The sequence below is a fragment of the Sphingomonas rubra genome (assembly GCF_900115745.1).
Taxonomy (GTDB): Bacteria; Pseudomonadota; Alphaproteobacteria; order Sphingomonadales; family Sphingomonadaceae; genus Sphingomonas; species Sphingomonas rubra.
Genome location: NZ_FOXP01000004.1, coordinates 229,665 through 284,806 on the forward strand (window position 1 = coordinate 229,665; position 55,142 = coordinate 284,806).

Consider the following 55,142-nt stretch of genomic DNA (forward strand, 5'->3'; position numbering starts at 1 on the left):
GCGCGATGCAGGCGGCCAAGCTCCAGGGCTACGACGTCCTGATGCTCGACACCGCCGGTCGACTCCACGTCGATCAGGCGCTGATGGACGAGATGCGCGCCGTCGCCGACGTCGCCAGCCCTCAGGAAATCCTGCTCGTCGTCGACGCGCTGACCGGGCAGGACGCGGTCAACGTCGCCGAGAATTTCTCCACCGAGGTGCCGCTCACCGGCGTGGTGCTGACCCGCATGGACGGCGACGCGCGCGGCGGCGCGGCGCTGTCGATGCGCGCCGTCACCGGCAAGCCGATCAAGTTCGCCGGCACCGGCGAGAAGATGGACGCGCTGGAGGCCTTCCATCCGGAGCGCGTTGCCGGCCGCATCCTCGGCATGGGCGACGTCGTGTCGCTCGTCGAGCGCGCCGCGGAGTCGATCCAGCAGGAAGACGCCGAGCGGATGGCCGCCAAGATGGCCAAGGGGCAGTTCGACATGAACGACCTGCGCGGCCAGTTGGCGCAGATGCAGCGGATGGGCGGCCTGGGCGCGCTCGCCGGCATGATGCCCGGCATGAAGAAGGCGCAAGGGGCGCTCCAGCAGGCGGGCGGCGACAAGATGCTGGTCCACATGGACGCGATGATCGGCTCGATGACGGTCAAGGAGCGCAACAAGCCCGAGCTCATCAACGCCAAGCGCAAGATTCGCATCGCCAAGGGCTCCGGCACCACGGTGCAGGAGGTCAACAAGCTCCTGAAGATGCATCAGGAGATGTCGACCGCCATGAAGAAGCTCAAGAAGATGGGCGGCCTCAAGGGCATGATGGCGATGCTCGGCAAGGGCGGCATGGGCGGGCTCGGCAACGCCCTCGGCGGACCCGATCTGGGTGCCGCGATGCAAAAGGCGGGTGGGGGTCTGCCCGGTCTCGGCGGCCCAGGCGGTATGCCGTCGCTGCCGCCCGGGTTCGAGAACCTTATCAAGAAGAAGTGATCGGGCGCCTCAGTAAGGCGTCGTAAGTAATTACAAGAACGACAATAACCTTCAACCAACCCGCGCCGCGTGCGCGAACATCGAGAAGTTAGAGGAAAACATCATGGCCATCAGCATTCGCCTGTCGCGCGGCGGTTCCAAGAAGCGCCCCTACTACCGCATCGTCGTCGCCGACGCCCGTGCGCCGCGCGACGGCAAGTTCATCGAGAAGATCGGCAACTACAACCCGCTGCTCGCCAAGGACGCGGAGAACCGCGTCGTGCTCGACACCGAGCGCGCCAAGCACTGGCTGTCGGTGGGCGCGCAGCCGACCGACCGCGTCGCCCGCTTCCTCGACGCCGCCGGCGTCCGCGAGCGCGCCGCGCGCCAGAACCCCAACAAGGGCAAGCCCGGCGAGAAGGCGACCGAGCGCGCCGAGGAGCGTGCCGAGAAGCTGAAGGCGCAGGAGGAGGCCGCCGCTGCCGCCGCCGCCGCCCCGGCGCCCGAGCCCGCCGCCGAAGCGGAAGCCGAGCCGGCTGCCGAGACCACCGAGCAGTAAGGCACCCGATCCCGTCATCGTGCGTTTCCCCGTCGACCACGACAGGAGCGCACGATGATGCCCGATACCGATCACAATCCCGATCCCCGCACCGCCCCGGACGACGCCGAGGACGCGTCGAACCAGGGCAAATCGGCTCAGGCGCCCGCCGAGGGTGCCGACGACCTATCCCCGGAGAACGATGGCTCACCCCAAGGCTGATCCGAATTCGCCCGTCACGCTGGCCGCCATCATCGGCGCGCACGGCGTGGCGGGCGAAGTACGTTTGAAGGTGTTCGCCGACGACCTGTCGCCGCACCGCTCCTTCAACGGCGGCGCGCTGACGCTCACCTCGCTTCGCGACGGCAGCAACGGCGCCATTGCCCGCTTCGCCGAGGTGAAGGACCGCACCGCGGCCGAGGCGATGCGCGGCACCGAGCTCACTGTCCCCCGTTCGGCTCTCCCGCCCCTGGAAGAGGGGGAATATTATCACGCCGACCTGATCGGCCTGCCGGTCGTGACGCCCGCCGGCGAGCCTCTGGGCATCGTGGTCGCGATCGATAACTTCGGTGCCGGCGACGTGATCGAGGTCGAACGCCCGACCACCAAGCGCTTCATGGTCCCCATGATCCCCGCCGCCGTGCCGGAGTGGGATGCCGAGCGGTTGGTGGTATCGGACGGCTGGGTGGAGTAGGTAGCCGCCCCGACCGTCACCCCGGACTTGATCCGGGGTCCATGCGTCCGCACACTCTCAAACTGCTGAATGCGCGGCGCCATGGATGCCGGGTCCAGCCCGGCATGACGAAGGTAGATAGGGCCAGCATCCTACCGCCGGATCGGCCGACGATCCCCAAGCATGTTCCGGATCGTCGTCGCCGCGACACCGGCCTCGCCCATCGCGTGGCTGATCTGATCCAACCCTTTTACCACGTCCCCCGCCGCGAACAGGCCCGGTACGGAGGTACGCTGATGGTCGTCGACTTCCAGGCAGCCCTCCTCGCTCGCCCGCGCGCCGGCGGCGACCGCCAGCTCGGATCGGATCACCGATCCCATCGCCGGGTAGACGCTGTCGAATGCCATGCGTCCCTCCGCCGTGTCGAAGGCGAATCGCTCGCCCTCGATGGCGAAGCCGCCGCACGGCCCCGTCACCCGCTGCACGCCCGCTTCCTCCAGCGCCGCCTCGCATGCCTCGTCCAGGTCCAGGCCGCCGTCGGGGCTGACCAGCGTCACGTCGCGCGTGTAGCCGCGCAGGAACAGCGCCTCCTTCATGCCGTGGCTGCCCTTGCCGATCACGCCGACGCGCTTGTCGGTCACTTCGTACCCGTCGCAGATCGGGCAGTAGCGCAGGGCGCCGAGGTGGAGCGCGCGGGTGTGCAAGTCCGGGTCCATCGCCGGCCGATTGTTGACCACCCCCGTCGCCAGCAGCACCGATCGCGTGCGAACGCCGCGATCGGCGATCCAGACGGTGAACTCATCCCCCTGCGGCTCGATCGCGGTCACCGTCGCCTCCTCGCGCACCGCGCCGAACCGCTCCGCCTGCTCCTGCATCCGCGCGAGCAGTTCGCGACCGGGGATGCCGTCCGGAAAGCCCGCATGGTTGTTGGTCCGCGGTATCCACCCCGCGCGGCTGTCGCCCGAATCGAACAGCCTGATCTTCAGCCAGTAGCGCGCCAGGTAGATCGCCGCCGTCAGCCCCGCCGGCCCCGCGCCGACGATGACGCAATCGTCCAGTTCCGCTTGCGTGCCGGGCTGCTCGGCGGAAAGAGGGGTGATGACGTTCATCGCACAGGTCCTGACGCTTTATCCGGAAATGTTTCCCGGCCCGCTGGGCATGTCGCTCGCGGGCCGCGCGCTGAACGAAGGACGCTGGCGCTGCGATCCGTTGCAGATCCGCGACTTCGCCACGGACCGGCACCGCTCGGTCGACGACACGCCCGCGGGCGGCGGCGCCGGCATGGTGCTGCGCGCCGACGTGGTGGCCGCCGCGATCGACCACGCCGCCGCGACGGCGCCCGATCTGCCGCTCATCGCCATGACCCCACGTGGGCGTCCCTTGAGCCAGGCGCGGGTGAGGGCGCTCGCCGCCGGCCCCGGCGTCACCCTGCTGTGCGGCCGCTTCGAAGGGTTCGACGAGCGGCTGTTCGAAGCGCGCGCGATCGAGGAGGTGTCGATCGGCGACTATGTCCTGTCCGGCGGCGAGATGGGCGCCCTCGTCCTCCTCGACGCTTGCATCCGGCTGCTTCCCGGCGTAATGGGCGCGGCTTCCAGTGGGGATGAGGAAAGCTTCGAGAGCGGCCTCCTCGAATATCCCCATTATACCCGACCGCAGATGTGGGAAGGGCGCACGATCCCCGAAGTGCTGCGATCGGGGGATCATGCGAGGATCGCCGCCTGGCGCAAGTCGAAGGCGGAGACCGATACACGGCTACGGAGGCCGGACCTTTGGGAGCGCCACGAGGGCGCTCGGGTCCAGCCTCCCTCTGGCGCGCGGCGTGAAAAGGACTGAGTTCATGAACCTGATCCAGCAGCTCGAAGCCGAGCAGATCGAGAAGCTCACCGCCAAGCGCGCGATCCCCGAATTCCGCCCCGGCGACACGCTGCGTGTCGGCGTCCGCGTGGTCGAGGGCGAGCGTACCCGCGTCCAGGCGTATGAGGGCGTGTGCATCGCGCGCTCGAACAAGGGCATGGGTTCGAGCTTCACCGTGCGCAAGATCTCGTTCGGCGAGGGCGTCGAGCGCGTGTTCCCGCTCTACTCGCCCAACATCGACTCGATCGAGGTCGTCCGCAAGGGCGCCGTGCGTCGCGCCAAGCTCTATTACCTGCGCGGTCGCACCGGCAAGTCGGCCCGCATCGCCGAGCGCCGCGACACGCGGCCCGCGAAGGGCGCTGCCGCCGCAGAGTAAGCACGGCCAGCCGTCTGATGAAAAAGGCGTGAGGAGCGATCCTCGCGCCTTTTTCATATCCGCGCATCCGCAAGCGTCGGCGCTGGAACTCGGCATCGACCCCGCTTACCGGTCGCGCATGACCGACCCGGCCGCACCTGACCCGCTCCGCTCGCTGACCGTGCGCGAGAAGGAGACGCTACGCCTGCTCGCCAAGGGGCATGATGCCAAGTCGGTCGCGCGCGAACTCGGCTTGTCCGTCCACACCGTCAACGAGCGACTGCGCGATGCCCGCCAGAAGCTGCGCGTGTCCAGCAGCCGCGAGGCCGCGCGCCTCTTCGCCGCGCACGAGGCTTCTCCCGAATTTGTCGTAGACGACGGATTTGGGGTCGCCACCACCACCGATCCCCTGCTCCCTCCGAGGGAGCGAGGCGGGAGTATCCGTCTCGCCTGGTTTGGTGGAGGAATGCTCATCATGTCGCTTATCATCGCAGCGCTGATCTTCTCGTCCGTGCCCGGCAGTGAAGACACGCAGGCCAGGAGGGCCCCGGCCACGCCGGTCAAGGTCGGGCCGTCGGCCGCTTCCGCCGCGGCCGAGGCCTGGCTGGCGCTACTCGATCAAGCACGCTGGCAGGAGAGTTGGAAGGCTGCTGCGCGCATGTTCACCTCGCAGGTGCCCGCACCTCAATGGGCGGCCATGGCAGGCGCGGTACGTAGGCCGCTCGGCCGCGTGTCGGATCGCCGTTTCGTCGACGCGACCGAGACCAATTCGCTGCCCAACATACCGCCCGGCGAGTACCAAGTCGTACAATTCGCGACCCGCTTCGCCGAACGTGAGGCCATCGAAACCGTCGTCCTGGCCCGCGAAGGCGGAGTCTGGAGAGTCGCGGGTTACTTCGTCAAATAAGCGAGAAGGGCCGCGGCATCCTTTCGCCGCGGCCCCTGATCTTACTGGTCGAGAAAGCTCCGCATCTTGCGGCTACGGCTCGGATGCTTGAGCTTCCGCAACGCCTTCGCCTCGATCTGCCGGATACGCTCGCGCGTGACCGAGAATTGCTGCCCGACCTCCTCCAGCGTGTGGTCGGTGTTCATGCCAATGCCGAAGCGCATCCGCAGCACGCGCTCCTCGCGCGGCGTCAGCGAGGCGAGGACGCGCGTCACCGTTTCCTTGAGGTTGGCCTGGATCGCGGCATCGACCGGGATCACCGCATTCTTGTCCTCGATGAAGTCGCCGAGATGCGAATCCTCCTCATCGCCGATCGGCGTTTCGAGGCTGATCGGCTCCTTGGCGATCTTCATCACCTTGCGAACCTTCTCCAGCGGCATCGACAGCCGCTCGGCCATCTCCTCCGGCGTCGGCTCGCGGCCCTGCTCGTGCAGGAACTGGCGACTGGTGCGGACCAGCTTGTTGATCGTCTCGATCATGTGGACCGGGATGCGGATCGTCCGCGCCTGATCGGCGATCGAGCGGGTGATCGCCTGCCTGATCCACCAGGTCGCGTAGGTCGAGAATTTGTAGCCGCGGCGATACTCGAACTTGTCGACCGCCTTCATCAGGCCGATATTGCCTTCCTGGATCAGGTCCAGGAACTGCAACCCGCGGTTGGTGTATTTCTTGGCAATCGAGATCACCAGGCGCAGGTTCGCCTCGACCATCTCCTTCTTGGCGATGCGCGCCTCGCGCTCCGCCTTCTGCACCATGTTGACGATGCGGCGGAACTCGACCAGCGCCATGCCCGTCGCCTGGCTGATCTCGCCGATCTCGGTGCGGATGCGATCGACCGCATCGCCCTCGTTGCTGACGAACGCCGCCCATTTCTTGTCGATCTTGCCGACCGTCTGAAGCCAGGTGTCGTCGAGCTCGTGCCCGACATAGCGGTCGAGAAAGTCCTTGCGGTTGACCTTGTGCCGCTCGGCCAACCGCAGCATCTGCCCGCCCAGCGCGGTCAGGCGCCGGTTGAAGGCGTAGAGCTGGTCGACCAGATACTCGATCTTGGCATTGTGGAACTGGACGCTCTCGACCTCGGCGGTCAGCTCCTCGCGCAGCTTCTGGTATTTGCGCTCGTCCGCCGCCGACAGCTCGCCACCCGCCGACATGGCGGTCAGCCGCGTCTGCTGCAGTTTGGCGAACTTCTTGTAGAGCGCGGTAATGTTGGCGAACCGCTCCAGCGCCATCGGCTTGAGCTGTTCTTCCATCTGGGCGAGCGAGAGGGTGTTGTCCTCCTCCTCTTCCTCCGTGGCGCGGGGCGCACGACGCTCGGTCATGTCGTCCTCGTCGTCGGCGGACGCTTCCTCCGGCTCCGCTTCCTCCTTGAAGCTGGCGCCCGCGGTCTTCTCGCTGATCTCGTCGCCTTCTTCCTCGGCGCCCTCGACCTGCTCGGCCGACGGACCCTTGGAGAGCATCGCGTCGAGATCGAGAATCTCGCGCAGCTGCATCGTGCCTTCGTTGAGCGCGGTGGACCAGTCGATGATCGCGTTGAACGTGATCGGCGACTCGCACAGCCCCAGGATCATCGTGTCGCGTCCGGCCTCGATCCGCTTGGCGATCGCGATCTCGCCCTCGCGGCTGAGCAGCTCGACCGCTCCCATCTCGCGCAGGTACATGCGGACGGGATCGTCGGTGCGATCGACCGTCTCCTTCTTCTTCTCAGGCAGCGCCGCATCGGCGGTGCCGTCGTCGGCGGCCTCCGGCTCCTCGGCGTCGTCCGCGCGCTCCTCGGTCTCGCCGTCCTCGCCCGCCTCGTCGTTCTCGACGATGTTGATGCCCATCTCGTTCAGCGCCGAGGTCATGTCCTCGATCTGGTCGGAGGTCATCTCGCCCTGGGGCAACGCTTCGTTGAGCTGCTCATAGGTGATGTAGCCGCGCTTCTTGGCGCGCGCGATCACCTTCTTGACGCCAGCGTCGTTGAGATCGATCAGCGGCGCATCGCCCGTGTCGGGAGCGTCGTTGTCAGCCGCCATGTTCGCCTTCGCCATCAATGTCCCTCGGTACCCAACGATCGGGCGTCTTCGTTCGACTGCACCAGATTTGCAAGCCGCGCGTCGAGCGCCTGTTTCTCTCTCACCAACGCCACCTGCCGTTCGAACGCCTCATCGGTGAAGCGCGCCTGCATCGCGGCGGTGGCCGCGGCCAGCTGCGCATCGACCTCGGGTCGGGCGATCAGGATCGTGATCGCCTCGTCCAGGTCTTCGCGTGCCCGCGCCTCGTCCCCCGATCGCTGCGTGAACGTATAAGGCATCGTATCGGCCCGCAGCAGATCGCTGGCGATCGCCTCGAAACCGGATGTCGCCAATATGGTGACCAGCCGAGCGCTATCAAGCGCGTCGCCGCGCCGGTCCTCCAGGGCGACGTCGACCACCGCCTCGAACAGCCGACCGAGCGCCCCGTCCGCCATTTTGAGGCTGCCCAGCACCTCCACGTGCCGTGCGATCTCCGCCGGGTGGCGGATCAGCCCGGCGAGCACCGCCTTGGCGAGCACCCGGTCGATCCCGCCTTGCGCGCGCACCGCCTTGGCCTCGGGTGTCGCAGGCGGGGCAGGGGGGCGCCACGGTGCCTTGCCGCCGCGCTGGAAGGGCGTGAAGGGCTTTCGCTGCGGCGCGAAATGCGCGTCGCCGCGACGGCGGAACTCCGCCTGATATTCCGACCGTACGCCGACGTCGGCGATCTGCCCGGCGAGTTCGCCCAGCCGCCGCTTCAACCCCGCTCGCTGCTCGGGCGTGTCGAGCGGCTCGGCGGCGAGCTCGGCCTGCCATAATCGGTCGACCAGCGGCTGCGGCTCGGCGAGCAGCTTCTCCATCGCCGCCGCGCCGCCCGCCTTGACCAGGTCGTCTGGGTCCTGCCCCTGCGGCAGCGTCACGAACGACAGGCTGCGCCCCGGTGCCAGCATCGGCAACGCGCGGTGCGCCGCCCTGAGCGCCGCCTTCTGCCCCGCCGCGTCACCGTCGAAGCACAGCACGGGCACGTCGACCATCCGCCACAGCCGCTCCAGTTGCGCTTCGGTCAGCGCGGTGCCGAGCGGGGCGACGCACTCGCCGATGCCCGCCTGCGCCAGCGCGATCACGTCCATATAGCCCTCGACCACGAGCACGCGGTTGGCCTTGCGCGCGGCCGGCGCGGCACGGTCGAGATTGTAGAGCGTCCGCCCCTTGTCGAAGAGCGGCGTGTCGGGCGAGTTCAGATATTTGGGCTCGCCTTGGTCGAGGATGCGCCCGCCGAACGCGATCGTCCGCCCGCGCGCGTCGCGGATCGGGATCATCAGCCGGCCGCGGAACCGGTCGTAAGGCTCCTTGCCCTCGACCTGGATTAGCAGCCCCGCCTTGACCAGCTTGGCGTCGCCGTATTCCTTCAACGCCGTCTTCAGCCGCCCGCGGCTGTCGGGCGCATAGCCCATGCCGAACGCCCGCGCCGTCTCCGCCGAGATGCCGCGCCGCTCCAGCAGCGCGCGCGCGTCACCGCCGCCGAGCCCATGCAACTGCTCGACGAACCAGGCGGCGGCATCCTCGCTCGCCTCGTGCAGACCCTTGGCGCGTTCGGCCTTCTCGGCCGAGCGGCGATCCTGCGCGGGCATCTCCATGCCCGCTACCTGCGCCAGTTCCTTGACCGCATCGATGAAGGGCAGGCCGCGCTGATCGGTCATCCACTTGATCGCGTCGCCGTGCGCCGAGCAGCCGAAACAGTGGTAGAAGCCCTTGTCGTCGTTGACGTAGAAGGACGGCGTCTTCTCGTTATGGAACGGGCAGCAGCCCCGCATTTCGCGGCCGGCCTTCTGCAACTTGGTCGTCTTGCCGATCAACCCGGACAGCGACGTGCGCGCGCGCAGTTCGTCCAGAAAGGCGGGCGAGAGACTCATGCGCGGGTTATACAACCTATGCCGCAACGCGCGGCGCGTGGCAATCCGCCGGGTGCTGGAAGAAGAAGGATCGTTCGCGCGGAGACGCGGAGCCGCGGAGAAGAAGAAATAGATGAGGCGCTGCGCGCGGCTCTCGTCGTGCCGCAGGCTATCGAGTCAAACGCATGGCCAGGTACCGGCGCGCGTGAAGCACGACGTCATCGCCCGCCCCACTCTTCTTCTCCGCGGCTCCGCGCCTCCGCGCGAACAAAAACCTTCTTACGACAACGCCGCCTTCACCAGCCCGCTGGCCTTGCTCATGTCGAGCGTCGACGCATGCCGCGCCTTCAGTTCCGCCATCACGCGGCCCATGTCCTTCATGCCGCCTGCGCCCAGTTCCGCCTTGATCGCCTCGATCGCGCTCCGCGTCTCGTCCTCGCTCATCTGGGTCGGCAGGAAGCGTTCGATCACCGCGACCTCCGCTTCCTCACCCTTCGCCAGCTCCTCGCGTCCGCCCTTGCGGTACATCTCGATCGACTCGCGGCGCTGCTTCACCATCTTCTGCAGCACTTCGACGACCAGCGCGTCGTCGTCGTCCGGCGCCTTGCCGGTGCGCGCCTCGATGTCGCGGTTCTTGATCGCCGCCTGGATCAGCGACACGGCGTTGCGGGTTTCCTTGTCGCCGGCCTTCATGGCGGCGACCTGGGCGGATTTGATGTCGTCTCGGATCATGCCCGTCTTATTGACGAAGGGGAGGGCGGGGTCTAGCGGGCGGCGCTTAGCGACATCGCCGTTTTTTCCAGGAGTGCCCGCCCGACCATGGCCGACGCAACGCCCCTTGCCGTGCCCGCCGCCCCGGAAGGCGCCACCGGCGTCCTCGTCCTGTCGACCGGCGACGTGATCTGGGGCCACGGCTTCGGCGCGGAAGGGCAGGCGGTCGGCGAGGTGTGCTTCCACACCGCGATGACCGGTTACCAGGAGATCATGACCGACCCGAGCTTCGCCGGGCAGATGGTTGCCTTCACCTTTCCCCATATCGGCAACGTCGGCGCCAACCCCGACGACGTCGAGGCGGACGCACCCCACGCCACCGGCATGATCGTGCGCGAGGTGCCGACCGAGCCGTCCTCCTTCCGCGCGATGGAGAATCTCGACGGCTGGATGCGCCGTCACGCGCGCATCGGCCTCGCCGGCATCGACACCCGCGCGCTCACCCGCCGCATCCGCGAGGGCGGCGCGCCCACGGGCGTCATCGCGCACGCCGCCGATGGCCGGTTCGACCTCGACGCGCTCCGCACCATGGCAGCCGACTGGCCCGGCCTCGAAGGCATGGACCTGGCGAAGAGCGTTTCCACCGAAACGCACTATGGCTGGGAAGGCGGCATCTGGCACCTCGGCTTCGGCTACGGAGAGGGTGCTTCGACTGCGGCGCGGGGCGCCGCAGTTCATCCTGAGCTTGTCGAAGGGCTCAGCACGAACGGGCAAGGGGAGGTAGGCGCACCTTCCCCGTTCGCCCTGAGCGAAGTCGAAGCGCAGGCCCCGCGCAAACCCCACGTCGTCGCGATCGATTACGGCAGCAAACGCAACATCTTCCGCAATCTTGCTCTCGCAGGAGCGAAAGTGTCGGTGGTGCCCGCCACCGCGACCGTTGACCAAATCATGGCGCTGAAGCCCGACGGTATCTTCCTCTCCAACGGCCCCGGCGACCCTGCCGCGACCGCGGAATACGCCGCCCCCGTCATCCGCGAGCTGCTCGACGCGAAGCTGCCGCTGTTCGGCATCTGCCTCGGCCACCAGCTCCTCGCCCTGACGCTCGGCGCCCGCACCACCAAGATGTTCCAGGGCCACCGCGGCGCCAACCACCCGGTCAAGCGCCTGTCCGACGGCGCGGTCGAGATCACCAGCATGAACCACGGCTTCGCGGTCGAACGCGACAGCCTGCCGGAGGGGGTGCGGGAGACGCATGTGTCGCTCTTCGACGGCTCCAACGCGGGGCTGGAGATTAATGGCGGTCGCGCGTTCAGCGTCCAGTACCATCCGGAAGCGAGTCCGGGACCGCAGGATAGCTTGTATTTGTTCGAGCGGTTTGTGGGGCTCATAGCATGAACTTCACAAGAATAGTCCTTGCTGTCTCGCTTGCGCTCCAACTCGCGTCTGGTGCTGCGGCGCAGAAGGCGGGCAAGCCACCGGTGCTGATGCAGTTTCAGTGGTCGCTGTCATGCCGAGGCGAGCAGGTCGGCACGGATGGGCAACCGCTATGCTCGGCACAGTACATTGGCTCCCCGAACCTTCAGGTTTCCCGGACTGACACTGGTATGAGGCTCGTGACGACGGCGGACTGCGGTCGTGGTCCGAACCAATTCGGGCAAGACGTCCCCGCCTATCGCAAGATCGGGATTGACGTCGCACTTGAGTCAGGCGTGTCGGCGGAGAGGATCCAACGGCTCGTCATGCTGAACCTGAAAGATTTTCCAAAATTGATCCGCAAAGCCTGTCCATCGTCATACAACAGCGGTAAGTTTGACTTGGAGGAAGGGCATCTGCCGATAATGATAAACTCCGTCTTCGTAATTAAGCAGGTGCGCTACTAATGCCAAAACGCACCGACATCTCCTCCATCCTCGTCATCGGCGCGGGGCCCATCGTCATCGGCCAGGCGTGCGAGTTCGATTACTCCGGCACGCAGGCGATCAAGGCGTTGCGCGAGGAAGGCTATCGCATCGTCTTGGTCAATTCCAACCCGGCGACGATCATGACCGATCCGGAACTCGCCGACGCGACCTACGTCGAGCCGATCACGCCCGCCGTCGTCGCGCGCATCATCGAGAAGGAGCGGCCCGATGCCGTCCTGCCGACGATGGGCGGCCAGACCGCGCTCAATACCGCGCTCGCCCTGTTCCGCGACGGCACGCTGGAGAAATACGGCGTCCAGATGATCGGCGCCGATGCCGAGGCGATCGACAAGGCGGAGGACCGGCTCAAGTTCCGCGACGCCATGGACCGGATCGGGCTGGAAAGCGCCCGCTCCGCCATCGCCCACACCGAGGCGGAGGCGCTGACGGCGCTCGACAAGGTCGGCCTGCCAGCGATCATCCGCCCCAGCTTCACCATGGGCGGCTCGGGCGGCGGCATCGCCTACAACCGGGCCGAGTTCCTCGGCATCGTCCGAAACGGGCTCGACCTGTCGCCGACAACCGAGGTGCTGATCGAGGAATCACTCCTCGGTTGGAAGGAATATGAGATGGAGGTCGTGCGGGATCGCAACGACAACGCCATCATCATCTGCTCGATCGAGAACGTCGACCCGATGGGCGTCCATACCGGCGACTCGATCACCGTCGCGCCGGCGCTGACGCTGACCGACAAGGAATACCAGATCATGCGCAACGCATCGATCGCGGTGCTCCGAGAAATCGGTGTCGAAACAGGCGGTTCCAACGTCCAGTTCGCGGTGAATCCGAGGGACGGCCGCCTCGTCGTCATCGAGATGAACCCGCGCGTCTCGCGCTCCTCCGCGCTCGCCTCCAAGGCCACCGGTTTCCCCATCGCCAAGGTCGCGGCCAAGCTCGCGGTCGGCTACACGCTCGACGAGATCACCAACGACATCACCGGCGCAACCCCGGCGTCGTTCGAGCCGACGATCGATTACGTCGTCACCAAGATCCCCCGCTTCGCCTTCGAGAAGTTCAAGGGCGCGGAGCCGACGCTCGGCACCGCGATGAAGTCGGTCGGCGAGGTCATGGCGATCGGCCGCAACATCCACGAATCGATACAGAAGGCGTTGCGCGGGCTGGAGACGGGTCTCAGCGGCTTCAACCAGGTCGATCACCTCGTCGGCGCCTCGCGCGGGCGGATCGAGGCGGCGCTGGCCTCGCCCACGCCCGACCGGCTGCTCGTCGCCGCGCAGGCGCTGCGTGAGGGCTTCACCGTCGCCGAGGTTCACGCGATCGCCAAATACGATCCCTGGTTCCTGGAGCGGATCGCCGAGATCATCGCCGCCGAGCAGCAGGTGATGGAGAACGGCCTGCCCATCGACGCGCCCGGCATGCGGCGCCTCAAGGCGATGGGCTTCAGCGACAAGCGGCTCGCCTGGCTTGCGCTGCAATCGGCGAACCTGCGGGGGATGCGCCGCGGCATCGCGCGCGGTTCCGGCCTGATCCACGAGGTGGTGAAGGCGATGACCGGCGGCGTCACCGAGGACGAGGTGCGCGAGCATCGCGTGAAGCTTGGCGTCCGCCCGGTCTTCAAGCGTATCGATACCTGCGCCGCCGAGTTCGACGCGAAAACGCCCTATATGTACTCGACCTACGAGGCCCCCAGCTTCGGCGAGCCGGAGAACGAGGCGCAGCCCAGCGACCGTCGCAAGATCGTGATCCTGGGCGGCGGGCCGAACCGGATCGGGCAGGGGATCGAATTCGATTACTGCTGCTGCCACGCCTGCTTCGCGCTGGCTGATGCCGGCTACGAGACGATCATGGTCAACTGCAATCCGGAGACGGTGAGCACGGACTACGATACCTCCGACCGCCTGTATTTCGAGCCGCTGACTGCCGAGGACGTGCTGGAGATCCTCCATGTGGAGGCGAGCCGCGGCGAACTCGTCGGCGTCATCGTCCAGTTCGGCGGCCAGACGCCGCTCAACCTAGCGCGCGCGCTGGAGGCGGCGGGCATCCCGATCCTCGGCACCAGCCCGGCCGCGATCGACCTGGCGGAGGATCGCGAGCAGTTCGCCGCCCTCGTCAACCGCCTCGACCTGCTCCAGCCCGCCAATGGCATCGCGCGCAGCCGCGACGAGGCGCTCGGCGTGGCCGACCGGATCGGCTACCCCGTGCTGATGCGGCCCAGCTTCGTGCTCGGCGGCCGCGCGATGGAGATCGTCGACAGTCCGGCGCAGCTCGACGATTACATCCAGACCGCGGTGCAGGTGTCGGGCGACGCGCCGGTGCTGATCGACCAGTATCTGCGCGACGCGATCGAGGTCGATGTCGACGCGATTGCCGACGGCACCGACCTGGTGGTCGCGGGCGTGCTCCAGCATATCGAGGAGGCGGGCGTCCACTCGGGCGACAGCGCCTGCTCGATCCCACCCTACAGTCTGTCGGACGACACGATCGCCGAGATCGAACGGCAGACGGAGGCGCTGGCCCGCGCGCTCGGCGTCGTGGGTCTGATGAACATCCAGTTCGCGGTGAAGGACGGTGCCGTCTACCTGATCGAGGTCAATCCGCGCGCCTCGCGCACCGTGCCATTCGTCGCCAAGGCGATCGGCGCGCCCGTCGCCAAGATCGCTGCGCGGGTGATGGCGGGCGAGAAACTGCGCGACTTGCCCGCGATCGACCGCCGCATCGATCACGTCGCGGTGAAGGAAGCGGTGTTCCCGTTCAACCGCTTCCCCGGCGTCGACCCCGTGCTCTCACCCGAGATGCGCTCCACCGGCGAAGTCATGGGAATCGCCGGCGATTTCACCACTGCCTTCGCCAAGGCGCAGCTCGGTGCCGGCACGGTGCTGCCGACGACAGGCGCGGTGTTCGTCAGCGTCAAGGACAGCGACAAGCCGCAGATCGTCGCGGCCGTCCGCTCGCTGATCGACGCGGGCTTCGCGATCGTGGCGACGGGAGGGACCGCCGATTACCTCCAGCGCGCCGGGCTGACGGTGGAGCGGATCAACAAGGTGGCGCAGGGTCGCCCGCATATCGGCGACCGCATCGCCGATGGCGGGATCGACCTGATCTTCAACACCACCGAGGGTTGGCAGTCGCTGAAGGACTCCAAGCCGATCCGCCAGGCGGCGCTTGCCGCGCGCATCCCCTATTACACGACCGCGTCCGCCAGCGTCGAGGCGGCCCGTGCGATCGCCGCCGGATCGGTGGCGATGGGGGGCGTGCTTGAAGTCAGGCCGCTGCAGGCCTATTATTCTCCATCGCACGACTGATTTTCGTTAAATTTCGAGATTGTGCGCGCGCGGGCGACCACCGCGCGGGGCGAATTGCAATGGGGACTAAGTGATGGCCACCGTCGAGAAGATGCCGATGCTGCAGGAGGGACATGACACCCTCTCGGCGGACCTGAAGCGTCTGAAAGCGGAACGTCCCGAGATCGTCGACGCGATCGAGGAGGCGCGCGCCCACGGCGACCTGTCCGAGAATGCCGAATATCACGCCGCGAAGGAGCGCCAGGGGCAGATCGAGGCGTCGATCGCCGATATCGAGGACAAGCTGAGCCGCGCCCAGATCATCGATCCGCGGGACCTGTCGGGCGACAAGGTCGTGTTCGGGGCGACGGTGACGCTGCTCGACGACGACGATAAGCCGGTCAAGTACCAGATCGTCGGCCAGACCGAGGCGAACGCCAAGACCGGGCGGATCAGCTACAATTCGCCGCTCGGCCGCGCGCTGATCGGCCGCCGCGTCGACGACGAGGTCGAGGTGTCGGTGCCCGCGGGTGATCGCTACTACGTCGTGGCGAAGGTGGAATTCATCTGAGCGACTGGCGTCAATGGCGGGTGACCGCGGCCATTGCGGCCGTGACGGTCCTCGTCTCGCTCCTGATCCTGCTGACCGGTAATCTGCCGGCCGCCGCGATCGACGGCGGGTTCATTCCGGCGCGGGCCGGCGCCGGCAGTCTTGCCGATCACGGGTTCGCACTGCCGGCATGGCTGACGCCGGCCACCGCCACGCTGGTTCATGGCGGGGTGGCGCATCTGCTGCTCAACCTCGTCATCATGATCTTCTGCGGCAAGCAGGTGGAACGCGCGCTCGGCGGCGCATCGATCGCGCTGCTCTACGGGATCGGCGCCTATGCCGGCGCGCTCGGCCACTGGGCGTTCTCGCCCGGGTCGATCCTCCCCATGATCGGCGCGAGCGGCGCAGTCTCCGCGATCGTCGCCGCCTACGCGCTGCTGTTCGGCGAGCGGCGGACCCGCGCGATCGGTCCGTTCTCCGCCGACGTCCTGCACGTCGCGTGGCTCGCCGCCGCTTGGATCGGCATCCAATTGCTGATGGGGGTGGCCGGCTTCGCCGGAGCCTCGGTGGCGATCGGCGCCCATATCGGTGGTTTCGCTGCCGGGCTGGTCCTTACCCGGCCGCTGCTACGCTGGCATTACCGCCACGCCTGACTGGCAGATCGATGTCACGATGGCTCCACGCCGCGGTCTTCTCGCGAGACGCCGACGGTAGACCGACGGCGCTCGAACGTCACACCGCGGGGTGTGAAAGCAGGTCGGGTTCAAGCAACCGGTGCAGGTGCACCACCACGAACCGCATCTCCGCGTCGTCGACCGTGCGCTGCGCGGCGGCACGCCACGCCTTCTCGGCGCTGGCATAGTCGGGGAAAATCCCCACGACGTCGAGGTTGGCGGGATCGGCGAAATCGAGCGTCTGGGGATCGCGCACGCGGCCGCCGAAGACGAGGTGGAGCTTGCTCATGCGCCGCTCCCTAACGACAAGCGGCGCGGGATTGAAGCCCCGCGCCGTGTCCGCTCACGCGTTCTCGCTACGTTTCGCGGACTGCGCCGCGGCGCTGCCCGCACTCGACAGGGCCTTGCCAACACCGTCGAGCAGTTCGCGCCCGCGATCCTTGGCCGCCGACGGCGTCAGGCCGGCGGAGTCGAGCTCCTGCCTTCCCGCCTCCTTGGCGGCGGCAAGCGCCTGACGAGCCGTCTCGCCGAGCCGCTTGCCGACGGGGGCGAGCAGTTCCTTCTCGCGCGCACTGCGCGGCAACAGCGCGCCGACCAGCGCCCCGACGGCGAGGCCGCCGACGACGATGCCGAGCGGATTGCCGTCGATCTGCCGTCCGGCACGTTCCACCGCGTCCTTCGCGGTCGCCTTGGAGTTGCGCAGTGCGTCCTCCGCCTTCTCGCGCACGTCGTGCACGACCTTGGCGGCGGCATCGCGGCCGTGCAGGTCATTGTCGGTGGGCTTGTGTTGATCGTGGGTCGGCATGGATCAGTCCTTCCTGGGCTGGGCGGGCACTGGCCTGGACGCCTTGCGATGGCGCCAGAACCCGATAATGCGATGGCGGGCGAGCAACAGGCCGATCGCGGCGATCGCCCCGGTGACGGCGCCCGGATTGCGCCGGGCACCCTCGACGGCGGCGCGCCCGGCGGCGGTGCCGACGGCCTGCGCCTCGCGAACGAGCAATTGGGGGTCGAGGCGTTCCTGCAACTGCGTCACCGTGCCCGACAACCGCTCGCGGGCGAGCGCGGCCTCCGCCTCGGCGGACAACAGCGTGGCAGCGGGATCGGTCATGCGTGGCGCTCCGGGCTGGCGAGCTTGCCTCGGCCGACAACGGCCAGGATCGCGGCGGTCAGGAAGACGACGCCGGTGACGATCGCCGTCGCGCCGAGCGGCCCGATCAGCGTCGCCAGCGACAGGATCAACCCAACGAGCAGCGCGATAAACGCGCAGAGCGCAAGCACGCCTGCGCTCACGAAGAAGATCGCCGCGGCCTTGTATGCCGCCACCCGCTCGCCTGCCCGTGCCTTGTAGAGTGCGACCTCGGCCGACACGAGCGCGCGGCTGTCGTCGACCAACCGGCCGACCAGCGTCGCCACGCCGGGTGCGTGATCGAGAGAGGAGTCGATCGGTGTCACGCGCGCGCGTCGTCCACACCGGCCTGGATCACGCGCGCGGCGGCGAAGCCCAGCGCGGCGGCGATGCCGACGGCGACGGCCGGGCTGGCCCGCACGAACCGGCGTGCGTCGTCGATCAGCTCGTTGACGTCCTTGTTGCGCACCGTCTCGGCGAAGTTCTGCACCTGGCCCGCCGCATCGCGCGCGTAGCGGCCATATTGCTCGCCCAGCTTGCCGTCGACCTGGTCCGCGGCGTCCGTCAGCAGTTGCGCCACCTGATCGAGCGCGCCGCCCGCGCGTGCCTTGCCGTCGTCGGCGACGACGCGCAGCTTGTCGGTGGCCTGCTGGCCGAGCTTGCCCGCGTTGTCGCGGATCGCCTGGCGCGCCGTGGCGGTGGCGCCGCTCGGGCCGATGTCGGCCGCATTCTTCAGCGGCTCGCCCGCATGGGGCGTCTGTGCCGCGGGCAAGACGTCGGCGTCGGTCATGGGGGAAAGGTGGTCGGGCATGGCTCTGCTCCCTGTTTCGTTGCCGCGTTCAACCAGCCGTGTCGGCACCGGTTCCACGGGCACGGGCGATTGCCCCGTCGGCGGCCAGCCCGTACAGGCGGGCAATCGCCCGCCTTCGAGGAGTATCGCCCGCGTGACCGCCATTATCGACATCCATGCCCGCCAGATTCTCGACAGCCGCGGCAATCCCACGGTGGAGGTCGACGTGCTGCTGGAGGACGGCAGCTTCGGCCGCGCCGCCGTTCCCTCGGGCGCCTCGACCGGCGCGCACGAGGCGGTGGAGCGCCGCGACGGCGACAAGGCGCGCTGGGGCGGCAAGGGCGTCGACGATGCGGTGGAAGCGGTGAACGACGACATCGCCGGCGAACTGGTCGGCATGGATGCCGAGGACCAGGCCGATCTCGACACCGCCATGATCGAGCTGGACGGGACGGAGAACAAGGGCCGTCTCGGCGCCAACGCGATCCTGGGCGTCAGCCTGGCGGCGGCCAAGGCGGCGGCGGACGCGCGCGGGATGCCGCTCTACAAATATGTCGGCGGCGTCTCCGCGCACCTGCTGCCGGTGCCGATGATGAACATCATTAACGGCGGCGAGCATGCCGACAACCCGATCGACTTCCAGGAATTCATGATCGTGCCGGTCGGCGCGGAGAACATCGTCGAGGCGGTGCGCTGCGGTTCGGAGATCTTCCACACGCTGAAGAAGGCGCTCCACGCCGAGGGGCTGGCGACCGGCGTCGGCGACGAGGGCGGCTTCGCCCCCAACATCGCCTCCACCGACGACGCGCTCGGCTTCATCATGCGCGCGGTCGAGACGGCCGGTTACCGGCCGGGCGACGACGTGATGCTCGCGCTCGACTGCGCCGCGACCGAATTCTACCGCGACGGCCGCTACGACATTTCGGGCGAAAGCCGCGTGCTCGGCAGCCACGAGATGGCCGAGTATCTCGCCGATCTCACCCGCCGCTACCCGATCTTCTCGATCGAGGACGGCATGGGCGAGGACGATTGGGAGGGCTGGCGCGCCCTCACCGAACTGGTCGGCGGCAAGGTCCAGCTGGTCGGCGACGACCTGTTCGTCACCAATCCCAAGCGCCTGAAGCGCGGCATCGACGAGAACATCGCTAACTCGCTGCTCGTCAAGGTCAACCAGATCGGCACGCTGACCGAGACGCTGGAGGCGGTGAACATGGCCCAGCGCGCGCGCTACACCGCGGTCATGAGTCACCGTTCGGGCGAGACCGAGGACGCGACGATCGCCGACCTGGCGGTTGCGACCAACTGCGGCCAGATCAAGACGGGCAGCCTCGCCCGCTCGGACCGGCTCGCCAAGTACAACCAGCTGATCCGTATCGAGGAGGAGCTGGGCGCCGCCGCGCGCTATGCCGGCCGCTCGGTGCTGCGCGGCGCCTGATCGATGCGCCGGCCGTCCACCTTTCGCCGCATGCTGCGCCGGGCGGCGGTGCCGGCGGCGGTGCTGACGGTGCTCGCCTTCTTCGGCGGCTACGCGGTGCTGGGGCCGAACGGCGTCCTCGCCTACGGCGACTACAAGCGGCAGCTGGTGAAGCGCGAGCGTGACTACCAGGCGCTCGACCGCCGTCGCCAGGTGTGGAAGAACCGCGTCGCGCTGCTCAACCCCGATCATGCCAATCCCGACATGGTCGACGAGATGGTGCGCAAGGAACTGAACGTCGCCCATCCTGACGAGGTCATCGTGCCGCTCGACGGCAAGTGACCGGACTGGCAAGCTGGCGCAGGTGAGATGAGGGAGAGGTGCCGATGACGCGACTGATGCTGGGGGCGGCGATGCTCGCGCTGGTCGGCGCCGCGCCGGTGCAGACAGTGCCGCTGGCGACCGGGGCGACGCAGGCGACGAGCCGCTGGGCGACGTTCCGCGACGCCTATATCGAGGAGCTGTTCCGGCTCGATCCGGGCTTCGCCATCTATCAGGGGCGGCACGATCTCGACGGCCGGGTGCAGGACTGGAGCCCGGCGGGGCTGCGGCGGATCGGCGACTTCTATCGCCGCTCGATCGCCGCCGCGCGCGCGATGCCGGATCGAAGCCTGACCGCCGACGAGCGGTTCGAGCGCGATTACCTGATCCAGGTGACCAAGGGCCGGCTGTTCTGGCTGGAGGATGCCGATCAGCCGCACACCAACCCCAAATGGTACGTCGACGCAGGGCTCGACCCGAACGTCTACGTCGCACGCAACTACGCGGACGCCACCACGCGGGCGAAGGCGCTCACCGCCTTCTTTCGCCGCATCCCGCTCGCCGCCTCGCAGATCCGCGCCAATCTGAAGACGCCGATGCCCTTGTCGTTCGCGCGCTACGGCGCGGCGGCGTTCAACGGGTTCGCCGATTATTACGGCACGGACGCGGTCGCCGCCTTCGCCGAGGTGAAGGACGCGGGCGTCCAGCGCGACCTGAAGGAAGCGGCGACCAGCGCCGCGGCCGCGATGCGCTCGCTGGGCGGCTATCTGGAAGGGCAGCAGCGCACCGCGAACGATGCCTACGCGCTCGGCCCCGCGCGTTTCTCGCGCATGCTGTCGGCGACGGAGGGCGTGTCCGTCCCGCTGGCGCAGCTGGAGGCTGCCGGCCGCGCCGACCTTCAGCGCAACCGCACCGCGCTGGTCGCGGCGTGCGCACGATTCGCGCCCGGCGCCACCGTTCCCGCCTGCGTCGAACGGATGAACGCCGACAAGCCGGAGGGCGGCCCCGTCGCGGAGGCGCGGCGCCAGATCCCCCGCCTGCGCGCCTTCGTCGAGGCCAAGGATCTCGTCACCATCCCCGGCACCGAGCAGGCGCTGGTCGAGGAGAGCCCGCCCTTCAACCGCCAGAACAGCGCCTATATCGACCCGCCGGGGCCGTTCGAACACGGGTTGCCGTCGATCTATTATATCTCGCCGCCCGATCCCGCCTGGGACCAGAAGACGCGCGATGCCTTTGTGCCGGGCAAGGACGACCTGCTGTTCACCTCGGTGCACGAGGTAATGCCGGGCCATTTCCTCCAGTTCCTCCATGCCAACCGCTCGCCCTCGCTGTTCGGGCGCATCTTCGTCGGCTACGCCTTCGCCGAGGGCTGGGCGCATTACGCCGAGGAGATGATGTGGGAGGCCGGGCTGGGCGACGGCAGCCCGCAGGTCCATATCGGCCAGCTGTCGAACGCGCTGCTGCGCGACTGCCGCTTCCTGTCGGCGATCGGCCTCCATGCGCGGGGCATGACGCAGGAACAGTCGCGGCGGATGTTCGTGGAACAATGCTATCAGGACGAAGGCAATGCGCGGCAGCAATCGGCGCGCGGCACCTACGACCCGGCCTATCTCAACTACACCATGGGCAAGCTGCTGATCCGCCGCCTGCGCGCGGACTGGACGGCCGGGCGCGGCGGCCGGGCCGGGTGGAAGGCGTTCCACGATCGCCTGTTGAGCTTCGGCGGCCCCGCCATTCCGCTGGTCCGCCAGCGCATGATGAACGAGAAGACGGCGCGGGCGGTGTTCTGACGCGACGCGCCGCTTCGCCATAGGAAGAAAGCCACGGGCGGATTGCCCCGACGACGATCTCCCGTCACAATGTCACCCGACACGATCGGGAGAGAATGATGCGCGGGTTCAAGCTATTGGTGGCGGCGACGATGCTTGGCGGCGTGCCCGTCTTCGCGCAGAGCGCGCCCATGAACCAGGCATCCACAAACGACCCGTATATCTGGCTCGAGGACAAGGACGGCGCCAAGGCGCTCGCCTGGGTTGAGGCGGAGAATGCGCGCACCCTGCCGCGGCTGCGGAACGACCCGCGCTACGCCGGCTTCTACCGCGACGCGCTCGCCATCGCCTCGGCCAAGGATCGCATCCCGATGCCGAGCCAGCGCTACGGCCGCATCCTCAATTTCTGGCGCGACGCCGATCACCCGCAGGGCCTGTGGCGCTGGACCAGCGAGGCCGACTACGCGAACGCCAATCCCTCTTGGAAGACGCTGATCGATCTCGACGCCCTGTCCAAGGCGGAGGGCAAGAAGTGGGTGTGGAAGGGCGCCACCTGCCTCATGCCCGAGGAACGGCTGTGCCTCGTCGCGCTGTCGGAGGGTGGCGAGGACGCGATCACCTATCGCGAGTTCGATCTCCAGACGGGCCAGTTCGTCGCGAACGGCTTCAACCTGCCCAAGTCGAAGCAGGGGGCGACCTGGGTCGATCGCGACACGCTGCTCGTCAGCCGCGACTGGGGGCAGGGGACGATGACCGCCTCGGGTTACCCCTTCGTGGTCAAGATGGTGAAGCGCGGGGCGCCGCTGTCGGCGGCGACGGAGGTTGCGCGCGGCGCCGCGGAGGACCAGCTCGGCACCTACGCGTCGACGCTGACCGACGGCGCCGGCCACCGGCTGGTGATGATCGAGCGGCGCCAGGATTTCTTCGGCGGCGACAAGCTGGTCTGGACGCCCGCGGGAACCAAGAAACTCGCCATGCCGCCGCGCGCCTTCGCGCAAGGCATGGTCGACGGCCGCGTCGTCTTCACCACGCAGGACCCGTGGGGGTCGGTGCCGGCGGGTGCCGTCGCCGCGGTGCCGCTCGCCGAGCTGGAGCAGGGGCGTGCGACGCCCAGCCTCGTCGTCGCGCCGACCGATCGCCAGGCGCTCGACGGCGTCGTGGCGACCAGGAACAAGCTGATCGTCACCTATCTCGACAATGTCCGAGGCCGCATGGCGGTATACTCGCCGACCAAGACCGGGTGGACGCACCGCGACATCGCGCTGCCGGACAACGCCTCGGTCGACATGGCGAGCACGACCGAGCACGACGACCGCGTGTTCCTGACCGTCACCGGCTTCGTCCAGCCGACGTCGCTCTACGCCTATGATGCCGCGTCGACGGCGGCGCCGCGCGTCGTGCGGACGACGCCCGCGCGCTTCGACGCGACGGGCTTGAAGGTCGAGCAGTTCGAGGCGGCGTCGTCCGACGGCACCAAGGTGCCCTATTTCGTCGTTCACCGTGCCGATGCGCCGCTCAACGGCACGACGCCGACGATCATGACCGCTTATGGCGGCTTCAACATCCCGATGACGCCCAGCTACAATGGTGGTCTGGGCAAGCTGTGGCTGGAGCGCGGCGGCGCCTTCGTGCTCGCCAACATTCGCGGCGGCGGCGAGTTCGGACCGAAATGGCACGATGCCGGGCTGAAGACGCAGCGGCAGATCGTCTACGACGATTTCGCCGGCGTCGCGCGTGACCTGTTCGCGAGGCGGCTGACGAGTGCCGACAAGCTCGGCATCTACGGCGGCTCCAACGGCGGCTTGCTGATGGGCGTGCAGTTCACCCAGCATCCCGAACTATGGAAGGCGGTCACCATCCAGGTGCCGCTGCTCGACATGGTCCGCTACGAGCAGATCGCCGCCGGCGCGTCATGGGTTGGCGAGTACGGGTCGGTCGGCAATCCGCAGGAGGCCGCCTTCCTCAACCGCATCTCGCCCTACGCCAACATCCGCAAGGACGCGACCTATCCGGAGCCGTACATCTGGACGACGACCAAGGACGACCGCGTCGGCCCGCAGCACGCGCGCAAGTTCGCCGCGCGCCTGAAGGAATATGGCAAGCCCTATTTGTTCTACGAGGACACGGCGGGTGGCCACTCGGGCGACGCGGACATTGAGCAGGGGGCGCGGCTCCAGGCGCAGCAGATGACCTATTTCGCGCAGAAGCTGATGGGACCGGCGGACGCTAAGACGGCCGCGAAATAATCTCCTATCCCCATCCGGATCGTCGCGAACCTCCTCCATCTTCCCCGGCGAACGCCGGGGCCCAGATGGGGCAGGCTGGTAAGTGACCCGGATCGTTTCCCGACTGGGCTCCAGCCTCCGTCGGGGGAGGCGAAATAGAGTAAAGCTATCCCGGTAGTTCCCTGTAGGAAGTGGATCGGGTTCCATCGGAAGCGGAGTAATCCGGCTGTCCTACAACCGGGTGATGTGAAATAAGGAGCCGGGGTCGCGAGATCCCGGCTCCTTGTCATGGCTGTTTTCGGAAACAATCGGTCCGCGATGTTTCGTTCTGGGGGTCAATCGAGTCAAGCTTGTTAAGAACTCTTCTCAGTTAGCGCCTTGACCAACTGCTCCTTGGTCATCTTCGACCGGCCGGGCACGTTCCGCTTCCTTGCTTCGGCATAGAGGTCCGCCTTGGTCCGGTGGTCGCGATACGGCTTTACCTTGTCGGCCACGTCCTTGGGCTGGGCGGAGAACTGCTTGCCCTTCTTCGTATCGGCACGCTTCTTCGCCGTGGTGCGCTTGTACTCGTCATCCGACAGCGCCTCGCGCGCCTTCTTGGGCAGGTAGCGTTCGTGCGTGTCGCCGCTCTTCTTGCCGGACTTGGTACCCCAATCCTCCTCGCTCCACTCGTGCAGCGAATTGTCGGGATCGCGCTCGCCGGTATAGCCGCCGCCCTGCTTCTTGTACTCGGCGACCGCCATCTGCGCCTTGCGCGCCGACCATTGGCCCTTCTCGCCGCCCTTGGCCCCGGCGGTGATCTTCTTCTTGACCTTCTCCCACAGCGCGGGATCGGTCTTCTCGGCTGTCTCGCTCATGCGTGTGGAAACGGCCAGGATCGACGCGACGTTCCCGATCGGCGACGGCCGGGGAAACGAAGGGTTCGCGCGCGGGTTGTTGCTGCGCCGCAGCGCGAAACGCTAGGATAACGCGATGACTGAGATGACTTCGACCATCGACCGCCCTACTGCGGCCCCGTCGCCCGCCACCATCTTCGAGGCGATCGTCAAGCAGGTCGCCGTCGTGGCCACCTACAATCGGGGTGAGGTGACGCTGGCGCCCCACGCCATCTACACGCGGGCCGACGAGGTATATGTCGACGCGCTGACCGTGGAGCGCGAGGGCAAGCCGCCCAAGGAGGAGAAGATCGGCACCTTCAAGCTCGCCGGGCTTGGCGGCTTGCGCGTCACGCCCCGCCGCTTCTCGGTCAGTCCGCTCTACCAAGGCGTCGACAAGCGCTACGAGTACACCATGCTGATGGAAGTCGACCGTACCGCCTGACCACAATATTTCGTCGCCGCGGGCGCTAGGCCGTATCCGCCGCCGCCGGAAAGCGGCTATGCCTTGCGATGATGGCCGACCGCATCGAACCCGCCGGCACGGAGCCGCCTCCCCCCGACAGCATGCTGGGCGTGCCCGCCGGTGTGGAACCGAGCGAGGCGGTGCGGATCGCCATGCGCCGCGACCGGCTGCTCGCCGCCTTGACGTTGACCGCCGGTGTCGGCCTGGCGCTGGCGATGCCGTTCGCGCTCAAGGAGGGAGCGGAGTTCTTCCTGCCGCTCACCACCGCGCTGGTGATCGCGGTGGCGCTGGTGCCGGTCCTCGAATGGCTGGAGCGGCGGCGCGTGCCGTCGGCACTCGCTTCGCTGATGTGCATCCTGTTCTTCCTGGTCGTCGCCAACGTCGCGCTCGCCGCGATCGTGGTGCCCGCGACCGACTTCTTCCGCCTGCTGCCGAGCAGGATCGGGCGCATCCAGGAAAACCTCGCACCGCTGCTCGATCTCTACTCGAACCTGGAAAGCTACGCCAACCGCGCGCTGCGCCAGGTCGCGACGGCGCCGATTCGCCAGCCCTCGACGACCGCCGTCGCGCCGCCCTCGTCGATTCTGGAGCTCGCCGCCACCTCGGCGCCCGCGGTGATCGTGCAGTTCCTGTTCGGCGTGCTGATCGTGTTCTTCTTCCTGTCCGGCTGGACGCGGATGCGGCGCAGCACCATCACCGGCCGAACCAGCTTCGACGGCGCCATGGCCACCGCGCGGGTGATCCAGGATGTGGTCGACGACGTGTCCGCCTATCTGGGCACGATCACGGTCATCAACGTGTCGCTCGGTATCGTCACCGGCGTGGCGCTGTGGGCATTGGGGATGCCGTATCCGGCGATGTGGGGCGGCATCGTCGCGCTGTTCAACTACGTGCCCTATTTCGGGCCGGTCATCGCGGCGTTCCTGCTCGCGGTGGGCGGATTAATGACCTTTGCCGACATCTGGACCGCGCTGCTGCCGCCGGTCATCATGTACGTGCTCCACCTGGTGGAGGCGAACGCGATCACGCCCTTCATCGTCGGCCACCGGCTGACGATCAGCCCGCTGCTGATCCTTATCTCGCTCAGCTTCTGGGGATGGGTGTGGGGCACGCTCGGCGCGCTGCTCGCGGTGCCGCTGCTCATCATCCTGCAGACGATCTTGGGGGCGGCGGGCAAGCCCGACATCGCCGGCTTCCTGTTCGAGCACGGCACGCTGATGGGCGGCCGCGGACGTGGCCCGCGCCCGTCGCCGCCGTCCGCGTAAAAGGGTCGTTGACAGGGTGGGGACCCTCGCCTAGTTGGCCGGCCTCGCTTCGATGCGGGTGTAGCTCAGTTGGTTAGAGCGCCGGCCTGTCACGCCGGAGGTCGCGGGTTCGAGCCCCGTCACTCGCGCCACTTCACGTGGTTCGTCGACAGCGCTCCCGGATGCGGGTGTAGCTCAGTTGGTTAGAGCGCCGGCCTGTCACGCCGGAGGTCGCGGGTTCGAGCCCCGTCACTCGCGCCACCGGCGCAGCATGCACGCCGATCAGCGAAGCTGATCGCGAGACATGCAAGCCCGGCCGGCGCGGCCCCGCCGCGACCGACGACGCGGGCTTCTCACATCCGGCAGATGCCCCGACGTTACTCTGCCGGAACGCCCCCAGCTACCGCCACCGTCCCGTCTCGCTCCACCGCAGCAGCGGCTTCAGCGGCATGATCCACACGATCCCCGCGAAGAGATAGAACACCGTCTGCAACGCCCAATGCCACCCGCCCACGAGCGGCGACAGGCTGGCCACCAGCGCCGCCCACACCACGATCAGCAGCAGGATGCCGAGCACGCCGACCGGCTTCCTCCAACTCGGTTGTTCGTCGGGGGTCATGAGCGGGCGTCCACGGGCACGATCCATTCCTTCTCGGTGGCGATGGCGTGAAGCGGCACGTCCCAGGGATCGACCGGCAGAGCGTCGATCTCCTGGACGGACCAGGCGATACCGATGCGGATCGCCGCGGGATGCGTGGCGAAGGCGCGGTCATAGTGTCCTGCCCCCTGGCCGAGGCGATTGCCGGCGCGGTCAAAGCCGACCAGCGGGGTGAGGATGATGTCCGGCACGACCTCCGCCGCATCGTGGTGCGGCTGCCACAGGCCGAACGGCCCGCGGACCAGCTCGGCATGGCGTGGCCAGTGCAGGAACCGGAGCGGCGTGGCGCGATCGACGACGTGCGGCAGGGCGAGCTCGCCCCCTGAAGCGAGCGCGGCCAGGTCGAAGCCGGACGGGTCCGCCTCGCCCCCGACCGGATGGTAGGTCGCGACGATCGACTTCTCGGCAAGCTGCTCGCGAAAAGCCGGAGGCACGTCGAACGATCCTCCGGACGCCGCGAACGCGTCGCGGGCGGCGCGCAGGCGGGCGCGCAGGGCCGGCTTGTCGGTCATGTCAGGAGAGCCCTCGGGCAGAGGCCGCGCCATGACGTCGGACGGGTGGGCTGCGCCACCCGCCGGCGGCGCTCACGCAAGGTGCGATCGCGCACCCTGGCTCTGCGGTGGCGGGACCGCCGTGGCCGTGTGCCGGGTTATCCACTGACGCACGGTACGTCAGGTGGGAACCATGTACGTCGGACCAGGGTCCGGGCAGGGACAGTCCCCATTGGATGATGAATAGCCTCAGGGATAATAAAGGCTCGATACCGGGCAGAACCCGCCGACACCTATTTAGGCCGACGGACCGGCATTCTCAAGAGTGTCGGCGAGCTGTTCCAGCCGATCGGCGATTCGCGCCAGCGCCGCCTCGCTGACCGCGGCACCGGCGGGCGGCCGCTGCTCCGCCTCGTCCAGCGAATCGGCCAGCATCAGCGCCACCAGCAGCATCGCCCGCTCCGGACTGCCGCCCGCCGCGCGGTTCGCCGCGGGCCAGCGCGCCTCCAGCGCGCGGCCGAGCTGCTCCACGCGCGCCTCCTCGCCATCGCGACAGGCGATCGGATGGGCGCGACCGCCGATCTGGAGCACCACATTGGCCATCAGCGGGCGCTCCCGCGCGCGATCACCTCGTCGAGCGCCGACACCGCCTCCGCCATCCTCGCCTTCAACGCGTCGTGACGACGGGCGAGCGCGTCGCCCTGCTCGGCGCGACGCGCGATCGCCGCCTCGATCCGCGCGATCGCGGCGTCGACCCGGTCGACGGCGGTGGGAGTGTCGCTCATCCCCGCCGGATAGGCACCGGGAGGAGTCGGGGCAAGGGTGCGTGCGCGGTTGACAGCGGGGGAGGGTGCCCCGCAAAGGCGCGGGCACATCACCATTCTCGCAGCGGAGCACGACATGACGGTCAAGGTAGCGATCAACGGCTTCGGACGGATCGGACGCCTCGTCGCCCGTGCCATGATCGAGCGTGGCGGCGATCTCGAACTCGTCGCGATCAACGATCTGGCCGATGCCAAGTCGAACGCCTGGCTGTTCAAGCGCGACAGCGTCCACGGCGCATGGCCGGGCGACGTCTCCGCCGACGGTAACGACCTCGTCATCGACGGCAAGCGCATCCGCGTCACGGCCGAGCGCGACCCCGCCGACCTGCCGCACGCCGAGCTCGGCATCGACCTGGTGCTGGAGTGCACCGGCTTCTTCACCGATCGCGCGGCGTGCCAGAAGCATCTCGACGCGGGCGCCAAGAAGGTGCTGATCTCCGCGCCCGGCAAGAACGTCGACCTGACCGTCGTCTACGGTGTCAACCACGACAAGCTGGAGGCCGGACATACCATCGTCTCCAACGCCAGCTGCACCACCAACTGCCTGGCGCCGGTCGCCAAGGTGCTGAACGACGCGATTGGCATCGAGCGCGGGCTGATGACGACGATCCACGCCTATACCAACGATCAGAAGATCCTGGACCAGATCCACCCCGACCTGCGCCGCGCCCGCGCCGCGGGCATGTCGATGATCCCCACCACCACCGGCGCCGCCCGCGCGGTCGGCGAGGTGCTGCCCGAGATGAAGGGCAAGCTCGACGGATCGGCCGTGCGCGTGCCCGTGCCCGACGGCAGCCTCATCGACCTGACCTTCCAGCCGGGCCGCGAGACGACCCGCGACGAGGTCAACGCGATCCTGAAGGCCGCGTCGGAGAGCGGGCCGATGAAGGGGGTGCTGGTCTACTCGGACGAGCCGCTGGTCTCGATCGACATCGTCCACACGCCCGCCTCGTCGACGGTCGACAGTCTGGAGACGGCGGTGCTCGACGGCAAGCTGGTGCGCGTCGTCAGCTGGTACGACAATGAATGGGGCTTCTCCAACCGCATGGTCGATACGGCCACGGCGATGGCCAAGTTCCTCTGAGATGACCGCGGTGACCCCGACGATCGTCCCTACGATCGAGACAGGAACGATCGCCCGCGTCGGGGTACTCGCGGGGATCGCGCGCAAGGCGCGGTCCAAGGCACCGACGGAGGTGATCGACCGCGCCGCCGTCACGCTGGACGGCGGCATCGACGGCGACCATCGCGGCCGGGTGAAGCCTGGCGGCAAGGGGCGGCGGCAGGTGACGCTGATGGAGCGGGGCGACTGGGAGGCGGCGATCGCCGAACTCGGTGCCGATGTCGCCTGGCAGGAGCGGCGCGTCAACCTGCTGGTCGACGGGTTCGACCTGCCGCAGGTCGCGGGTGCGCGGCTGCGCATCGGTGCCGATGTGGTGGTCGAGATCAGTTTCGAGTGTGACCCGTGCCACCGCATGGACGCGGTCGCACCGGGTCTGCGCGCGGCGCTGACACCCGACTGGCGCGGCGGCGTGTGCACCCGCGTCCTGGCCGGCGGCGACATCGCCGTGGGGGACGCCATCAGGATCGAGGAATCATGACCAAGTCCTTCCGAACGCTCGACGATCTCGGCGACGTGCGCGGCAAGCGCGTGCTGGTCCGCGAGGATCTGAACGTGCCGATGGCCGACGGCGCCGTCACCGACGACACCCGGCTGCGCGCCACCATCTCCACCGTCACCGAACTGGCGGACGCCGGCGCGATCGTATTGGTGTTGGCCCATTTCGGCCGGCCCAAGGGCAAGGCTGATCCGACCATGTCGCTCGCGCCCGTGGTGCGCCCCTACGCGGAGGTGCTCGGTCGTCCGGTGCGGTTCGTCGATTGGGACGGCGCAACCGACGCCGTCGCGACGATGCAGGCCGGTGACATCGCCGTGCTGGAGAACACCCGCTTCCTGCCCGGCGAGGAGGGCAACGACGCCGACACGGTGGCGCGCTTCGCTGCGCTCGGCGACGCGTACGTCAACGACGCTTTCTCCGCCGCGCACCGCGCTCACGCTTCGACCGAAGGGATCGCCCGCGCCTTGCCCGCCTATGCCGGCCGCGCGATGGAGGCGGAACTCGACGCGCTGCAGAAGGCGTTGGGCGCCCCCGAGCACCCCGTGGCCGCCGTCGTCGGTGGCGCCAAGGTGTCGTCGAAGCTCGACGTGCTGCGCCACCTGGTCGGGCGCGTCGATCACCTCATCATCGGTGGCGGCATGGCCAACACCTTCCTGGCCGCGCGCGGCGTGAACGTCGGCAAGTCGCTCTGCGAGCACGACCTGACCGGGACGGCGGAGGAGATCCTCGATGCCGCGGACCGGGCGAACTGCACCGTGCACCTGCCCTACGACGTGGTGGTCGCGACCGAGTTCCGCGCGAACCCGGCAACGCGCACCGTCAACGTCCACGAGGTCGCCGCCGACGAGATGATCCTCGACATCGGCCCCGCCGCGACCGAGGCACTGGGCGACGTGCTGAAGAACTGCCGCACGCTGGTGTGGAACGGTCCGCTGGGTGCGTTCGAGACGCCTCCCTTCGATATGGCGACGGTGGCGCTTGCCCGGACGGCGGCGGCGCTGACCGGCGACGGATCGCTGATCTCGGTCGCCGGTGGCGGCGACACGGTGGCGGCGCTCAACCAGGCGGGGGTGGCGGAGGCGTTCACCTTCGTGTCGACCGCCGGCGGCGCGTTCCTGGAATGGATGGAAGGCCGCGAACTGCCGGGAGTCGCAGCGCTCTGTCACTGAGGCAGCGGTTGCGGCTGCGACGCCTGCACGCTAGCGGGCTTGCATACGTATGCCGATGAGAGGGGACGACATGGACACCGCCGAGATGACCGCCAAGATGACGCAAGGGCAGGGCTTCATCGCCGCGCTGGACCAGTCCGGCGGATCGACGCCCAAGGCGCTGAAGGCTTATGGCATCGAGGAGGGCGCCTGGTCGGACGAGACCGGCATGTACGACCTGATCCATCAGATGCGCGTGCGGATCATCACCTCGCCCGCCTTCACCGGCGACAAGGTGATCGGTGCCATCCTGTTCGAGCGGACCATGGACGGTAAGGCGGACGGCGTCGCCGTGCCGCAGGCGCTGCATGCCCGCGGCGTGGTGCCGTTCCTGAAGATCGACAAGGGGCTGGAGGACGAGGCGAACGGCGTCCAGTTGATGAAGCCGATCCCCGATCTCGACACGTTGCTGGCGCGCGCGCGCGGGTTGGGCGTGTTCGGGACCAAGGAGCGGTCGGTCGTCAACCTCGCCAACCGTGAGGGGATCAAGGCGATCGTCACGCAGCAGTTCGAGGTCGCGCGTCAGGTCCTCGCCGCCGGGCTGGTCCCGATCCTGGAGCCCGAGGTCAACATCAAGAGCGCCGAGCGCGCCGAGGCCGACGCGCTGCTCGTCGAGGCGCTGCTCGCCGGGCTCGACGCGCACGGGGGCGCCCCGGTGATGCTGAAGCTGTCGCTGCCGGCCCGCGCCGGCCTGTACGCGCCGCTGATCGATCATCCCAAGGTGATCCGCGTCGTCGCGCTGTCGGGCGGCTATGACCGGACGGACGCCTGTGCGGAGCTGGCGCGCAACCCCGGCGTGATCGCGAGCTTCAGCCGCGCGCTGCTGGAGGATCTGCGCGCCGACATGGACGATGCGGGCTTCGACCGCGCGCTGGGCGCGGCGATCGACAAGATCTACGCGGCCTCGACGGAGAAGGCGACAGCTGCGGCGTGATCGGTCGGTGGCGGTGGGTTCGCTGCCGGTCTTGATGCAGATGGCGGACGGCACCTTCGGCTATCGTCGCGGGATTGCACCGATGCTATGGGTGCTCGTCGCCTTGTGCGTCGTCGAGCTGGTCGTCGTCCATCTGCTGCTGGCGATCTGGGTGCCACGGGCGGCGCTTCTCGTATCGATCCTGACGCTCGTCGGTATGGGCTGGTTGATCCGGATGATCCTGTCGTTCGACGGGCGACCGGTGCGGATCGAGGGTGACTGCCTCGTGCTTCAGGTGGGGACGCTACGGCGCGTCACGGTGCCGCTAGCCGCCGTCGCGGGTGTTCGCCTTCGTGGCTGGTCGGGCGAGGAGGTCAAGCGAAGGTCGACGCTCAACCTGGCGCTGGTCGCGTGGCCCAACGTCGCGGTCGACCTGGCGGCGCCGTTGCCGGGTCGTCGCGGCATCGTCACGATTGTGCATCGGCTGGACGATCCGCATGGTTTCGCCGCGGCATTGAGGCGGCTAGGGCACGGCGCATGACCGAAGACCCGCTTGGCCCGCTTGATCCCGATTTCGCCGTCAACTTCTGCCGCGACGTTCGCCGGCCGCCCTGCCAATTATACCTAGTGTCGCCGCGCGACGTGGGCGGCGGCTTCCCCGACCGGCTCGCGCGGGCGCTGGACGCCGCGCCGGTCGCGGCGTTCCAGTTCCGGGTAAAGGACGTCGACCAGCACGCGGCGGCGGCGTTGGCCGAGCCGTTGCAGCGCATCTGCGAGGCGCGCGAGGTCGCGTTCATCGTCAACGATTCGATCAGTCTCGCCAAGCGGCTGGGTGCCGACGGCGTCCACCTGGGGCAGGAGGACGGCGACCCGCGCGAGGCGCGGGCGGCGCTCGGCCTCACCGCGCAGATCGGCGTCACCTGCCATGACAGCCGCCACCTGGCGATGGAGGCGGGGGAGGCGGGGGCCGACTATGTGGCGTTCGGCAGTTTCTACCCGACGCGCACGAAGGAAGCCCGGCATCGGCCCGAGCCGGTGATCCTGAGCTGGTGGGCGACCTTGTTCGAGCTTCCCTCCGTCGCGATCGGCGGCATCACGCCGGCCAACGCCGCGCCACTGGTCGCGGCCGGCGCCGACTTCATCGCCGCCTGCGATGCGGTATGGAGCGGCGACGAGGCGGAAGCGGTACGGGCGTTCGCAGAGGTGCTGCGCTAATCCCGGCGGTATCGTTGCATGAAGGAAACAAGACCGGCGCAAACCGTTGATTGCACGCCGTATCCCAGAGGTTTCCTGATGAAGCGCTTATCCACCATTCTTCTCCTCGCCGCGTCCGCGGTGGCGAGTGCGCAATCCGCCCCCGGGCCGGCACCGCGGCCGACGATCCCTCCGGTCGATCGCAACATCCTTCACGTCCAAGTGATCCTCGACAAATTGGGGTTCGGACCCGGCGTTCTCGATGGACGGGGCGGGCAGACGCTGACCAACGCGCTGCTCGGCTTTCAGGAGAGCCGCGGCCTGCCGCGAACCGGCGAGCCCGACGCGGCCACGTTGCGGGCGCTGTACCCCTATCGTGCGGCGCGGCCGACGATCCAGGTGACCCTCGACGGCGCGGCCTTCCGCGGTCCCTTCATCAATCCGTTGCCCACCGAATACGTCGATCAGGCCAAGCTCGACACAATGGCCTATACGCGGCCGTTGGAAGGGCTGGCCGAACGGTTCCACACCACGCCGCAGGCGCTGATCGCCCTCAACCGCCCGGGCATGAGGATCGCGCCGGGGGTCAAGATCGTCGTTCCCAACGCCCTCCCGACCTCGCGCGCGTACCCGGCCGACGCCACACCCACCTGGCGAACAACCCTCGCCTCCCTCAACGTCGACGCAGCGGTGCCGCAGGCGGAGCGGATCGAGGTCCTGAAGTCGCGTGGCATCCTGCGCGTATTAGGTTCGGACGGACGCCTGCTCAGTCAATATACCGCCACGATCGGCTCGGCACGCGATCCGTTGCCGTTGGGGAACTGGAAGGTGCTCCACGTCTCCCCCAATCCCGATTGGAAGATGAACCCAGCGATCCTGAAAGGCGTGAGCGACGACACCCCGTCGCAGATCATCCCGCCCGGCCCCAACAATCCGGTCGGTGTGGTCTGGATCGACCTGTCAAAGGAACATTACGGCATCCACGGCACACCCGATCCGGCCAAGATCGGCGTCGCTCAATCGAACGGCTGCGTGCGCCTGACCAACTGGGATGCGGCGCGGATCGCCCTGATGGTAAAGGGAGGAACTCCCGTCATCTTCCGCGCGTGACGGCGTGACGGCGTGACGGCGTGACGCGGCTCGGCTGGATCATCTTCGGCATCATCTTGGTCGCGGCGGGATTGTTCGCCTCGATGCTGTCGTTCGGCCCGACCTCGCCGGTCGGCATATCGCCGCGGATGGCAGACGCGCTTCCGTTCGCGCGCGAAAGGCCGGGGCCGGGAATGCTCGTCATCCCCGTCGCCGGCTATCCCCAAGGGGCGCTGCGCAGCAGCTGGGGTGAGGCGCGGGACGGCGGCGAGCGGGGACATCACGGCATCGACCTGATGGCCGCGGCAGGAACCTCGGTCGTCGCCGCCGCGGGCGGAAGAGTCGAGAAGCTGTTCGAGAGCGGCGACGGCGGGACCACGCTCTACGTCCGCTCGCCGGATGCCGCTTGGAGCTATTATTACGCGCATCTCGCCGGCTACGCGCCCGGCGTGCGGGAGGGCGCGCGCGTCCGCGCCGGCGATCCGATCGGCTATGTCGGTGACAGCGGCAATGCGGGTCCCGGCAATACGCACCTACATTTCGGCGTGTCGCGGATGCGCGCCGGCGAGCGCTGGTGGCAGGGAGAGGCGGTCGATCCGTACCCTCTGCTTGCCGGAACGGCCGCTGGGCGCTAGATCGCGGGGCATCGGGGCTCCCGGCCCCGCGGCTCTTTCCAACAGGTTCGACACCCATGAAGATCAGCGGCGTGGACATCCGTCCCGGCAACATCATCGAGTATGAGGGCGGCATCTGGCGCGCCGTTAAGATTCAGCACACGCAGCCCGGCAAGGGCGGCGCGTACATGCAGGTCGAGATGAAGAACCTGATCGACGGGCGCAAGAACAACGTCCGCTTCCGCTCGGCCGAGACGGTGGAGCGGGTGCGGCTCGACACCAAGGACTTCCAGTTTCTGTTCCGTGACGGCGAGCAGCTGACGTTCATGGACAAGGAGAATTATGAGCAGATCACGCTCGACGCCGATATCCTGGGCGACGCCGCGGCCTTCCTGCAGGACGGCATGGACGTGGTGATGGAGCTGTACGACGAGCGGCCAATCTCCGTGCAGCTGCCGTCGACCATCGAGGCGACGATCGTCGAGGCGGACGCGGTGGTGAAGGGGCAGACCGCGTCGTCCTCGTACAAGCCGGCGATGCTCGACAACGGCGTGCGCGTGATGGTGCCGCCGCATATCGGGTCCGGCACGCGGATCGTGGTCGACGTGTACGAGCAGACGTACGTTCGGCGCGCGGACTGACTTTCCTACTCCCCTCCCTGCAAGGGAGGGGCCGGGGGTGGGTGCGAGCGGAGCGAGCCGCGGCACTCGTTGCCGGCATTGTGGCCGATGCTGTCGCATCGGCACCCACCCCCAGCCCCTCCCTGGAAGGGAGGGGAGGAGTATAGAATGCCCTCCCATTCCGGCCTCTTCACCGTCATCGAGCGTGCGGCACGCAAGGCGGCACCGCGGTTGCGGCGCGACTTCAACGAGGTCCAGCAGCTTCAGGTCAGCCGCAAGGGGCCGGCAGATTTCGTCAGCCAGGCCGATCAGCGCGCCGAGCAGACGTTGTACGAGGAACTCAGCAAGGCGCGGCCCGATTGGGGCTTTCTGATGGAGGAGCGCGGCGAGATCGCCGGCGATCCGGACAAGCCGCGCTTCATCGTCGACCCGCTCGACGGCACCAGCAACTTCCTGCACGGCATCCCGCATTTCGCGATGTCGATCGCGGTGGAGGAGCCAATGCCGAACGGCAAGCGCGAGATCACCACCGCGCTCGTCTACCAGCCGCTGACCGATGAGAGCTTCTGGGCCGAGAAGGGGCGGGGCGCGTGGCTGACCGACCAGCGGCTGCGGGTCTCGTCACGGCGCGACCTGTCGGAAGCGCTGGTCGCCACCGGTATTCCGTTCCTGGGTCACGGCGACTTCGCGCAGTGGAGCCGCATCTTCGGCGCGGTCGCGCCGCAAGTCGCGGGCATCCGGCGCTTCGGCTCGGCGGCCCTCGATCTCGCCTGGGTCGCGGCGGGGCGGTACGACGGATATTGGGAATCCGGGTTGAAGCCGTGGGATGTTGCGGCAGGCGTGCTGCTGGTGAAGGAAGCGGGCGGCTTCGTCACCGATTTCCGTGGCGGCGAGCGGGCGATGGAGCGCAACGAGTTCCTTGCCGCCAATGACGGGCTTCATTCGAAGCTGCACAAGCTGGTCGCGGGATCGTTGCGCTAGGTTATCGGAACCGCGCAGGAACCTCGGTGTAAGCCGTTGAACGGCTTGGCGGAAAGACCATCTACCGGCTGAGCCGGAGGACGGTGCTGCGAGTGATTCTCACCCGTGCCGAACCTTGCCCGTGATCCGTTGGGCGCCTAAAGCGCCCCCTATCCGTTCGCCATTTCGCGAGAAACCTTTTGGTCGATCTGTCGCAATATCTGCCGATCCTGCTGTTCCTCGGCGTCGCGCTCGTGCTGTCCAGCGCTTTTGTGTTTCTGCCGATGGTGGTGGGGCGGCTTACCGGCTCGCACCAGCCCAACGAGCAGAAGCTCGCCGAGTACGAGTGTGGCTTCCCGGCCTTCGAGGATCCGCGCAGCCAGTACGACGTGCGCTTCTACTTGGTGGCGATTCTGTTCATCGTCTTCGATCTGGAGGCGGCGTTCATCTATCCGTGGGCGGTGTCGGTGTTCGACATCGGCTGGTCGGCCTGGGCCGGCATGATGATCTTCATCGGCGAATTGGCACTCGGCCTCGCCTATGCGTGGAAGAAGGGAGCGTTGGATTGGGAGTAGAGATGCACTCCGGTCCGGTGGAGCTGAAGGCGGATGCCGGCCCCAACTCGCTGGTGCCGCCCGACCAGGGCTTCTTCGACAGTTTGAACGGCGAGCTGACCGACAAGGGTTATCTGGTTACGACGACCGAAGATCTGTTCCAGTGGGCGCGTACGGGCTCGCTGTGGTGGATGTCGTTCGGCCTTGCCTGCTGCGCGGTAGAGATGATCCACGTCAACATGCCGCGCTACGATCTGGAGCGGTTCGGCGCGGCGCCGCGCGCCAGCCCACGCCAGTCGGACGTGATGATCGTCGCGGGGACGTTGTGCAACAAGATGGCGCCCGCCCTGCGCCGCGTGTACGATCAGATGTCCGAGCCGAAATACGTGATCTCGATGGGCAGCTGCGCCAATGGTGGCGGCTACTATCACTACAGCTACTCCGTGGTGCGCGGCTGTGACCGGGTGGTGCCGGTCGACATCTACGTCCCCGGCTGTCCGCCGACCGCCGAGGCGCTGTTGTACGGGATCATGCAGTTGCAGCGGAAGATCCGTCGCAGCGGGAGCATCGAGCGATGATCGCGCCGGCGCCCGCCTGGGCCACGGACCTGAACGACGAGACGGTGGAGGCTGCGCGTGCGGCGATCGGTTCCGCGCTGCTCGACGCGCGCGTGCGGGTTGGCGAGGTCCAGTTGTTCGTGCATCGCGACGGCATCGTCGCGGCGCTGACGGCGCTGCGCGACACGCCGGGGCTCGCCTACCAGCAACTGATGGAGATCGCGGGCGTCGACTATCCCGATCGACCCGAACGGTTCGACGTCGTCTATAATTTGCTGTCGGTGACGCGGAATCATCGCGTGCAGGTGCATGTCGCCACCGACGAGGATCATCCGATCCCGTCGGTCACCGGTGTCTGGCCGGCGGCCGGCTGGCTGGAGCGCGAGGTGTACGACCTGTTCGGCGTGCTGTTCGAGGGCAATCCGGATCTCCGCCGTATCCTGACCGACTACGGCTTCCGCGGCCATCCGCTGCGCAAGGATTTCCCGATGACGGGCTATGTCGAGCTGCGCTACTCCGAGGAGGAGAAACGCGTGGTGTACGAGCCGGTCAAACTGGCGCAGGATTTCCGTACCTTCGACTTTCTCAGCCCTTGGGAAGGGGCCGAATACGGCCTGCCCGGCGACGAGAAGGCGGCGCCCGGCGCCGCCCTGCCGCAGGCCAAGGGCGCGCAGACGCCGCTCGCTGCGGACGCGGTGGTGAAGGCGGGGCAGGCGCAGAGCGATACCAAGGCGCCCGCCGCCTCCAGCGAACCCTATGCCAAGACGACGGCGGAGAGTAGGGCGGATACCGGCAAGGGCGCGAACAGCCCCGATGCCGAGCCGAAGCCGGCGAACCCCGACGTGAACCCCGGAAAGGGAGGGCAGAACCAGTGAGCGACGCCCCGACCATGGCGCCCGCGACGACGACGGTTGATCCGTACGTCGACGACGTGCTGCACCTGGAGACGCCGGCGAACCCGACCGAGGGTGACGTCACCATCCAGAACTACACGATCAACTTCGGTCCCCAGCATCCGGCCGCGCACGGCGTCCTGCGGCTGGTGATGGAGCTGGACGGCGAGATCGTCGAGCGGATCGACCCGCACGTCGGCTTGCTCCATCGCGGCACCGAGAAGCTGATCGAGTACAAGACCTATCAGCAGGCGCTGCCCTATTTCGACCGGCTCGATTACTGCTCGCCGCTGTGCATGGAGCACAGCTACGTGCTGGCGGTCGAGAAGCTGCTCGACCTGGAGGTGCCGCTGCGCGCGCAATATCTGCGCGTGTTCTTCGCCGAGCTGACGCGCATTTCCAATCACATGCTCAATCTCGGCTCGCACATCATGGACGTCGGCGCGATGACGCCGAACCTGTGGCTGTTCGAGATTCGCGAGGATTGCTACACTTTCTTCGAGCGGATGTCGGGTGCGCGCATGCACCACAATTATTTCCGCCCCGGTGGCGTCCATCAGGATGTGCCGCTGAAGCTGTTAACCGACATCGCCGACTGGCTCGACACGCGTCTGCCGCGCATCTTCGAGGACGCGATCTCGATGGTCGCCGACAACCGCATCTTCAAGCAGCGCAACGTCGACATCGCCACGGTGAGCCGCGAGGACGCGCTGGCCTGGGGCTTCTCCGGCCCGATGATCCGCGCGGCGGGCGTGCCCTGGGACTTGCGCAAGTCGCAGCCCTACGATGTTTATGCCAAGATGGATTTCGACATTCCCGTCGGCACGCGCGGCGATTGCTACGATCGGTTCATGGTGCGCGTGGAGGAGGTTCGCCAGTCGGCGCGGATCATGCGGCAGTGCCTGGCGGAAATGCCGGACGGGCCGATCGCCAGCGACGATCGCAAGGTGGTGCCGCCCAAGCGGAGCGAGATGAAGCGCTCGATGGAAGCGCTGATCCACCACTTCAAGCTGTACACCGAAGGATTCCACGTACCCGCGGGCGAGGTCTACGTCGCGACGGAGAGCCCCAAGGGCGAGTTCGGCGTGTACCTGGTCGCGGACGGCACCAACAAGCCGTATCGCTGCAAGATCCGGCCGACCGCGTTCAGCCATCTGCAAGCGATGGACTTCATGAGCCGCGGCCACATGCTGGCGGACACTACCGCGATCCTGGGCGCGATGGACATCGTGTTCGGGGAGTGCGACCGGTGAGGGGTGGCTTTCGTGAAACGTTGCTGATCGTCGGTCTGCTGGCGCTGACCGCGGGCGGCGGATATTTGGCGAACCGGGTGAGCTACGCATTCGGTTTCTACATGGGTACGAACTGATGGCCGATGCCGTCCATATTCCCGACGAGGCGGAAACGCGCGCACGCTGGGGTGCGTTCGCCTGGAGCGAGGAAAATCAACGCAAGGCGAACGAGATTCTCGCCCGCTATCCCAAGGGTCGTGAGCAGTCGGCGTCGATCCCGTTCCTCGATCTGGCGCAGCGCCAGGTCGGGGCGGAGACGCATACCCAGGGCTGGCTGCCGGTGCCGGTGATCGAGTTCGTCGCGCGTGCGATCGGCGTGCCGTACATGCGCGTCTACGAGGTCGCGACCTTCTACACGATGTTCAACCTGGCGCCGGTCGGCCGCTATCACGTGCAGGTATGCGGCACGACACCGTGCATGTTGCAGGGTAGCGACGACGTGCTGGCCGCGTGCCGCAATCGCGGCCTGGTGAAGGGCGGCACCACGCCGGATGGGCTGTTCACGCTTACGGAGGTCGAGTGTCTCGGCACCTGCGCCAACGCGCCGATGGTGCAGATCAACGACGATAATTACGAGGACCTCGATTACGACCGCACCATCGCGGTACTGGAGGCGCTGGCCAAGGGCGCGCATCCGGAGGCCGGTTCGACGATTGGCCGCCGCGCGAGCTGCCCGGAAGGTGGGCCGACGTCGCTGAAGGCGATGGTCGACGCGAACCACGATTACCGGCCCGAGTGGGAGAATGCCCATGCCGGCTGACGCTTATATGCCGGAGGCTCGCTGATGCTCGCCGACAGGGATCGCATCTTCACCAACGTCTACGGCTTCCAATCGTGGAAGCTGGACGCGGCGCGCGTGCGCGGCGACTGGGACAACACCAAGGCGCTGCTGGAACTCGGCAACGACAAGATCATCGACGTCGTCAAGGCGTCGGGTCTGCGTGGGCGCGGCGGCGCAGGGTTCCCGACCGGCACGAAATGGTCGTTCATGCCCAAGGAGCCGAAGCCGGACCGGCCCAACTTCCTGGTCATCAACGCCGACGAGTCCGAGCCTGGCAGCTGCAAGGATCGCGAGATCATCCGCCACGATCCGCACAAGCTGATCGAGGGCGCGCTGGTCGCGGGCTTCGCGATGCGCGCACGGGCGGCGTATATCTACATCCGCGGCGAGTATATCCGCGAGGCGGAGGTGCTGTTCGCGGCCGTGCAGGAGGCGTACGGCGCCGGCCTGATCGGCAAGAATGCGTGCGGATCGGGCTACGACTTCGACGTGTTCGTTCATCGCGGCGCGGGCGCGTATATCTGCGGCGAAGAGACCGCGATGCTGGAGTCGCTCGAGGGCAAGAAGGGCCAGCCGCGCCTGAAGCCGCCGTTCCCGGCGGGGGCGGGGCTCTACGGTTGCCCGACGACGGTCAACAACGTCGAGTCGATCGCGGTGGCACCGACGATCCTGCGGCGCGGGGCCGAGTGGTTCTCGAGCTTCGGCGCGGAGAACAATCGCGGCACCAAGCTCTTCCAGATCAGCGGTCACGTGAACAAGCCGTGCGTGGTCGAGGAGGCTATGTCGATCCCGTTCCGCGAGCTGATCGAGACGCATTGCGGCGGTATTCGCGGTGGTTGGGACAATCTGCTGGCGGTGATCCCGGGCGGATCGTCGGTGCCGCTGGTGCCAGCGGCGCAGATCATCGACGCCCCCATGGACTTCGATGGATTGAAGGCCGTCGGATCGGGTCTCGGCACCGCGGCGATCATCGTAATGGACAAGTCGACCGATATCGTCCGCGCGATCAGCCGCATCTCCTATTTCTACAAGCACGAGAGCTGTGGCCAGTGCACGCCGTGCCGCGAGGGCACCGGCTGGATGTGGCGGGTGATGGAGCGGCTGCGTACCGGCGAGGCCGATCTGTCGGAGATCGACATGCTTCAGCAGGTGACCAAGCAGGTCGAGGGCCACTCGATCTGCGCGCTGGGCGACGCGGCGGCGTGGCCGATCCAGGGGCTCATCAAGCATTTCCGCCCCGAGCTGGAGCGGCGGATCAACGAGCGCGGGGGTAGCCTCGCGCCGATGCAGGAAGCGGCAGAGTAATGCCCAAGCTGAAGGTAGACGGGATCGAGGTCGAGGTGCCGCAGGGTGCCACGGTGCTCCAGGCATGCGAGGCGGCGGGCAAGGAGATTCCCCGTTTCTGCTATCATGAGCGGCTGTCGATCGCCGGCAATTGCCGGATGTGCCTGGTCGAGGTGAAGCCCGGGCCGCCGAAGCCTCAGGCGTCGTGCGCCCTGCCGGCGGCCGACAACCAGGAGGTCTTCACCACCACGCCGATGGTGAAGAATGCCCGCGAGGGCATCATGGAATTCCTGCTCATCAACCACCCGCTCGACTGCCCGATCTGCGATCAGGGCGGCGAGTGCGACCTTCAGGATCAGTCCGTCGCCTATGGCCGCGGGCAGAGTCGCTACGCCGAGAACAAGCGTGCGGTCACCGAGAAGTATATGGGGCCGATCGTCAAGACGATCATGACCCGCTGCATCCAGTGCACGCGCTGCATCCGCTTCGCCGAGGAGGTCGCGGGTGTGGAGGAGATCGGCGCGATCTACCGCGGCGAGAACATGCAGATCACCTCCTATCTCGAAGAGGCGGTGACCAGCGAGCTGTCGGGCAACGTCGTTGACCTCTGCCCGGTCGGTGCGCTGACGTCGAAGCCGTATCAGTACGAAGCGCGGCCGTGGGAACTGCGGCGTACGCTGACGATCGACGTGATGGACGCGGTCGGCACCAATATCCGGCTCGACAGTCGCGGCCGGCAGGTGCTGCGCTGCGTGCCACGGATCAACGAGGACGTGAACGAGGAGTGGGCGTCGGACAAGACGCGCCACGCGATCGACGGCCTCGTCCGACGCCGGCTCGACAAGCCGTACGTGCGGGTGAACGGCAAGCTGCTGCCCGCGACGTGGGACGAGGCGTTCGCCGCGATTGCCGCGGTGGATCACGGCGGGTCGGTGGCGGCGGTGGCAGGCGACCTCGTCGATTGCGAGACGATGTACGCGGCCAAGGCCCTGGTCCGCTCGCTCGGTAGCTCGCTGCTCGAGGGGCGGCAGACGGGGATGGCGTACGACACGTCGAGCCTCGCCGCGGTCAACTTCAACACCACCATCGCGGGCACCGAGGAAGCGGACGCGATCCTGCTGGTCGGCACCAACCTGCGCTGGGAGGCACCGCTGGTGAACACCCGCGTGCGCAAGGCGATCAAGCGTGGCGCCAAGGTGTTCGCGGTAGGGCCGGAGACGGAGCTGACCTACAAGGTCGAATGGCTCGGGCACGACCTGTCGGTGCTGGGCGACCTGCCGGATACGGTGGCGAAGATATTTGCGGATGCCGGCAAGCCGATGGTGATCGTCGGCGGCGCGGCGCTGAAGGACGGGCACGGTGCGGCGCTGAAGCTGGTCGAGACGTTGAACCTCGTTCGTAACGGCTGGAACGGCTTCAACGTCGTCCATATGGCGGCGGCTCGGATGGGCGGGCTGATGCTCGGCTACGCGGCGAAGGGCGGTATCGCCGACCTGACGCACGCGAAGCTGACCTTCTTCCTGGGCGCGGACGAGGTGGACTATTCGCGCTTCGGCGGGTTCAAGGTGTATGTCGGCCATCACGGCGACGCGGGCGCGGCGCACGCCGACGTGGTGCTGCCGGGCGCGAGTTATGCCGAGAAGTCGGGCACCTGGGTCAATCTCGAAGGCCGGGTCCAGCGCGGCGAGCGTGCGGTGTTCCCACCGGGCGACGCGCGCGAGGACTGGTCCATCTTCCGGGCACTGTCCGACGTGATGGGCGCGCGGCTACCGTTCGACAGCCTCGCGGGCTTGCGCGAGGAGATGTACGGCGAGGTGCCGGCGCTCCGCCACGAAGGGCTGGTCTCGTTCGGTTGGTCGGTACCGGCCATCGACGGGAGCGCCAGCGGCACGATCGGGGGTTATCCCATCAAGGACTTCTACTTGACCAACGCGATCTGTCGGGCGTCGCCCACCATGCAGCGCTGCTCGGCCGAGCTCGTCCACGGCGAGACCTTCGCGGAGGCGGCGGAATGACCGAGTTCTTCAACACCACCGTCGGTCTCGGCTACGAATGGTCGTGGTTCCTGGCGACGATCGTCGGCATCCTCGTCATTGCGCTGCCGCTGATGCTGGCGGTGGCCATGATCATCTACGCCGATCGCAAGATCTGGGCGGCGATGGCGATGCGGCGCGGTCCCAACGTGGTCGGCCCGTTCGGGCTGCTCCAGTCGTTCGCCGACGGGTTGAAGGTGTTCCTCCAGGAAACCATCATCCCAACGGCGGCGAACAAGGGGCTGTTCCTCTTGGCGCCGATCATCACCTTCACGGTGGCGCTGATCGTCTGGGCGGTGGTGCCGTTCCAGGCGGGGGTGGTGCTCGCCGACATCAATGTCGGACTGCTCTACATCCTCGCGGCGTCGTCGCTGGGCGTGTACGGCGTGATCCTCGCCGGCTGGGCCTCCAACTCCAAATATCCCTTCTACTCGGCACTGCGCGCGGCGGCGCAGATGGTCAGCTACGAAGTCGCGATCGGCTTCACCCTGATCTCGGTCGTCTTGTGGGCCGGCACGTTCAACCTGTCGGGCATCGTGCTCGGACAGCAGAACGTGATGGGCATCCACCTCAACGGCTTCGGCTTCAACCCGCTGCTGTTCCCGATGGCGGTGCTGTTCCTAATCTCGTCGCTGGCGGAGACGCAGCGGCCGCCCTTCGACCTGACCGAGGCGGAGTCGGAGCTCGTCGCAGGATACCAGACCGAGTACAGCTCGATGAGCTTCGCGCTCTTCTGGCTGGGTGAGTACGCCAACGTCATCCTGATGTGCGTGCTCAACGCGACTCTGTTTTGGGGCGGGTGGCTGCCGCCGGTCGATTGGGCGCCGCTCTACGCGGTACCGGGCATCCTATGGCTGTTCGCCAAGATGCTGTTGTTCTTCTTCGTGTTCGGCTGGATCAAGGCGACGGTGCCGCGGTACCGGTACGACCAGCTGATGCGGCTGGGCTGGAAGGTGTTCCTGCCGCTTTCGCTATTCTGGGTTTTCCTCGTGTCGGGCGTCCTGATGTGGATGCGCGTAGGATTCGGGTCATGAGTGTTGCGCAATACGTCAAGGCGTTCACGCTGTGGGAGTTCGTGAAGGCGCATGCCAAGACGCTGCGCTACTTCTTCCGTGCCAAGGCGACGATCAACTATCCGTACGAGCGGATGCCGCAGAGCCCGCGCTTCCGCGGCGAACATGCGCTGCGGCGCTATCCGAACGGCGAGGAGCGGTGCATCGCGTGCAAGCTGTGCGAGGCGGTGTGCCCGGCGCAGGCGATCACGATCGAGGCCGAGCCCCGTGACGATGGGAGCCGCCGCACCACGCGCTACGACATCGACATGACAAAGTGCATCTACTGCGGCCTGTGCCAGGAGGCCTGCCCGGTGGACGCGATCGTCGAGGGGCCGAACATGGATTTCTCGACCGAGACGCGCGAGGAGCTGATCTACGACAAGGCAAAGCTGCTCGACAATGGCGACCGCTGGGAGCGCGTGCTCGCGGCGAACCTTGCCGCCGACGCGCCGTACCGTTAATGCGCGCGCTCTTCGTACCAGCGATAGGCAAGGGGGCCTGTTTCGCGTGATCCAGGCCATCGCCTTCTACCTGTTCGCCGCCGTCGTGATCGTATCGGGCGCGCTGACGATCTCGTCGCGCAATCCGGTCCACTCCGTCATGTGGCTGATCCTGGCGTTCTTCAACGCGGCCGGCCTGATGGTGCTGGTCGGTGCCGAATTTATCGCGATGCTGCTCGTCATCGTCTATGTCGGCGCCGTCGCGGTGCTGTTCCTGTTCGTCGTCATGATGATGGACATCGATTTCGCGCAGCTGCGCACCGATGTGGCACGCTACGCGACGATCGGGCTGGCACTCGGCACGGCACTCGCGGTGGAAGTGATGATCGCGGCCTTCGCGTGGAGCGAGGGGCGGATCGATCTTGCCCGCCGTGCCGCGCCGATCGATCCGGCGATGCCGAACATCGCGGCGCTGGGTCAGTTGCTCTACACGCGCTACCTTTTCCTGTTCGAGGCGGCGGGCTTCGTGCTGCTGGTCGCGATGATCGGCGCCATCGTGCTCACCCACCGGGAGCGGGCAGGCACGCGGTCGCAGCACGTGGGACGTCAGGTCGCCCGTCGTCCGCAGGACGCGACCCGCAACGTCAAGCCGACCGTCGGCCAGGGGGTGGAGCTGTGACCCTTCGACAAGCTCAGGACCGACGGATCGACGGAGTGCCGCGCACGTGATTGGATTGATCCATTACCTGGTCGTGTCGGCGATCCTGTTCACCATGGGCTGCGTCGGCATCTTCCTGAACCGCAAGAATTTGATCGTCATCCTGATGGCGATCGAGTTGATCCTGCTCAGCGTGAACCTGAACCTCGTCGCCTTCTCGGCGGCGCTCGGCGACTTGGTCGGGCAGGTGTTCGCCATGTTCGTGCTGACCGTCGCTGCGGGCGAGGCGGCGATCGGGCTCGCGATCCTCGTGATCTATTATCGTGGTCGCGGCACCATCGCGACTGACGACGTCAACCGGATGAAGGGGTAAACGGTTGATCCTCGCTATCGTCTTCCTGCCGCTGCTCGCGGCGATCGTCGCCGGGCTCGGCAACAAGCAGCTCGGCGCCTTTCCGGCGAAGCTGCTGACCACGGGCTTGCTGTTCGTGTCGTGCGCGCTGTCGTGGCCGATCTTCATCGGGTTCATGACCGGCAGTCTGAGCGCGTCGGTGACGCCGGTGCTCCACTGGATTGCGTCCGGCGACATGGACGTGTCGTGGGCGCTGCGCGTGGACGCGCTGACCGCCGTGATGCTGGTGGTCATCACCACCGTGTCCGCGCTCGTCCATCTCTACAGCTGGGGTTACATGAGCGAGGAGCCGGATCAGCCGCGCTTCTTCGCCTATCTCTCGCTGTTCACCTTCGCCATGCTGATGCTGGTCACGGCCGACAGCCTGGTGCAGATGTTCTTCGGGTGGGAAGGTGTCGGCCTCGCCTCGTACCTGCTGATCGGTTTCTGGTTCCGGAAGCCGTCGGCCAACGCTGCGGCGATCAAGGCGTTCGTGGTCAACCGGGTCGGCGATCTCGGCTTCATGCTCGGCATTTTCGGGACGTTCCTGGTGTTCGGCACCGTGTCGATCCCCGCGATCCTCGCGGCGGTTCCCGGCGAGGCGGGATCGACGATCGGCTTCCTGGGGTTCCGCGCCGATACGATGACGGTGCTGTGCCTGCTGCTGTTCGTCGGGGCGATGGGCAAGTCGGCGCAGCTGGGGCTCCACACCTGGCTGCCCGACGCGATGGAGGGGCCGACGCCGGTTTCGGCGCTGATCCACGCGGCGACCATGGTCACCGCGGGGGTATTCATGGTGTGCCGCCTGTCGCCGATGTTCGAGGCGTCGCCCGATGCCATGGCGGTGGTCCGCTTCGTCGGGGCCGCGACTTGCCTGTTCGCCGCGACCTGCGGGCTGGTTCAGACCGACATCAAGCGCGTCATCGCCTATTCGACCTGCTCGCAGCTCGGTTACATGTTCTTCGCGGCGGGGATCGGCGCGTATGGCGCGGCGATGTTCCACCTGTTCACCCACGCCTTCTTCAAGGCGCTGCTGTTCCTGGGCGCCGGATCGGTCATCCACGCGATGCACCACGAGCAGGACATGCGCTACTATGGGGCATTGCGTAAGGAGATCCCGCTCACTTTCTGGGCGATGATGATGGGTACGCTCGCCATCACCGGCGTAGGATTGCCGTTCCTCGACATCGGTTTCGCGGGCTTCCATTCGAAGGACGCGATCATCGAGGCAGGCTGGGCGGCCGGCTATCCCGGTGTGTGGTTCGTCGGCGTCCTGGTCGCGGCGATCACGAGCTTCTACTCGTGGCGGCTGATGTTCCTCACCTTCTGGGGCAAGCCGCGCTGGATCAACTCGGAGCATATCCAGCACGCGGTCCATGACGCGCACGATCATGGGCACGGGTCGCATCATGCTGACGAGACGCACGCCAACCCGGCCAAGGCGGAGGATGCCGGTGATGCGCCATCGCAGCACGGGCCGAGCCAGCAGGAGCTGAAGGTCGGTACCGGCGGCTACCATCCGCACGAGAGCCCGCTCAACATGCTAGTGCCGCTCGGCATATTGTCGCTCGGCGCGATCGCCGCGGGCTTCGTGTTCGCGCCGTTCTTCATCGAAGCGGAGCATGCCGGCGGCTTCTGGCGCGGCGCGCTGTTCTTCAACGAGCACCTGATGCACGCGATGCACGAGGTGCCGGTGATGATTAAGCTGTCCGCGGCGATCGCGATGCTGCTCGGCCTCGGCTCGGCCTGGTACGCTTATATTCGCAACACCGCCTTCCCGAGCGTGGTGTCGGATCAGTTCGCCGTCCTGTACCGCCTGTTCCTCAACAAGTGGTATTTCGACGAGCTGTATCATCTGATCTTCGTCCGTCCCGCGTTCGCGATCGGCCGGCTGCTGTGGCACCGCGGCGACGAGAAGACGATCGACCGGCTCGGGCCCAACGGCGTCGCTTGGGCGGTGCAGCTTAGTTCGCGCGGGGCGGCCAGGTTCCAATCGGGGTATCTCTATTCCTATGCCTTCGTCATGCTGATCGGGCTCACCGCTGCGGTGACCTGGGCCATCGCGGGTTGATCGGGTGATGGACGGCTTTCCCATCCTGTCGCTGATGCTCGCGGTCCCGGCGCTCGCCGCGATCGCCTGCCTGTTCCTCCCGGCCGACACCGCGCGCTGGACGGCGCTGGCCGCGACGCTGGTCGACTTCGTGCTCGGCATCCTGCTCTGGGCGAATTACGACGTCGGCGGTGCGCAGTGGCAGTTCGTCGAGCAGGGCGCGCGCTTCGGCTTCTTCGCCTGGGACCTGGGCATCGACGGCTTCGCGCTAATGCTCATTATGCTCAGCGTGTTCCTGATGCCGATCTGCATCGGCGCCAGCTGGCGCTCGGTCACCAACCGTGTGCCCGAGTATATGGCGGCGTTCCTGCTGACCGAGGTGCTGATGATCGGCACCTTCGCCGCGCAGGACCTGTTCCTGTTCTACCTGTTTTTCGAGGCAGGGCTGATCCCGATGTATCTTATCATCGGCATCTGGGGCGGTGCCAACCGCATCTACGCCAGCTACAAGTTCTTCCTGTACACGCTGCTCGGCTCCCTCCTCATGCTGGTCGCGATGCTCTACATGGCGCGTACCGCAGGGACGTCGAGCATTCCGGCGCTCCAGGCATACGACTTCCCGGCCGATGTTCAGACGTGGCTATGGCTCGCCTTCTTCGCCTCGTTCGCGGTGAAGATGCCGATGTGGCCCGTTCACACCTGGCTGCCGGACGCGCACGTGCAGGCGCCGACCGCGGGGTCGGTGATCCTGGCGGGCGTGCTCCTCAAGCTCGGCGGCTACGGCTTCCTGCGCTTCTCGCTGCCGATGTTCCCGGAGGCGTCTGGGCAGCTCACCTGGCTGATCTTCGCACTGTCGGCGGTGGCGGTGATCTACACCTCGCTCGTCGCGCTGGTGCAGGCCGACATGAAGAAGCTCATCGCCTATTCGTCGGTCGCGCACATGGCGATCGTCACCATCGGTCTGTTCGCCTTCAACCGGCAGGGTATCGAGGGTGCGTTGGTGATGATGCTGAGCCACGGGCTGGTATCGGGCGCCTTGTTCCTGTGCGTCGGCGTGATCTACGATCGTCTCCACACGCGCGAGATCGCGCGTTACGGCGGGCTGTCGATCAACATGCCGCGCTACGCGCTGTTCTTCCTATTCTTCACCATGGCGTCGATCGGTCTGCCGGGGACCAGCGGCTTCGTCGCCGAGTTCCTCAGCCTGATGGGCACCTATCAGGTGTCGACCTGGATCGCGCTGCTCTGCACGACGAGCATCATCCTGGGCGCTGCGTACATGCTCTACCTCTATCGGCGGATCGCCTATGGCGAGATCACGTCGGAAGAAGTTCGGGGTATGTCCGACCTGTCGAGCCGCGAACTCTGGCTGCTGGCGCCGATCGCCGCGGCCGTGCTGTGGATGGGCGTCTATCCGGAGAGCTTCCTCGCGCCGATGCGCAAGGACGTCGCCGTGCTCCTCCAGCGGATCGATCGCGCCGCGCCGCCGAGCGACAGCAATCCAACTCCCGGCAACCCCGCCGCCGCCCGCGCGATGCAAGCGCACCACGAGACGACGCCCGGGGAGGCGCATCACTGATGGACTACGCCACCAATCTCGCGCTGACGCTGCCCGAGGTCGTACTGGGCATCGGCGGCGTGTTGCTGATGATGGTTTCCGCCTGGGGTGGTCCCGGGTCGACGCGCGCGGTGTCCTGGACCGCGGTCGCGGTGCTCGGTGGCGCGGTGATCGCGCTGCTCGGCCCGGCGGGCGGGGGCGGGGAGGCATTCGATGGCCTCTACCGCGCCGACGCCTTCTCGACCTTCGCCAAGGTGCTGATCTACGTCGCGACCGCGGTGTCGATCCTGATCGCACCCGACTTCTTTCGCCGCACGGCGGGCGATGATCTGCGGCCGGAATATCCGGTGCTGATGCTGTTCTCGGCCCTGGGCATGGGCATGATGGTGTCGGCGGTGGACCTGCTGACGCTCTATGTCGGTCTGGAGATGCAGAGCCTCGCCGCCTACGTGCTGGCGAGTTTCGTGCGCCGGGATCTGCGGTCGGCAGAGGCTGGGCTGAAATATTTCGTGCTCGGCTCGCTGGCGAGCGGCATCCTGCTGTACGGCGTCAGCCTGGTCTACGGCTTCACCGGCACGACGATGTTCGACGGTATCGCTGCGGCCTATGCGGCCGACGCCGCGGAACCGGCGCGCTCGCTCGGCCTCGTCTTCGGGCTGGTGTTCGTCTTCGCCGGGCTGGCCTTCAAGATCGCGGCGGTGCCGTTCCACATGTGGACGCCCGACGTGTACCAGGGCGCGCCGACGCCGGTCACCGCCTTCTTCGCCTCTGCCCCCAAGGTCGCCGCCATGGCGCTGGCCGTCCGCGTCGCGGTGGAGGCGATGGGGCCGGTGACCGATCAGTGGCGCCAGATCGTGATCTTCGCGGCGCTCGCCTCGATCATCCTCGGCGCGGTCGGCGCGATCGGCCAGTCGAACGTCAAGCGGCTGCTTGCCTACTCGTCGATCAACAATGTTGGCTTCGCGTTGATCGGCCTTGCCGCGGGAACGGCCGAGGGCGTGGCGGGCGTGCTGACGTACATGGCGATCTACATCGCGATGACGCTCGGCAGCTTTCTGGTCGTCCTGCAGATGCGTGACGTGAACGGCATCCAGGTCGAGAGCATCGCCAGCTTGTCGGGCATGTCTCGGACGCGGCCGGCGCTGGCGGCGGCGATGGCGATGTTCATGTTCTCGCTGGCCGGCATTCCGCCGCTGTTCGGCTTCTACGCCAAGTTCGCCGTGTTCGACGCGGCGGTGGCGGCAGGACTGTTCCCGCTGGCAGCGATCGGCGTCGCGGCGTCGGTAATCGGCGCCTATTATTACCTGCGCATCGTCAAGACGATGTACTTCGACGAGCCCGCACCCGCCTTTCACAAGGGTGACGAGGGAGCCCTCCAGGGTGGGCTGATAGCGGTCGCCGCGGTCGTCATCTCGCCGCTCGGCTATCTTGCGATCCCGTTCCTGGGCGCGTGGAGCATGGCCGCGGCGCGGGCGCTGTTCTGATCCAGGTCGTCGCGGAGACGGGGTCGACCAACGCCGACCTCGCCGCATCGTCCGGAGGGGAGGGCGACTGGCTCCGGGCGGAGCGGCAACTGGCAGGCAGGGGGCGGCAGGGACGCGCGTGGGCGTCACCCGTCGGCAATCTCTACGCCAGTACGATCGTCCGCCCGCGGGTGAGCGACCCTGCGGCGCCGACCCTGACGTTGGTAGCGGCGGTCGCGTTGCACGACGCGGTCAGCGTCATGTTCGATCCGGCTTCGCCTTTCTTGCGGGCAGGGGAACAACCAGAAGAGCGGCAGGGTGGGCTGGCGATCAAGTGGCCGAACGACCTGCTGCTGAACGGGGCCAAACTATCGGGCATCCTGTTGGAACGCGCGGGTGACGTTGTGATCGCCGGCTTCGGCGTCAATGTCGCGCACCATCCTGACTTGCCCGACCGCCCGACCACCAGCCTGGCCGCGCACGGCGTCGCCGTCGCTCCCGCAACGCTCCTCGACATCCTCGCGGAGTCGTTCGCGCGGTGGCTCGCCACGTGGCGTGGGCACGGATTGGAGCCGGTCCGTGCCGCGTGGCTCGACCGCGCGCACCCGGTCGGCACGGCGCTGTGCGTCCACCAGCCCGACGGCTCGCGCGTCGACGGCCTGTTCGACGGTCTCGACGATGCCGGTGCACTGCTGCTTCGCCTGGCAGGCGGCGAGCGGCAGGTGATCCACGCCGCCGACGTGTTCCTTCTCTGAGAGGCTGCCATGCTGCTCGCCATCGATGCCGGCAACACCAACGTCGTCTTCGCGCTGGTCGACGAGGCCCGCACCATTCGCGCTCGCTGGCGGATCGCCACCGATCCGCGCCGCACCGCCGACGAATATGCGGTGTGGCTCAGTCAGTTGCTCGCGCTCGAAGGATTCGCTCGCGACGACGTGAGCGGCTTCATCGTCGCGACCGTGGTGCCTCGCGCGCTCCACAACCTCCAGGTGCTGAGCTCCAAATATTTCCGCACTGAGGCGCTGGTCGCCGGCCGCCCACCCGTGGAGTGGGGAATCGCGATCGACGTCGACGAGCCCGCCTCGCTCGGCGCCGACCGGGCGGTCAACACGATCGCGGCGCACGCGCTGTACGCGGGCGACCTCATCACCATCGATTTCGGCACGGCGACCACCTTCGACGTCAGCGACTATACCGGCGCGTACAAGGGCGGTATCATCGCCCCCGGCATCAACCTGTCGCTTGACGCGCTGGTCACCGCCGCCGCCAAGCTGCCGCGCATCGCCATCGAGGCGCCCGCGACGCCGAGCGTCGTCGGTCGCAACACCGTCGACCAGATGCACATCGGCATCTTCTGGGGCTATGTGGCGATGATCGAGGGGCTGGTCGCGCGCCTCAAGGCGCAGGTCGGCCGGCCGGTGAAGGTGATCGCCACCGGCGGCCTCGCCGCGCTGTTCGAGCAACACACGACCGTCTTCGACCATGTCGAGCCGGACCTGACGATCCAGGGACTGGCGATGATGTGGCAAAATGCCCATATCCGATAAACCACGCCTGCGCCGGGCGGCCATCCGGTGCCTCCTTTATCGAAAGCTTTGAATGACTCCCAAGAACGAACTCCTCTTCTGCGCCCTAGGCGGCTCGGGAGAGATCGGCATGAACGTCAACCTCTACGGCACGCGCGGCAAGTGGCTGATGGTCGATTGCGGCATCACCTTCGCCGATCCCGCCTATCCCGGCATCGATGTGATCCTGCCCGACCTGCAATTCATCGAGGACCGGATCGATGACCTCGTCGGCATCGTCCTGACGCACGGGCACGAGGACCATATCGGCGCGCTGCCGTATCTCGCCGAGGATCTCGGCGTGCCGCTCTACGCGACGCCGTTCACCGCCGGACTGATCCGCGGCAAGCTGGAGGAGGAGGGCTCGGTCAACCGCGTCAAGCTCAAGGTCATGAAGATGAACGAGCGGTTCGAGTTGAAGCCGTTCGGCGTCACCTTCGTGCCGCTGTCGCACTCCATTCCGGAGAGCTGCGCGCTGCTGATCGACACGCCCGAGGGCAAGGTGTTCCACACCGGCGATTGGAAGCTCGATCCCACGCCGGTGATCGGCAAGCCCGCCTCGCCGGAGGAGCTGAAGGCGATCGGCGACGCTGGCGTCGACGTCCTGGTCTGCGATTCGACCAACGTGTTCAACAAGGAAGCCTCGGGTTCCGAGGCGAGCGTCCGTAAGGGACTGGCCGAGACGGTCGCCAAGGCCAAGGGCCGGGTGATGGTGACGAGCTTCGCCTCCAACGCGGCGCGGCTCCAGACGCTGGGACAGCTCGCGCGCGAGACGGGGCGCAAGCTGTGCGTCACCGGCCGGTCGCTGGATCGCATCCTGAAGGTTTCGCGGCAGACGGGTTATCTTTCCGACTTTCCCGAGACGGTGGACCCCGACACGGCGATGCGCCTGCCGCGCAACAAGGTGCTGATCGTCGCCACCGGCGGTCAGGGCGAGCCGCGCGCTGCCCTGTCGCGCGTGGCGGAAGGATCGCACACGATCAGCGTCGAGCCCGGCGACACCGTGATCTTCTCCGCCAAGCAGATCCCCGGCAACGAGGTGGCGGTCGGTCGCATCCAAAATCTGCTCGCCGCCAAGGGCGTCGAGATGGTGACCGAGCGCCAGGCGCACGTCCATGTCTCGGGTCACCCTGGCCGTCCGGAGTTGGCGCAGATGTACGAGTGGATCAGGCCAGAGCTGCTTGTCCCCGTGCACGGCGAGATGCGCCACATGATGGAACATGCGCGCTTCGGGCTGGATCAGGGCGTGCCGAACACCATCGTCCAGGCAGACGGCGACATCGTGCGGCTGCTGCCCGGAAAGGCCAAGAAGATCGGCACCGCGGGCGTCGGCCGGCTGGTGCTCGACGGCGACGTGATCCTGCCGTCGGACGGGTCGACGATCAACGAGCGGCGCAAGCTGGCCCTGAACGGCCAGATCTCGGTTGCCGCCGCGATCGGCAAGGATGGTCGCGCGATCGGCCGGCCGCAGGTCAAGTTGCAGGGCGTGCCGGTGGAGGACGAGCGCGAGGCGTTCGTTGCTGATGCGGTGGATGCGGCCGCGCAGGCGCTGCGCTCCACCAAGCGCGGGATCGATCGCGCGCGCGAGGATGTGCGGCTGGCGGTGCGCAAGGTGGCGACGCAGTGGACCGGCAAGAAGCCGATCGTCGACGTGCTGCTGATCGAGGCGTAAGGCCGTGCGCTGGACATCGGCACTGGCGATCTACGTCCTGTTCTGGTCGTTCAGCGTCTTCCTCGTCCTCCCCTTCGGCGTGCGCACCACGCACGAGGCGGGGGGCGAGCACGTGCCGGGGCAGGCGGAGAGCGCGCCGCACGAGTTC

At 67.4% G+C, this 55,142-nt stretch carries 60 protein-coding genes and 2 tRNA genes (2 of these 62 cut by a window edge); 48 read left to right on the forward strand and 14 right to left on the reverse strand.

Annotation, left to right across the window (positions count from 1 at the left end):
• The 4 genes from ffh to rimM form a co-directional block, all read left to right on the forward strand.
• Window positions 1–962, forward strand: the 3' portion of a protein-coding gene (gene ffh, locus BM145_RS06750; RefSeq protein ID WP_093332721.1) for a signal recognition particle protein. It extends 520 nt beyond the left edge of the window; the window shows 962 of its 1,482 coding nt (coding positions 521–1,482); its start codon lies off the left edge, out of view; the stop codon is at window positions 960–962.
• 103 nt (window positions 963–1,065) lie between these two features.
• The gene (gene rpsP, locus BM145_RS06755) at window positions 1,066–1,500 is read left to right on the forward strand and encodes a 30S ribosomal protein S16 (RefSeq protein ID WP_093332723.1); all 435 of its coding nucleotides are present in this window, start codon (window positions 1,066–1,068) and stop codon (window positions 1,498–1,500) included.
• Between the two features lie 54 nt (window positions 1,501–1,554).
• Window positions 1,555–1,701 carry a hypothetical protein gene (locus tag BM145_RS15995; protein WP_177200108.1) on the forward strand — a complete coding sequence of 49 codons (147 nt, stop codon included), beginning with the start codon at window positions 1,555–1,557 and terminating at the stop codon, window positions 1,699–1,701.
• On the forward strand, window positions 1,682–2,173 hold the full coding sequence (gene rimM / locus BM145_RS06760; protein WP_093332724.1) for a ribosome maturation factor RimM: 492 nt from the start codon (window positions 1,682–1,684) through the stop codon (window positions 2,171–2,173). Before BM145_RS15995 ends, rimM begins: the two co-directional genes overlap by 20 nt.
• A 131-nt stretch (window positions 2,174–2,304) precedes the next feature.
• Here rimM and BM145_RS06765 read toward each other — a convergent pair whose 3' ends face one another.
• On the reverse strand, window positions 2,305–3,261 hold the full coding sequence (locus BM145_RS06765; RefSeq protein WP_177200109.1) for an NAD(P)/FAD-dependent oxidoreductase: 957 nt from the start codon (window positions 3,259–3,261) through the stop codon (window positions 2,305–2,307).
• Here BM145_RS06765 and trmD point away from each other — a divergent pair.
• From trmD to BM145_RS06780, 3 genes are all read left to right on the forward strand, one after another.
• The gene (trmD, locus tag BM145_RS06770; protein ID WP_093332726.1) at window positions 3,251–3,985 is read left to right on the forward strand and encodes a tRNA (guanosine(37)-N1)-methyltransferase TrmD; all 735 of its coding nucleotides are present in this window, start codon (window positions 3,251–3,253) and stop codon (window positions 3,983–3,985) included. The two genes, BM145_RS06765 and trmD, sit on opposite strands and share 11 nt — an antisense overlap.
• Window positions 3,986–3,989: 4 nt before the next feature.
• Complete coding sequence (gene rplS / locus BM145_RS06775) at window positions 3,990–4,382, forward strand: 50S ribosomal protein L19 (protein WP_093332727.1); 393 nt, start codon at window positions 3,990–3,992, stop codon at window positions 4,380–4,382.
• A gap of 118 nt (window positions 4,383–4,500) precedes the next feature.
• Window positions 4,501–5,268 (forward strand): helix-turn-helix domain-containing protein, encoded by a 768-nt coding sequence (locus tag BM145_RS06780; RefSeq protein ID WP_093332859.1) that lies wholly within the window; start codon window positions 4,501–4,503, stop codon window positions 5,266–5,268.
• Window positions 5,269–5,309: 41 nt separating this feature from the next.
• Here BM145_RS06780 and rpoD read toward each other — a convergent pair whose 3' ends face one another.
• The 3 genes from rpoD to BM145_RS06795 form a co-directional block, all read right to left on the reverse strand.
• Window positions 5,310–7,337, reverse strand: coding sequence for an RNA polymerase sigma factor RpoD (rpoD, locus tag BM145_RS06785; protein ID WP_093332728.1), 2,028 nt, complete (start codon window positions 7,335–7,337; stop codon window positions 5,310–5,312).
• Complete coding sequence (dnaG, locus tag BM145_RS06790) at window positions 7,337–9,211, reverse strand: DNA primase (RefSeq protein WP_093332729.1); 1,875 nt, start codon at window positions 9,209–9,211, stop codon at window positions 7,337–7,339. Before dnaG ends, rpoD begins: the two co-directional genes overlap by 1 nt.
• Window positions 9,212–9,469: 258 nt before the next feature.
• Complete coding sequence (locus BM145_RS06795) at window positions 9,470–9,922, reverse strand: GatB/YqeY domain-containing protein (RefSeq protein WP_093332731.1); 453 nt, start codon at window positions 9,920–9,922, stop codon at window positions 9,470–9,472.
• An 87-nt stretch (window positions 9,923–10,009) separates the two neighbouring features.
• Between BM145_RS06795 and carA the strand changes: the two genes are divergently transcribed.
• The 5 genes from carA to BM145_RS06820 all read left to right on the forward strand — a co-directional run bounded on the left by carA (window position 10,010) and on the right by BM145_RS06820 (window position 16,304).
• The gene (carA, locus tag BM145_RS06800; protein WP_093332732.1) at window positions 10,010–11,296 is read left to right on the forward strand and encodes a glutamine-hydrolyzing carbamoyl-phosphate synthase small subunit; all 1,287 of its coding nucleotides are present in this window, start codon (window positions 10,010–10,012) and stop codon (window positions 11,294–11,296) included.
• Window positions 11,293–11,781 carry a hypothetical protein gene (locus BM145_RS15625; RefSeq protein ID WP_143090118.1) on the forward strand — a complete coding sequence of 163 codons (489 nt, stop codon included), beginning with the start codon at window positions 11,293–11,295 and terminating at the stop codon, window positions 11,779–11,781. Before carA ends, BM145_RS15625 begins: the two co-directional genes overlap by 4 nt.
• Window positions 11,781–15,122, forward strand: coding sequence for a carbamoyl-phosphate synthase large subunit (gene carB, locus BM145_RS06810; protein ID WP_093332735.1), 3,342 nt, complete (start codon window positions 11,781–11,783; stop codon window positions 15,120–15,122). The genes BM145_RS15625 and carB overlap by 1 nt, the downstream gene beginning before the upstream one ends.
• A gap of 73 nt (window positions 15,123–15,195) precedes the next feature.
• Entirely contained in the window at window positions 15,196–15,672 is a 477-nt protein-coding gene (gene greA, locus BM145_RS06815) for a transcription elongation factor GreA (RefSeq protein ID WP_093332737.1), read from the forward strand.
• A gap of 20 nt (window positions 15,673–15,692) precedes the next feature.
• Window positions 15,693–16,304 carry a rhomboid family intramembrane serine protease gene (locus tag BM145_RS06820; RefSeq protein ID WP_093332738.1) on the forward strand — a complete coding sequence of 204 codons (612 nt, stop codon included), beginning with the start codon at window positions 15,693–15,695 and terminating at the stop codon, window positions 16,302–16,304.
• Between the two features lie 79 nt (window positions 16,305–16,383).
• On the opposite strand, the gene BM145_RS06825 is transcribed toward BM145_RS06820, so the two are convergent.
• From BM145_RS06825 to BM145_RS06845, 5 genes are read right to left on the reverse strand one after another with little or no spacing between them, the layout of a single operon-like run.
• A complete protein-coding gene (locus BM145_RS06825; RefSeq protein WP_093332740.1) occupies window positions 16,384–16,614 on the reverse strand; it encodes a DUF4170 domain-containing protein in 231 nt (76 codons plus the stop codon).
• A gap of 54 nt (window positions 16,615–16,668) precedes the next feature.
• Window positions 16,669–17,130: a hypothetical protein gene (locus BM145_RS06830; RefSeq protein ID WP_245739143.1), complete on the reverse strand. Its 462-nt coding sequence runs from the start codon at window positions 17,128–17,130 to the stop codon at window positions 16,669–16,671.
• A 3-nt stretch (window positions 17,131–17,133) separates the two neighbouring features.
• Window positions 17,134–17,436: a DUF3618 domain-containing protein gene (locus BM145_RS06835; protein ID WP_093332741.1), complete on the reverse strand. Its 303-nt coding sequence runs from the start codon at window positions 17,434–17,436 to the stop codon at window positions 17,134–17,136.
• Window positions 17,433–17,780 (reverse strand): phage holin family protein, encoded by a 348-nt coding sequence (locus BM145_RS06840; protein WP_093332743.1) that lies wholly within the window; start codon window positions 17,778–17,780, stop codon window positions 17,433–17,435. The genes BM145_RS06835 and BM145_RS06840 overlap by 4 nt, the downstream gene beginning before the upstream one ends.
• On the reverse strand, window positions 17,777–18,244 hold the full coding sequence (locus BM145_RS06845) for a hypothetical protein (protein WP_245739144.1): 468 nt from the start codon (window positions 18,242–18,244) through the stop codon (window positions 17,777–17,779). Before BM145_RS06845 ends, BM145_RS06840 begins: the two co-directional genes overlap by 4 nt.
• A 154-nt stretch (window positions 18,245–18,398) precedes the next feature.
• On the opposite strand from BM145_RS06845, the gene eno reads away from it, so the two are divergent.
• The 4 genes from eno (at window position 18,399) to BM145_RS06865 (ending at window position 23,994) form a co-directional block, all read left to right on the forward strand.
• A complete protein-coding gene (gene eno, locus BM145_RS06850; RefSeq protein ID WP_093332746.1) occupies window positions 18,399–19,679 on the forward strand; it encodes a phosphopyruvate hydratase in 1,281 nt (426 codons plus the stop codon).
• 3 nt (window positions 19,680–19,682) lie between these two features.
• On the forward strand, window positions 19,683–20,000 hold the full coding sequence (locus BM145_RS06855; protein ID WP_245739145.1) for an FtsB family cell division protein: 318 nt from the start codon (window positions 19,683–19,685) through the stop codon (window positions 19,998–20,000).
• Between the two features lie 44 nt (window positions 20,001–20,044).
• Window positions 20,045–21,769, forward strand: a complete 1,725-nt coding sequence (locus tag BM145_RS06860; RefSeq protein WP_093332749.1) for a DUF885 domain-containing protein — start codon at window positions 20,045–20,047, stop codon at window positions 21,767–21,769.
• A 98-nt stretch (window positions 21,770–21,867) separates the two neighbouring features.
• On the forward strand, window positions 21,868–23,994 hold the full coding sequence (locus tag BM145_RS06865; RefSeq protein WP_093332862.1) for a prolyl oligopeptidase family serine peptidase: 2,127 nt from the start codon (window positions 21,868–21,870) through the stop codon (window positions 23,992–23,994).
• A 332-nt stretch (window positions 23,995–24,326) separates the two neighbouring features.
• Here the strand turns inward: BM145_RS06865 and BM145_RS06870 are convergent, their stop codons facing one another.
• The gene (locus BM145_RS06870) at window positions 24,327–24,830 is read right to left on the reverse strand and encodes a hypothetical protein (protein WP_093332750.1); all 504 of its coding nucleotides are present in this window, start codon (window positions 24,828–24,830) and stop codon (window positions 24,327–24,329) included.
• Between the two features lie 115 nt (window positions 24,831–24,945).
• Between BM145_RS06870 and BM145_RS06875 the strand changes: the two genes are divergently transcribed.
• From BM145_RS06875 to BM145_RS06890, 4 genes are all read left to right on the forward strand, one after another.
• Window positions 24,946–25,293 carry a hypothetical protein gene (locus tag BM145_RS06875; RefSeq protein ID WP_093332752.1) on the forward strand — a complete coding sequence of 116 codons (348 nt, stop codon included), beginning with the start codon at window positions 24,946–24,948 and terminating at the stop codon, window positions 25,291–25,293.
• Between the two features lie 71 nt (window positions 25,294–25,364).
• Window positions 25,365–26,579: an AI-2E family transporter gene (locus BM145_RS06880; protein WP_093332864.1), complete on the forward strand. Its 1,215-nt coding sequence runs from the start codon at window positions 25,365–25,367 to the stop codon at window positions 26,577–26,579.
• A gap of 54 nt (window positions 26,580–26,633) precedes the next feature.
• Window positions 26,634–26,710 (forward strand) — tRNA-Asp (locus BM145_RS06885).
• A 32-nt stretch (window positions 26,711–26,742) separates the two neighbouring features.
• Window positions 26,743–26,819, forward strand: a tRNA-Asp gene (locus tag BM145_RS06890).
• Window positions 26,820–26,958: 139 nt separating this feature from the next.
• On the opposite strand, the gene BM145_RS06895 is transcribed toward BM145_RS06890, so the two are convergent.
• The 4 genes from BM145_RS06895 to BM145_RS06910 all read right to left on the reverse strand — a co-directional run bounded on the left by BM145_RS06895 (window position 26,959) and on the right by BM145_RS06910 (window position 28,492).
• Window positions 26,959–27,177: a DUF2842 domain-containing protein gene (locus BM145_RS06895; RefSeq protein ID WP_093332753.1), complete on the reverse strand. Its 219-nt coding sequence runs from the start codon at window positions 27,175–27,177 to the stop codon at window positions 26,959–26,961.
• Window positions 27,174–27,728 (reverse strand): 5-formyltetrahydrofolate cyclo-ligase, encoded by a 555-nt coding sequence (locus tag BM145_RS06900; RefSeq protein WP_093332755.1) that lies wholly within the window; start codon window positions 27,726–27,728, stop codon window positions 27,174–27,176. Before BM145_RS06900 ends, BM145_RS06895 begins: the two co-directional genes overlap by 4 nt.
• Window positions 27,729–28,004: 276 nt before the next feature.
• Complete coding sequence (locus tag BM145_RS06905; RefSeq protein WP_093332756.1) at window positions 28,005–28,310, reverse strand: cell division protein ZapA; 306 nt, start codon at window positions 28,308–28,310, stop codon at window positions 28,005–28,007.
• On the reverse strand, window positions 28,310–28,492 hold the full coding sequence (locus BM145_RS06910) for a hypothetical protein (RefSeq protein WP_093332758.1): 183 nt from the start codon (window positions 28,490–28,492) through the stop codon (window positions 28,310–28,312). The genes BM145_RS06905 and BM145_RS06910 overlap by 1 nt, the downstream gene beginning before the upstream one ends.
• A gap of 115 nt (window positions 28,493–28,607) precedes the next feature.
• Here BM145_RS06910 and gap point away from each other — a divergent pair, with 115 nt between their 5' ends.
• The 28 genes from gap to BM145_RS07050 all read left to right on the forward strand — a co-directional run.
• Complete coding sequence (gene gap, locus BM145_RS06915; RefSeq protein WP_093332759.1) at window positions 28,608–29,615, forward strand: type I glyceraldehyde-3-phosphate dehydrogenase; 1,008 nt, start codon at window positions 28,608–28,610, stop codon at window positions 29,613–29,615.
• A gap of 1 nt (window position 29,616) precedes the next feature.
• Window positions 29,617–30,132: an MOSC domain-containing protein gene (locus BM145_RS06920; RefSeq protein WP_177200110.1), complete on the forward strand. Its 516-nt coding sequence runs from the start codon at window positions 29,617–29,619 to the stop codon at window positions 30,130–30,132.
• Window positions 30,129–31,319 carry a phosphoglycerate kinase gene (locus tag BM145_RS06925; RefSeq protein WP_093332761.1) on the forward strand — a complete coding sequence of 397 codons (1,191 nt, stop codon included), beginning with the start codon at window positions 30,129–30,131 and terminating at the stop codon, window positions 31,317–31,319. The genes BM145_RS06920 and BM145_RS06925 overlap by 4 nt, the downstream gene beginning before the upstream one ends.
• 70 nt (window positions 31,320–31,389) lie before the next feature.
• Window positions 31,390–32,292: a fructose bisphosphate aldolase gene (locus tag BM145_RS06930; RefSeq protein ID WP_093332762.1), complete on the forward strand. Its 903-nt coding sequence runs from the start codon at window positions 31,390–31,392 to the stop codon at window positions 32,290–32,292.
• 13 nt (window positions 32,293–32,305) lie between these two features.
• Window positions 32,306–32,812, forward strand: coding sequence for a hypothetical protein (locus BM145_RS06935; RefSeq protein WP_245739146.1), 507 nt, complete (start codon window positions 32,306–32,308; stop codon window positions 32,810–32,812).
• Window positions 32,809–33,486, forward strand: a complete 678-nt coding sequence (gene thiE, locus BM145_RS06940; RefSeq protein WP_093332764.1) for a thiamine phosphate synthase — start codon at window positions 32,809–32,811, stop codon at window positions 33,484–33,486. The genes BM145_RS06935 and thiE overlap by 4 nt, the downstream gene beginning before the upstream one ends.
• 78 nt (window positions 33,487–33,564) lie before the next feature.
• Window positions 33,565–34,575: a L,D-transpeptidase family protein gene (locus BM145_RS06945; RefSeq protein ID WP_093332765.1), complete on the forward strand. Its 1,011-nt coding sequence runs from the start codon at window positions 33,565–33,567 to the stop codon at window positions 34,573–34,575.
• A 20-nt stretch (window positions 34,576–34,595) separates the two neighbouring features.
• Window positions 34,596–35,189, forward strand: a complete 594-nt coding sequence (locus BM145_RS06950; RefSeq protein WP_093332767.1) for a M23 family metallopeptidase — start codon at window positions 34,596–34,598, stop codon at window positions 35,187–35,189.
• A 56-nt stretch (window positions 35,190–35,245) separates the two neighbouring features.
• Entirely contained in the window at window positions 35,246–35,809 is a 564-nt protein-coding gene (gene efp, locus BM145_RS06955; protein ID WP_093332768.1) for an elongation factor P, read from the forward strand.
• 147 nt (window positions 35,810–35,956) lie between these two features.
• Complete coding sequence (locus BM145_RS06960; protein WP_093332770.1) at window positions 35,957–36,769, forward strand: inositol monophosphatase family protein; 813 nt, start codon at window positions 35,957–35,959, stop codon at window positions 36,767–36,769.
• 179 nt (window positions 36,770–36,948) lie between these two features.
• Window positions 36,949–37,323 carry an NADH-quinone oxidoreductase subunit A gene (gene ndhC / locus BM145_RS06965; protein ID WP_093332771.1) on the forward strand — a complete coding sequence of 125 codons (375 nt, stop codon included), beginning with the start codon at window positions 36,949–36,951 and terminating at the stop codon, window positions 37,321–37,323.
• A gap of 2 nt (window positions 37,324–37,325) precedes the next feature.
• Window positions 37,326–37,880: a NuoB/complex I 20 kDa subunit family protein gene (locus BM145_RS06970; RefSeq protein ID WP_093332772.1), complete on the forward strand. Its 555-nt coding sequence runs from the start codon at window positions 37,326–37,328 to the stop codon at window positions 37,878–37,880.
• Window positions 37,877–38,734, forward strand: coding sequence for an NADH-quinone oxidoreductase subunit C (locus BM145_RS06975; protein ID WP_093332774.1), 858 nt, complete (start codon window positions 37,877–37,879; stop codon window positions 38,732–38,734). The genes BM145_RS06970 and BM145_RS06975 overlap by 4 nt, the downstream gene beginning before the upstream one ends.
• Complete coding sequence (locus BM145_RS06980; protein WP_425441084.1) at window positions 38,731–40,005, forward strand: NADH-quinone oxidoreductase subunit D; 1,275 nt, start codon at window positions 38,731–38,733, stop codon at window positions 40,003–40,005. The genes BM145_RS06975 and BM145_RS06980 overlap by 4 nt, the downstream gene beginning before the upstream one ends.
• Before the next feature lie 115 nt (window positions 40,006–40,120).
• A complete protein-coding gene (locus BM145_RS06985; protein ID WP_093332775.1) occupies window positions 40,121–40,804 on the forward strand; it encodes a complex I 24 kDa subunit family protein in 684 nt (227 codons plus the stop codon).
• 24 nt (window positions 40,805–40,828) lie between these two features.
• Entirely contained in the window at window positions 40,829–42,130 is a 1,302-nt protein-coding gene (gene nuoF / locus BM145_RS06990; protein ID WP_093332777.1) for an NADH-quinone oxidoreductase subunit NuoF, read from the forward strand.
• Entirely contained in the window at window positions 42,130–44,124 is a 1,995-nt protein-coding gene (gene nuoG, locus BM145_RS06995) for an NADH-quinone oxidoreductase subunit NuoG (protein WP_093332778.1), read from the forward strand. Before nuoF ends, nuoG begins: the two co-directional genes overlap by 1 nt.
• Entirely contained in the window at window positions 44,121–45,176 is a 1,056-nt protein-coding gene (gene nuoH, locus BM145_RS07000; RefSeq protein ID WP_093332780.1) for an NADH-quinone oxidoreductase subunit NuoH, read from the forward strand. Before nuoG ends, nuoH begins: the two co-directional genes overlap by 4 nt.
• Window positions 45,173–45,658: an NADH-quinone oxidoreductase subunit NuoI gene (gene nuoI / locus BM145_RS07005; protein WP_093332781.1), complete on the forward strand. Its 486-nt coding sequence runs from the start codon at window positions 45,173–45,175 to the stop codon at window positions 45,656–45,658. The genes nuoH and nuoI overlap by 4 nt, the downstream gene beginning before the upstream one ends.
• 46 nt (window positions 45,659–45,704) lie before the next feature.
• On the forward strand, window positions 45,705–46,316 hold the full coding sequence (locus BM145_RS07010) for an NADH-quinone oxidoreductase subunit J (protein ID WP_093332783.1): 612 nt from the start codon (window positions 45,705–45,707) through the stop codon (window positions 46,314–46,316).
• 46 nt (window positions 46,317–46,362) lie between these two features.
• Window positions 46,363–46,668, forward strand: coding sequence for an NADH-quinone oxidoreductase subunit NuoK (gene nuoK, locus BM145_RS07015; RefSeq protein ID WP_093332784.1), 306 nt, complete (start codon window positions 46,363–46,365; stop codon window positions 46,666–46,668).
• A gap of 4 nt (window positions 46,669–46,672) precedes the next feature.
• Window positions 46,673–48,757, forward strand: a complete 2,085-nt coding sequence (gene nuoL / locus BM145_RS07020; RefSeq protein WP_093332786.1) for an NADH-quinone oxidoreductase subunit L — start codon at window positions 46,673–46,675, stop codon at window positions 48,755–48,757.
• Between the two features lie 7 nt (window positions 48,758–48,764).
• Window positions 48,765–50,315 (forward strand): NADH-quinone oxidoreductase subunit M, encoded by a 1,551-nt coding sequence (locus BM145_RS07025; RefSeq protein ID WP_093332787.1) that lies wholly within the window; start codon window positions 48,765–48,767, stop codon window positions 50,313–50,315.
• Window positions 50,315–51,778 (forward strand): NADH-quinone oxidoreductase subunit NuoN, encoded by a 1,464-nt coding sequence (gene nuoN / locus BM145_RS07030; protein WP_093332789.1) that lies wholly within the window; start codon window positions 50,315–50,317, stop codon window positions 51,776–51,778. Before BM145_RS07025 ends, nuoN begins: the two co-directional genes overlap by 1 nt.
• On the forward strand, window positions 51,775–52,512 hold the full coding sequence (locus BM145_RS07035) for a biotin--[acetyl-CoA-carboxylase] ligase (RefSeq protein WP_093332870.1): 738 nt from the start codon (window positions 51,775–51,777) through the stop codon (window positions 52,510–52,512). The genes nuoN and BM145_RS07035 overlap by 4 nt, the downstream gene beginning before the upstream one ends.
• Window positions 52,513–52,521: 9 nt before the next feature.
• A complete protein-coding gene (locus BM145_RS07040) occupies window positions 52,522–53,304 on the forward strand; it encodes a type III pantothenate kinase (RefSeq protein WP_093332790.1) in 783 nt (260 codons plus the stop codon).
• A 52-nt stretch (window positions 53,305–53,356) separates the two neighbouring features.
• On the forward strand, window positions 53,357–54,994 hold the full coding sequence (locus BM145_RS07045) for a ribonuclease J (protein WP_093332792.1): 1,638 nt from the start codon (window positions 53,357–53,359) through the stop codon (window positions 54,992–54,994).
• Window positions 54,995–54,998: 4 nt separating this feature from the next.
• Window positions 54,999–55,142, forward strand: partial view of a DUF1467 family protein gene (locus BM145_RS07050; RefSeq protein ID WP_093332794.1) — the 5' portion only. Its footprint extends 138 nt past the window's final position; 144 of the gene's 282 nt are visible here — the first part of the coding sequence; it begins with the start codon at window positions 54,999–55,001; the stop codon falls past the right edge of the window.

Excerpts from the sequence above, each read along its gene's own strand:
- rpsP (WP_093332723.1), top strand. The coding sequence starts at position 1,066 with ATGGCCATCAGCATTCGCCTGTCGCGCGGCGGTTCCAAGAAGCGCCCC.
- BM145_RS15995 (WP_177200108.1), top strand. The coding sequence starts at position 1,555 with ATGATGCCCGATACCGATCACAATCCCGATCCCCGCACCGCCCCGGAC.
- rimM (WP_093332724.1), top strand. The coding sequence starts at position 1,682 with ATGGCTCACCCCAAGGCTGATCCGAATTCGCCCGTCACGCTGGCCGCC.
- trmD (WP_093332726.1), top strand. The coding sequence starts at position 3,251 with ATGACGTTCATCGCACAGGTCCTGACGCTTTATCCGGAAATGTTTCCC.
- BM145_RS06765 (WP_177200109.1), bottom strand. The coding sequence starts at position 3,261 with ATGAACGTCATCACCCCTCTTTCCGCCGAGCAGCCCGGCACGCAAGCG.
- rplS (WP_093332727.1), top strand. The coding sequence starts at position 3,990 with ATGAACCTGATCCAGCAGCTCGAAGCCGAGCAGATCGAGAAGCTCACC.
- BM145_RS06780 (WP_093332859.1), top strand. The coding sequence starts at position 4,501 with ATGACCGACCCGGCCGCACCTGACCCGCTCCGCTCGCTGACCGTGCGC.
- rpoD (WP_093332728.1), bottom strand. The coding sequence starts at position 7,337 with ATGGCGAAGGCGAACATGGCGGCTGACAACGACGCTCCCGACACGGGC.
- dnaG (WP_093332729.1), bottom strand. The coding sequence starts at position 9,211 with ATGAGTCTCTCGCCCGCCTTTCTGGACGAACTGCGCGCGCGCACGTCG.
- BM145_RS06795 (WP_093332731.1), bottom strand. The coding sequence starts at position 9,922 with ATGATCCGAGACGACATCAAATCCGCCCAGGTCGCCGCCATGAAGGCC.
- carA (WP_093332732.1), top strand. The coding sequence starts at position 10,010 with ATGGCCGACGCAACGCCCCTTGCCGTGCCCGCCGCCCCGGAAGGCGCC.
- BM145_RS15625 (WP_143090118.1), top strand. The coding sequence starts at position 11,293 with ATGAACTTCACAAGAATAGTCCTTGCTGTCTCGCTTGCGCTCCAACTC.
- carB (WP_093332735.1), top strand. The coding sequence starts at position 11,781 with ATGCCAAAACGCACCGACATCTCCTCCATCCTCGTCATCGGCGCGGGG.
- greA (WP_093332737.1), top strand. The coding sequence starts at position 15,196 with ATGGCCACCGTCGAGAAGATGCCGATGCTGCAGGAGGGACATGACACC.
- BM145_RS06825 (WP_093332740.1), bottom strand. The coding sequence starts at position 16,614 with ATGAGCAAGCTCCACCTCGTCTTCGGCGGCCGCGTGCGCGATCCCCAG.
- BM145_RS06830 (WP_245739143.1), bottom strand. The coding sequence starts at position 17,130 with ATGCCGACCCACGATCAACACAAGCCCACCGACAATGACCTGCACGGC.
- BM145_RS06835 (WP_093332741.1), bottom strand. The coding sequence starts at position 17,436 with ATGACCGATCCCGCTGCCACGCTGTTGTCCGCCGAGGCGGAGGCCGCG.
- BM145_RS06845 (WP_245739144.1), bottom strand. The coding sequence starts at position 18,244 with ATGACCGACGCCGACGTCTTGCCCGCGGCACAGACGCCCCATGCGGGC.
- BM145_RS06855 (WP_245739145.1), top strand. The coding sequence starts at position 19,683 with ATGCGCCGGCCGTCCACCTTTCGCCGCATGCTGCGCCGGGCGGCGGTG.
- BM145_RS06860 (WP_093332749.1), top strand. The coding sequence starts at position 20,045 with ATGACGCGACTGATGCTGGGGGCGGCGATGCTCGCGCTGGTCGGCGCC.
- BM145_RS06865 (WP_093332862.1), top strand. The coding sequence starts at position 21,868 with ATGCGCGGGTTCAAGCTATTGGTGGCGGCGACGATGCTTGGCGGCGTG.
- BM145_RS06870 (WP_093332750.1), bottom strand. The coding sequence starts at position 24,830 with ATGAGCGAGACAGCCGAGAAGACCGATCCCGCGCTGTGGGAGAAGGTC.
- BM145_RS06875 (WP_093332752.1), top strand. The coding sequence starts at position 24,946 with ATGACTGAGATGACTTCGACCATCGACCGCCCTACTGCGGCCCCGTCG.
- BM145_RS06880 (WP_093332864.1), top strand. The coding sequence starts at position 25,365 with ATGGCCGACCGCATCGAACCCGCCGGCACGGAGCCGCCTCCCCCCGAC.
- BM145_RS06895 (WP_093332753.1), bottom strand. The coding sequence starts at position 27,177 with ATGACCCCCGACGAACAACCGAGTTGGAGGAAGCCGGTCGGCGTGCTC.
- BM145_RS06900 (WP_093332755.1), bottom strand. The coding sequence starts at position 27,728 with ATGACCGACAAGCCGGCCCTGCGCGCCCGCCTGCGCGCCGCCCGCGAC.
- BM145_RS06905 (WP_093332756.1), bottom strand. The coding sequence starts at position 28,310 with ATGGCCAATGTGGTGCTCCAGATCGGCGGTCGCGCCCATCCGATCGCC.
- BM145_RS06910 (WP_093332758.1), bottom strand. The coding sequence starts at position 28,492 with ATGAGCGACACTCCCACCGCCGTCGACCGGGTCGACGCCGCGATCGCG.
- gap (WP_093332759.1), top strand. The coding sequence starts at position 28,608 with ATGACGGTCAAGGTAGCGATCAACGGCTTCGGACGGATCGGACGCCTC.
- BM145_RS06920 (WP_177200110.1), top strand. The coding sequence starts at position 29,617 with ATGACCGCGGTGACCCCGACGATCGTCCCTACGATCGAGACAGGAACG.
- BM145_RS06925 (WP_093332761.1), top strand. The coding sequence starts at position 30,129 with ATGACCAAGTCCTTCCGAACGCTCGACGATCTCGGCGACGTGCGCGGC.
- BM145_RS06930 (WP_093332762.1), top strand. The coding sequence starts at position 31,390 with ATGGACACCGCCGAGATGACCGCCAAGATGACGCAAGGGCAGGGCTTC.
- thiE (WP_093332764.1), top strand. The coding sequence starts at position 32,809 with ATGACCGAAGACCCGCTTGGCCCGCTTGATCCCGATTTCGCCGTCAAC.
- BM145_RS06945 (WP_093332765.1), top strand. The coding sequence starts at position 33,565 with ATGAAGCGCTTATCCACCATTCTTCTCCTCGCCGCGTCCGCGGTGGCG.
- efp (WP_093332768.1), top strand. The coding sequence starts at position 35,246 with ATGAAGATCAGCGGCGTGGACATCCGTCCCGGCAACATCATCGAGTAT.
- BM145_RS06960 (WP_093332770.1), top strand. The coding sequence starts at position 35,957 with ATGCCCTCCCATTCCGGCCTCTTCACCGTCATCGAGCGTGCGGCACGC.
- BM145_RS06970 (WP_093332772.1), top strand. The coding sequence starts at position 37,326 with ATGCACTCCGGTCCGGTGGAGCTGAAGGCGGATGCCGGCCCCAACTCG.
- BM145_RS06975 (WP_093332774.1), top strand. The coding sequence starts at position 37,877 with ATGATCGCGCCGGCGCCCGCCTGGGCCACGGACCTGAACGACGAGACG.
- BM145_RS06985 (WP_093332775.1), top strand. The coding sequence starts at position 40,121 with ATGGCCGATGCCGTCCATATTCCCGACGAGGCGGAAACGCGCGCACGC.
- nuoF (WP_093332777.1), top strand. The coding sequence starts at position 40,829 with ATGCTCGCCGACAGGGATCGCATCTTCACCAACGTCTACGGCTTCCAA.
- nuoG (WP_093332778.1), top strand. The coding sequence starts at position 42,130 with ATGCCCAAGCTGAAGGTAGACGGGATCGAGGTCGAGGTGCCGCAGGGT.
- nuoH (WP_093332780.1), top strand. The coding sequence starts at position 44,121 with ATGACCGAGTTCTTCAACACCACCGTCGGTCTCGGCTACGAATGGTCG.
- nuoI (WP_093332781.1), top strand. The coding sequence starts at position 45,173 with ATGAGTGTTGCGCAATACGTCAAGGCGTTCACGCTGTGGGAGTTCGTG.
- BM145_RS07025 (WP_093332787.1), top strand. The coding sequence starts at position 48,765 with ATGGACGGCTTTCCCATCCTGTCGCTGATGCTCGCGGTCCCGGCGCTC.
- nuoN (WP_093332789.1), top strand. The coding sequence starts at position 50,315 with ATGGACTACGCCACCAATCTCGCGCTGACGCTGCCCGAGGTCGTACTG.
- BM145_RS07040 (WP_093332790.1), top strand. The coding sequence starts at position 52,522 with ATGCTGCTCGCCATCGATGCCGGCAACACCAACGTCGTCTTCGCGCTG.
- BM145_RS07045 (WP_093332792.1), top strand. The coding sequence starts at position 53,357 with ATGACTCCCAAGAACGAACTCCTCTTCTGCGCCCTAGGCGGCTCGGGA.